The organism is Geofilum rubicundum JCM 15548 (assembly GCF_000974365.1).
GTDB classification, from domain to species: domain Bacteria; phylum Bacteroidota; class Bacteroidia; order Bacteroidales; family Marinilabiliaceae; genus Geofilum; species Geofilum rubicundum.
The window spans coordinates 1-40,652 of the sequence record NZ_BAZW01000038.1; the positions used below are offsets into that span (position 1 = coordinate 1).

Sequence of the window (40,652 nt, forward strand, 5' to 3'; positions counted from 1 at the left end):
AGTTCCGATTAATTTCAAGGATAAGTTTTTATTTTTGGAGGAGGTGGAGGAAGGTACCTTGGGGGAGTTCTGGTACAACTTTACCAGTGATTATGATTCAACGCGACATGCTGAGCGGAATCATAGATTCTTAACCATTAATATGAATGGAAAGTTTGTGGATTACATAGGGGAGGTGGGGAAGACGGATTCTATGTATTATTATTTGCACGACCATGTCAGGGCTATGGGTGATATTTCAAGTGGTGTGGTCATTCAGAAGCTGGCGGATGGTTCTGGCATTGATTATCATTTAATAAAGAACCGGCTGTTGGCCATGGTTTTAATAATGGCTATTGCAGAACCAATGGAAAAACCTCGGAAAAGGTGAGGGGATTCAGTTAAGGAAATCTGCCTCTCACAAGGGGCTTGTTTTTTAATAACTTTCGCTAAAATTTTTCTATTTTTGCTGACTGGTTTGGGTGTTGGCGGATGCGGGCATTTTTGAACCTGTGCAATGGTGTAGAATAACTCGAAAAAGAATTGAATAAATATTTATCATGGAGATAGCAAGCAAGTACGATCCCTCGCAGACGGAAGGAAAATGGTATTCTTACTGGATGGACAATGGCTTTTTTAAGTCGGTTCCGGATGAGCGTGAACCTTATACGATAGTGATTCCGCCGCCTAATGTGACGGGGGTGCTGCACATGGGGCACATGCTGAACAATACCATTCAGGATATTTTGGTGAGACGGGCGCGTATGCTGGGTAAGAATGCTTGCTGGGTGCCGGGTACGGATCATGCTTCTATTGCGACGGAGGCGAAGGTGGTGAATAAACTGCGCGAAGAGGGCATTAATAAGAGTGCCTTGACGCGGGATGGCTTTCTGGCGCATGCCTGGGAGTGGACGGATAAGCATGGGGGCATTATTCTGGAGCAGCTGAAGAAACTGGGGGCTTCGTGCGACTGGGACCGGACGAGCTTTACGATGGATGAGGTGCGGAGTCAGGGGGTGATTCGGTCTTTTGTGGATTTGTATAACAAGGGCTATATCTACCGAGGTGTTCGCATGGTGAACTGGGATCCGAAGGCGAAGACGGCGGTCTCTGATGAGGAGGTGGTTCACAAGGAGGTGAATTCTAAATTGTACTACATCCGCTACCAGATTGAGGGGGCGACGGAGGAGTATGTGACGATTGCGACGACGCGTCCGGAAACGATTTTGGGGGATACCGCTGTTTGTGTGAATCCCAACGATGAGCGCTTTTCGCATCTGGCGGGCAAGCGGGTGCTGGTGCCACTGATTAACCGGTCTATTCCGATTATTCAGGATGAGTATGTGGACATGGAGTTTGGTACGGGCTGCCTCAAAATTACGCCGGCGCACGATATCAATGACTATGAGATTGGTATGCGCCACAATTTGAACAGTATTGATATTTTGAACGATGATGGTACTTTGAGCGAAGCGGCTGAAATGTATATTGGTCAGGATCGCTTTGAGGTGCGCAAAGAGATTGAAACGGCGCTGCAGGAGGCGGGCCATCTGGTGAAGACGGAGGACTATAACAATAAGATTGGTTATTCGGAGCGGACCGATGCGGTGATTGAGCCGAAGCTGAGTACGCAATGGTTTCTGCGCATGGGTGAGCTGTCGAAGCCTGCGCTGGATGCGGTGATGAGTGATGAGGTGCAGTTTCATCCGGCTAAGTTCAAGAACCTGTACCGCCACTGGATGGAGAATGTGAAGGACTGGTGTATTTCGCGTCAGCTGTGGTGGGGCCACCGTATTCCGGTTTACTACCTGGCGGATGGCTCTTTTGTGGTGGCGGAGACGGAAGCGGATGCTTTGGCGGAGGCTCAGAAGGTGACGGGCAATGGGGCGCTGACTATGGCGGACCTGCATCAGGATGAGGATGTGCTGGATACCTGGGCGTCTTCCTGGTTATGGCCCATCACGGTTTTTGATGGCTTTGGGGAGGATAAAAAGGAGATCGATTATTACTACCCGACCAATGATTTGGTGACGGGCCACGATATTATTTTCTTCTGGGTGGCGCGCATGATTATGGCGGGCTATGAATTTAAGGGGCAGCTGCCTTTTAAGAATGTGTATTTCACGGGGATGGTGCGCGATAAACTGGGCCGTAAGATGTCCAAGTCGCTGGGCAACAGTCCGGACCCGCTCGATTTGATCGCCACCTTTGGTGCCGATGGCGTGCGGGTGGGGATGCTGCTGTGCTCTCCGGCAGGGGGCGATTTGCGCTTCGAGGAGAGTCTACCGGAGCAGGGCCGTAATTTTGCGAATAAGATTTGGAATGCTTTCCGACTGGTGAAAAACTGGGAGGTGGATGAAGCGTTGCCGCAGCCTGAGAGTGCGCAGCTGGCCATTGAGTGGTTTGAGGCGCGTCTGCAACAGGAGAGGGAGGTGATTGCTGACCATTTTGATAAATACCGGGTGTCGGATGCGCTCATGTCGGTCTACACCTTGTTCTGGGACGATTTCTCGAGTTGGTTCCTGGAAATGATTAAGCCGGCCTACCAGCAACCGATTGATGGGGCCACTTATCAAAGGGCCATTGGCTTTTTGGACGATTTGATGCGTCTGATTCATCCTTTTATGCCTTTTATCACGGAGGAGATTTGGCAGCAGCTGAGAGAGCGCAAGGCGGGTGAAAGTATCATGGTGAGCCTGATGCCGGAACGCAGGGATTTCGACGGGCAAATCCTGAAGCAGTTCGACTTGCTGAAGGAGGCCATTGTGCAGATGCGCACGGTCCGTAAGGAACGCAATGTGCCGATGCGGGATGTGTTAAGTCTGATGGTGCTGACGGGCGACGATGGGTATGTGCCGCGCTTTAATCCGGTGCTTCAGAAGTTGGTGAATCTGGATGCGGTGCAGGCGGTGACTGAGAAGGTGGAAGGGGCTGTTTCCTTTTTTGTGAAGTCTTCTGAGTTTTTTGTGCCCCTGGAAAGCAACATCAACGTGGAAGAGGAGTTGGAGAAGCTGGAGAGTGAACTCAAATATACCGAAGGCTTCCTGGCCGGCGTGATGAAGAAATTGAGCAATGAACGTTTTGTGGCGGGTGCCCCGGAAAAGGTGGTGGCCATGGAGCAGCAGAAACGGGCCGATGCCGAAGCCAGGATTGCGGCTTTAAAGGAGAGTCTGGCGCGGCTGAAGGCTTAGTTACACGGAGGGGCACGGAGGTTACACAGAGGGCACGGTGGTTTTTTTCGGCCAATGGTTTGGGGGGCTGTCCTGCCTTTGAGGTTGTGATTTTTGAATTTGTATTTTTTTGGATGGGTTGGGGGTAACATTTCGGGGTCTGAACTGTTAATGAAATCCTAACTCTCGGCAAGGTATTTTGTATATTGAAAGAAATACTTTACTTTTGACATTCCTAAATATCCATATTTATAGATAGGTAGTAAAAATATAAATATCAATTGATTATGACTAAGAAATATTTGTTATTGCTCTCGATAGTCCTTTGGGGAGCGTTGGGTTTGAACGCCCAGGTACTGGAGCCGGTGAAGTGGAGCTTTTCACTGAACCGTATCAGTGAAACGCAGGTGGAAGTAGTGGCCGATGCCACCATTGACGATAACTGGCATTTGTATTCCACGAAGATTCCGGACGGTGGTCCGGTGCCGACTTCCCTGAATATTGCCGCCTCTGAGCTGTTCACGCTGGTGGGTGAGGTGCAGCAGTCGCCTGAGCCCGAGCCGTTTTTTGATGAGGCTTTTCAAATGGAACTGGGCTATTTTTCGAATACGGCCCGCCTGACGCAGGTGGTAGAGTTGGCCGAAGGTCAGGCCCTCGCGCTGTCCGGCTATGTGGAGTTCATGGTGTGCGACGACCATCGCTGTCTGCCGCCCGAGCGCATCGATTTTGAATTGTCAGAGGACGGTGCGGAAGCAGCAGCTGTAGCGACGGACGCTGAAGAAGCTGAAGAAGGTGGAGACGCTGCCGTGTCTGTTGCTGAGGGTGAGACCCGTTCTGATTCCAAAGGCGGATCTTCTGATAAGTCCGGTTACTGGGGCATCTTTTGGCTGGCCTTTTTAGGCGGTTTGGCTGCCTTGCTGACGCCTTGTGTGTTTCCCATGATTCCGCTGACGGTGAGTTTCTTTTTGAGGAATGCGGACAACCGGGGGAAGGCTTTGCGGGATGGTCTCTTTTATGGATTGACCATTATTTTTGCCTATGTGTTTCTGGGCCTGGCCATATCGGTCCTTTTTGGTGCCGATGCGCTCAATGCCATGGCTACCAGTCCGGTATTTAATGTTATTTTCTTTGCCCTGCTCATTTTCTTTGCGGCCTCTTTCTTTGGGGCCTTTGAGTTGACCATGCCTTCCAAATGGTCCAATTCATTGGACAATAAAGCGGATAAAGCCGGTGGCTTATTGGGCGTGTTTTTAATGGGCTTGACCTTTGTTCTGGTTTCTTTTTCCTGTACGGGCCCTATAGTCGGCACCCTGCTGGTGGAAGCGGCCATAGGCGGGGGAAGTATGTTTTCACCGGCCATTGGTATGTTGGGCTTTAGTGTGGCCCTGGCCATTCCTTTTGCCTTGTTTGCAATTTTCCCTACGGCCATGAAGTCCCTGCCCAAATCCGGCGGCTGGATGAACGCGATTAAAGTGGTGCTGGGTTTTGTGGTGCTGGCTTTTTCTTTGAAATTTTTGTCGGTGGCCGACAGTGTGGGGCAGTGGGGACTGCTCGACCGGGAGGTGTTTATTGTTCTGTGGATCGCGATTTTCTTTTTGATGGGGCTTTACCTGATTGGAAAGATCAAGTTTGCGCACGACAGTGATTTGCCCTACCTGAGTGTGCCGCGTTTGATGCTGTCGATTGCCACTTTTGCCTTTGTCTTTTATCTGATTCCGGGTCTGTGGGGCGCTCCCCTTAAAGCGGTCAGTTCTTTCATACCGTCTATTACCACGCAGGATTTCGACGTGAGTCGTTCTTCCGGCGCCATGGTGGCGCCGTCTGGCAGCTCTTCATTAACAGGCGAGAGTCTGAAAGAAGGACCTTACGGCTTGATGAAATACACCGATTATGAGGAAGGCCTGGCGGTGGCCAAGGAAACCGGCAAGCCGGTTTTCCTTGATTTTACCGGACTGGGTTGTGCCAATTGTCGCAAAATGGAGAATCTGGTGTGGTCCGACCATACAGTGCGTGATATGCTGGCCAATGCGTTTATCATTGTCTCCCTGTATGTGGATAACCGGGAGGAGTTGCCCGAGGAGGAACAATATGTGTCTGAAGTGACCGGCCGGCGGGTGCGGACCATCGGCAATAAGTGGAGTGATTTCCAGATAAGCCGGTATGAGAACAACAGTCAGCCTTTTTACGTGCTTCTTAATCATAATGAAGAAGCTTTGATCGAACCCTATGGTTACAATACCGATGTGGATGCTTTCGTGGATTGGATGAAAAGTGGCCTCTCAGCATTTAAATAAAGCCTGTTTTAGGCGATTTTTCTGATCTCGAACAGCCGTTCATTAACCGATGAACGGCTGTTTGTTTTATGTTTACCAGTTTTGTTGCCCTATTAAACAGACTGTTGGTGGAGTATTTGAGGAGGTTAATAAAAATCTGAATTGAAATAGTGGAAACTGTTTTTTTTATATCTTAGCTTTACCTCATTAATACATTCAAGCCTGTATCATATGAAAAGAGCATTACTTTCATTGTTTTTAATATTGACCGGTTTTTTAGCGACTTTCGCTCAAATTGATTTTGGCAATCTGGAAGAGGAGCAAATTTACCGGCCGGATAGCACGTATAATACCTGGTCCATTTCCGTGGGATATGGGCCTGTCATCTATTATACCGATGTGATTGATTATACGCTTTTCCCCTCGAGTCAATTGAAGTTGGTCCTTCTGTTCAGATATCCAAGCAGTTGGGGCGTTCGTGGGCCCTGGAGGGAGAGTTTATTATGGCGGATATGTACGGACAAAAGTACAATCGCTATTTTGAAGGGGACTTTCGGGAAGCTTCTCTGAATGTCAAAGCTTATATCAACCAACTGATTTTTAACGGTCCCTTGCGGGATCGTTGGAACATCTATGCCAAAATAGGCCTGGGTGTCAACTATTTTCGTGCTACCATGCGTGAGCAGGGAACCGATCGTTTGCTGACCATGGATGATATTTTTGGCGGAGTATCCGGTTATCCGACCAGCTATAGCGACTGGGATCCGGATGACTTTTTGGTCATGGGCTATGAGCGCAATGGCTATGCTTCAGCGGATCCGGACCTGGAAGAGATTGCCAGGGAATCCGGACTGGTGGTCCCGATTGGTCTGGGCGTTCGTTACCGGGTGAATAAGAGCTTCGACATTGGCGTAGAAACGGCGCTCCATAATATGGTGGCCGATAATATGGATGTGGATATGACGGGGGCTGATAATGATTCCTATATGCATGCAGCCCTGTCGTTGACCTATAAATTCGGGAAAAAGGACAAGCGACATGCGTCATGGACGTATAAGGACTTTAATCTTTCCTACGAAAGGGACAGAATGCGGGATCCGTTGGCGCAAAAGCTGGATTCTTTAAGGGCTGAGTTGGATCAACTGGCGGCCCTTAACGATAGTGCGGTGGGGGATACGACTTATATCAGTCAGGACAAAACCATTCGAAACGAGCTGTTTTCTGCCTCTGTCTTTTTCGATTTTGATAAATCGGAAGTGACTGCCCGGAGTCATCGCACCCTGGCCGGTGTGGCACGTTACATGACGGAGCACCCGGAGGTGGTGATAAAAATTCAGGGCTATACCGATGACCGGGGCAGCTATGAATACAACGAAAAATTAAGTGAGCGCAGATGCTTGGCCGTTAAGGATGTGCTGGTGAAGGATTACGGAGTGGATGCTTCCAGGTTTGTGACAGAGCCTAAAGGTAAGGTGGAATTGCTGTCGGATACCCGGAAATTGGCACCCAGAGGTGTGCATTTGGTTAACCGTCGCGTGGATATTTTTCAGGTTACAAAATAAAAGCTGATATTGATGAGAGTTATTTTCACCATAATATTTCTGGTATCGTTCTGGGGTATGGCATCGGGGCAGTCCCGGCAGACGGATGACCGCATTATTGAAGAAGAGATGCGGTACTCATCAGAGAAGTGGTTCAATACCTGGGCGCTGAACGTTGCTATGGGTCTTTGTTCATGTACGCCGATATTACGAATCATTCTTTTTTTCCCAAACATCGCATCCGCTTTGGACCGACGGTGTTCGTAAGTAAGCAGTTGGCGCCTTCTTTGGCCATTGATTTGCAGTATATTACCGGCGAAGCTTATGGCGAAACCACAGATTACTATTTTAAAGGAAACCTGAATGATGTTTCGCTGACCGGCATCTTTTTTATCAATCAATTGGGTGCCAGTCCCGGGCCAGTCCGGGATCGCTGGAATTTTTATGTAAAGACCGGATTGGGGTTGAATTTTTTCAGGTCACGTCTGCATCAACAGGCCGATGATTCTTTTGTACAGGAGAGTGATTTAGGGATGCCGTCCGGACGGTATCTGGTCTATGGTTATGATCCCTACGATCCGGAGACCAAGACCAGTCACCAGATGGACATCATCATCCCTTTTGGAGCCGGCGTTTTGTACCGTGTTAATCGTCATTTTGATGTGGGAGTGGAGACATCCATGCGCTTCAGTGCCTCGGATAATCTGGACAATGTACTGACCGGTTCCAGCAATGACCGTTACATGTACTCAGGCATTAACCTGAGTTATAAAATCGGGAAAAAGGATAAAAGGCATATGCGTTGGACCTATCGGGGATACGGATTTAATTTGTTTGGCCGGCCGCGCAAAGATCCCTTGCAGGATGAGGTGAACCGTTTGGAAGAGGAGATTAAGAAATTTGCTGCCGACAGGGGACCTGTTAAAAAGGACTCGGTGATTATCAGTCAGTCGCTGACGACCATCTATGAGGCGGTATCGGTTCGAAGCATTCTTTTTGGCGAAAATGCCCGGATTCAGTTTGATACCGAAGACCAGGTGCTCATGGCTGAGGCGGTGATTGATATGAAACACAATCCCGGGAAATTTCTGGAGCTTTATGGGTATGTAGATCCGGGCGACAGCGGAGATCTGGAGGCCCTGAGTCGTCAGCAATGCGAAAAGGTGAAGGATTTCATGGTCAATGAAATGGGGGCTGATGCCGACTATATCCGGATTGTGCCCAGAGGTGCGGAAGATGCCTTTCGCTCAGAAGGTGGGGACACTACGCCCAAAGGGCGAATGGCCAACCGACGTGTGGATATGGTTTTTAAAAATTGATGTTCTGTTCTTTTCATAATACATCAGGATGTTTGCAGTGGCAGGCATCCTGATTTTTTTTAAACCCCTTCCCATTTGATTTGTTTCTTGTATATGCGAACATTAAAGGGAATATTGTTGTTTGACGGGTTTTGTGTCTTATGCAGTGGCTTTGTTCGGCGACTGATTAAGCGGTTTGACGACCGTTTGCAGGTGGTGCCCATGCAATCGCCGGAGGGTCAGAATTGGCTCAGGCAATATGGTCTTGATGCGGAGCCGAATGAAGTCATTTTGCTGTTGGAGGGCCGTGTTTTGAAAGGCGTCGGGGCCATTCTCTTTTTGATGGAGCAGTCGGGAGGCGCGTGGAAGTTTTTGGGAAGAGGAGCTTCCTGGTTTCCGGATGCCCTGCTCAACTGGATGTACCGCCGCATCGCCCATAACCGGTTTTTATTGTTTGGAAAACGCAACAGTTGCTATCGTCCCCGACCTTAATCCTCGAAATCCAGTTTTCCTTCCTGCTCTTCCTTGTATTTTTTCGACAGCGTGGCCAGAACCTGGGCAAAAGCCTTGAGGGCCTGCGCCGTGTCGCTGGTGACGGGCTGTTTTTTGAGTTTTAATACAAAGGAATGGTAAAGAGCGCTCAGCATCAATTCAATATCGTTCGAGGGCTTGGGGTCGGTCTTTGCTTCCAACTCTTTTATGAAGGGGAGGATGGACTGAAATTGCATCAGGTAGGGGACAAACTTGGGCGATTCCAGCAGTTTCAGGTGCAGGGTGTTCATTTCGTTGACGGTGTTTATCAACATTTGAAGATGGCCACCCGACTCTTTCTTTTCTACTTTCATCATGGCGGTGAGATTATCCCACCAGGCATCCAGCTCTTTAAACTGTTCACCGGATAAGAGATAACCGGGTAGTAATTTCTCCCGGATGAGGTCCATTCGACATTCATGGGCGCGAATTAAATCTTCGACTTGCCACATGTACAAAATGTATTCAGCAATGTTGTTCTTTTTCTTTTCTTGTGCAATCAGCATGACAATAGGTCGTTAGATTATTAGGTTGTTAGGTATTAGGTAAAAGCAAGTCCTTAATTATAAGTCAATTAAGAACCGATGCCACGAAATCATAACTGCTTGTAAGTTAGTCAGAATAAAAGAGTTTAACGATCTATTCAATAATAAAACGGTTCATTTCTTAGTCTTCATCGGGATCAAAGAAATTATCTATATCTCGCCGTTCTTTTTTGGTGGGGCGCCCCATTCCTCTGGGCCTGTTGAGTTGGTTGGCTATTTTTGTGAGACGCAGGATCTCCAGTTCTTCATCGGGGGTGATGTCTTTGATGAAGTCCGATGTCAGTTTGGCGCCCATGCGCTTTCCTGAAATGTCCAGTACCTTGTATTGTTTGGTGATGGGGGGCTCCTTAATGGAGATGACATCTCCGGGTTTGATCATCCGTGAGGACTTGACCGGGAGGCCGTCCATCAGCACTCTCCCTTTTTTGCAGGCTTCTGTGGCGATGCTGCGTGTTTTATACAGGCGTACCGCCCAAAGGTACTTGTCAATTCTGGTTGATGACTGGTCTTCCATTTTCTGCTTCTTTTAGGTGGTGTAACAGTGAATGGCTATTTGTTGTTGTAAAGGCTCATGGTTCGGGGCACGCCGATGGTGCCAAAACTCTTAACCATTTCGGCGGCCTGCTCAAAACGCTCCGGTAACTCCTGGTTTTCCTCCGGCGTCCATTTTCCCAGGACGTAATCCACCTGGTGACCCTTCCTGTAATTGTCACCAATGCCAAAGCGCAGTCGGGCATATTGGTTGTGCCCCAGCGCCGCATTGATGTTTTTTAAACCGTTGTGTCCGGCGTCACTGCCTTTGGCTTTTAATCTTAAGCTGCCAAAGGGAAGGGCCAGATCGTCCACGACGATTAACAGGTTATCGACCGGAATTTTTTCTTTTTGCATCCAGTAGTTAACGGCCCGTCCACTCAGGTTCACATAGGTGGATGGCTTTAAAAGAATAAATACTCTGCCCTTGAACTTGTATTGAGCCGTTAGTCCGTAACGTCCGTCTTCGAAGGTCACCCCTTCCTCCCGGGCGATATGATCCAAAATATCAAAACCGATATTGTGACGGGTGTGGGCATATTCTGATCCGATATTCCCCAGGCCCGTAATAAGAAATTTCATCTCTGGCTCAATGGTTTCTGTTTTGCTCTTTCCGGAGCAAAACCAGTTAATGATTTGTTTCAGCATGTTGTTTGTTGGTCAGAACACAAAAACCCCCATATAAATATACGGGGGTTTTTGATAATATCAGAAAATGGATTAACCTTTTTGCTGAGCTGCAGCACGGGCTGCACGTGTCAGTTTTACAGATGTTACCACTGAGTTCTTAGCATTCAAAAGCTCCAGGTTCGGATAGGACAGAGAACCTACCTGAATACCTTTGCCCAAGCCTAGTTTAGAGATGTTAATGGTCAAATGATCGGGTAAATCCTTCATGAGACCTTTTACACGCAATTTTCTTTGTTCCAGCGTCAGTTTACCACCCGCTTTAACACCTTCTGCCAGACCTTCCAATTTGACCGGAATTTCAATGGTGATGGCTTTGTCCTCAAAAATCTGAAGAAAATCGATGTGGATCAACTCATCCGTTACAGGATGAAACTGTAAATCTTTGATGATGGCATTGTAGGTTTTGCCGTCAACATTCAAATTGATCAGATATACATTTGGCGTGAAAAGCAATTTACGAAACTCGTTTTGCTCAGCATAAAAATGTACAATTTCTTCTCCACCATACAATACGGAGGGTACTTTACCGCTGTTACGCAGTTCTTTTGTAGCGGATTTTCCAAGGTTTTCCCTTTTGACCGCTTTGACTTCAATTGTTTGCATGTTTACAAAATTAGTTTGTGCTACTCAAAATTAAGTGTTGATGTAAAAGCTTAATTTCCCATCACACGTTAGCCCGATTTGGGGCTGCAAAGATATAAAATTATATCACAAATTGTTTACTGATCGATTGATAATTATATACTTTGTCGATGGTGTCGGCAAATAGCTGGGCCACACTCAATACTTTTATTTTCTGGGACTGTCTTTTCAAGGGAATGGAGTCCGATACAATGACTTCGCAAAGTTTTGAGTTTTCAATGCGTTCATAGGCCGGACCTGATAATACGGCATGCGTGGCAATGGCTCTCACACTAAGCGCGCCCTGCTCCATCATCATCTCAGCAGCCTTGGTAATGGTGCCGGCCGTATCTATCATATCGTCCAATACAACGACGTTTTTTCCTTCTACATCTCCAATGATGCGCATTTCATCCACCACATTGGCTTTGGAGCGGTATTTGTGACAAATAACCATGGGTGTTTCCAGGAATTTGGCATAGGTGTTGGCTCGCTTGGTGCCACCCACATCCGGAGAGGCGATAACGAGGTTGTCGAGACCCAGCTGACGAATGTGCGGGACAAAAATGCTCGAAGCGTACAGGTGATCTACCGGAATATTGAAAAATCCCTGAATCTGATCGGCGTGCAAATCCATGGTGATGATTCTGTCAACGCCTGCTGTGCTTAGCATGTCGGCCACCAATTTGGCACCAATGGATACTCTTGGCTGGTCTTTTCGGTCCTGGCGCGCAAAACCGAAGTAGGGCATAACTGCCACAATTTTATAGGCCGATGCTCTTTTGGCCGCATCAATCATCATGAGCAGTTCAAAGAAATTATCAGAAGGCGGAAAGGTGGACTGGATGAGAAATACGTGGGAGCCACGTACCGTTTCTTCATAAGCCGTGGCAAATTCACCATCGCTGAATCTGATGAGGTTGATATTGCCAAGTTCGCGGCCTGCGCTCAAGCTGATTTTTTCGGCCAAATACCTTGTTTGTGTTCCTGAAAAAACCTTAATAGGTGCTTTAGGTGGCATTAATTTTCTGTTTATCAGATTTTTATAAAAAAGAAGTTTGATGTTGCAAAGATAACAAAAATCATAAATCCTTAACCGTTTGTTGTCAATAGATTTATTTTTTTAATTACCGGAGGCGGGCTTAGGGCGACCATTCTTTGTTGATATTATCAATAAAACCGAGCACTTCGTCTCTGCCCAGGCCTTTCTCAGCTGAGGTGACCATCATTTGTGGCAATTCATCCCATTCTTGCTGCATAACCGCTTTATAATGGGTGATATTCCTGTCCAGAACCGTAGGCGTTAGTTTGTCGGCTTTCGTAAAAACCATGACAAAGGGAACCCCTTCATCTCCGAGGGTATTCAGGAACAAAAGATCAAGCGCCTGGGGCTCAATGCGAACATCGATTAGTACAAAGAGACACATGAGGTTTTCCCGGGTATTGAGATATTCAAAGGTCATTTTGCTAAAGGCCGCGCGCTTTGTTTTGGCTACCTTGGCATAGCCATAGCCTGGCAGGTCCACCATGTACCAGCTGTCATTGATGATGAAATGGTTGATGAGCTGTGTTTTTCCGGGGGTAGAGGAGATTTTGGCCAGTTTTTTGGACTGGCAAAGCATGTTGATGAGAGAAGACTTGCCGACATTGGATCTGCCTATAAATGCATATTCCGGTTTGTTGGGCGGCGGGCATTTTTTAGCATCCTGATTGCTTGTTAGAAAACGGGCCGTCTTTATCATTATTTTTTTTGACAAAAGTAATGAATGTTGCCGGCTAAAAAAACAATGCCTGCTTTTTTAGCCGGTTTGAATGGGGCATTTCGACCTTCATTTTTTTATCTTTGCAGACGGCCGTTCATTTTGTTGGCCTGGATGATTCAGAAAGGGGCCTCCCGAATTTTTAATGTGATTAAGTATTTTAAACCGGATAAAACCAGAAAAAATCATGAGTACAGCATTGTATCCTCTGAAATTTGAGCCCATTTTAATGGAAAGGTTATGGGGCGGTAACAAGCTCCAGACCGAATTGAATAAACCCCTTAATGGTCGCAGCGACATTGGCGAAAGTTGGGAACTTTCCGGTGTGGAAGGGAATGTATCGGTGGTGAGCAATGGCTTTCTGAAGGGAAATACGCTGACGGAGCTCATTGAAATTTATATGGGCGATTTGGTCGGCGAAAGGGTCTTTCAACTTTTTGGACATGAATTTCCTTTACTGATTAAATTTCTGGATGCCCGTGAGGCCCTTTCGATTCAGGTGCATCCGGATGATGAACTCGCCCGGAAGCGGCACCAGTCGTTTGGGAAAACGGAAATGTGGTACGTGATGCAGGCAGAGAAGGGGGCCCAACTGATCAGTGGTTTAAGGGAGGCGTAACAGCCGATAAATACCTTCAATCGGTTGAGAACAACACCCTGGAGTCGCTACTGGCCTACCATCCCGTGCAACCGGGTGATGTCTTCTTTATTCCGGCCGGTCGTGTGCACGCTATTGGGGCGGGTATTTTGCTGGCCGAAATTCAGCAAACCTCCGATGTCACTTATCGCATATTCGATTTCGGTCGAAAGGATGCCCTGGGCAAGGAGCGGGAATTGCATACCACAGAGGCACTGGATGCGATCGATTTTAAGGCTTACAGTGACTATAAAACCAATTATACCAGCACGTTGAATGCGCCCTGTGAAGTGGTTTCTTCGCCGTATTTCAAAACCGGTTTACTGGATCTGAATCAACCGGTGGTACGCGATTACTATAGTCTGGATTCTTTCATCATCCTGATATGCACCGAAGGGATGGCTAAAATTCAATATGGCCAGGAGGGGGTTGAGGAGATCCGCAAAGGGGACACGGTTTTGCTGCCGGCCGATTTGCGACAGGTGACCTTTGTGCCTCAGGGGACTGTGAAAATGCTGGAAGTCTACCTGCCCTAAGTAGTCACAGCGGTCTGTGCAGGAAAAATAACCCGCCGTATTCCGTCTTCGGCTTGGTGCGGATTGATATTATTTTGCATAAAAACCGTTCGATTTTTTATTATTGTGGTTGATTTACTATAAATTTGCAACAAACAAATTATTTACGGATGAAAGTTTTAAAATTTGGCGGAACCTCGGTAGGTTCGGCGGAAAGAATGAAAGAAGTCGCCCGTTTAATCACCAACGGTGAGCGCAAAATTGTGGTGCTTTCGGCCATGTCGGGAACCACCAACAGCCTGGTTGAAATTGCCAATTATCTATACAAAAAGAATCACGACGGGGCCAATGAGGTCATCAGTCAGTTGGAGCGGAAGTACTATGCTGAAATTGAGGGACTTTATGCCACAGAAGAATATAAGGAGCAAGGCCGGGAGTTGATCCGCCTTCATTTTGATGAGATCAAGTCCTTTACCAAGGATGTGTTCACCGTTTATGAAGAGAAAAGTATTCTGGCACAGGGCGAGTTGATGTCGACGGCCATGTTTAACTTTTACATGCAGGAACAGGGCCATCGGTCGGCTCTTTTACCGGCATTGGACTTCATGCGCATCAATAAAAACAATGAGCCGGACACTTCCTATATCCGGGACAATGTGAATCCTTTGCTGGAGGCGCAGCCGGATATGGATGTTTTTATTACCCAGGGTTATATTTGCCGGAATGCTTTTGGCGAGATTGACAACCTGCAAAGAGGCGGTAGCGATTATTCGGCCTCTCTGATAGGTGCGGCTGTGGGTGCCAGTGAGATTCAAATCTGGACCGACATAGACGGGATGCACAACAATGACCCGCGCTATGTGGAAAACACGAAATCCATAGCAGAACTCTCTTTTGATGAGGCAGCCGAGCTGGCTTATTTTGGGGCGAAAATATTACACCCCACCAGCGTACTGCCTGCTAAACTGGCCGACATACCGGTTCGTTTGCTGAATACCATGAATCCAAAGGCGCACGGAACCATCATTTCCGGTAAGGAGACCCGCGGAAATATTAAGGCGGTGGCTGCCAAAGACGGTATTACGGCTGTTCGAATCAAATCGGGCCGCATGCTTTTGGCCTATGGTTTTATGCGTCAGGTCTTTGAAATATTTGAGAGTTACAAGACCCCCATTGATATGATTACGACCTCAGAGGTGGGGGTATCCGTGACCATTGATAACGACCGGCACCTGGACGACATTGTGGACGATCTTAAGAAGTTTGGTACCGTAGAAATTGATCGCGATCAGGTGATTATATGTGTGGTAGGTGATTTGGTGCGGGAGAATAAAGGTTATGCCAATCGCATATTCAATGCCTTAAAGGACATTCCCGTGCGGATGATATCCTATGGCGGAAGCGACCACAATATTTCTTTGCTGGTGAGCGCCGATTACAAAAAAGTGGCCCTTAAATCCCTTAGCGACAAACTATTTTAATGGTTTCCTGTTATTCCTATTAATATTATCAATTCAAACATTAAACTGAACCGAATGAGTGATTCATTTCCATTACAGAAATTACAGAACATTACAACCCCTTTTTACTATTATGATATGGAGCTCCTGGAGCGCACCCTTAAAACGGTGAGTGAGGAGGCCCAAAAACACGGATTTGTTGTTCATTATGCCATTAAATCCAATGCCAACCCCAGAGTGCTGGAGATGATCCGGAGTTTTGGACTGGGCGTTGATTGTGTCAGTGGCTTTGAAGTGCAACGGGCTTTGGATGCGGGTTTTAAAGCATCGGGCATTGTTTTTGCTGGTGTGGGTAAAGCGGATTGGGAAATTGAACTGGGTCTGGACAATGATATTGCTTGTTTCAATGTTGAATCGGTTCCTGAATTGGAAATCATCAATGATCTGGCCGCTCAAAGGGGCAAAACGGCGAATGTCGCCATTCGTATCAATCCCAATGTGAATGCCAAAACTCACCACTATATCACCACCGGTTTAAAGGAGAACAAATTTGGTATCAATCAGTGGGATCTTGAGAAAGTGACGGATGCGCTGAATAAAATGAAAAACATTAAGCTCGAGGGCATTCATTTCCATATCGGGTCACAAATCACGGATCTGTCTTCCTTTCAGGATTTATGCGTACGGGTGAATGAAATTCATGAGTGGTTTGTTTCTCAGCACCTGGCGCCCCGGGTGATCAATGTGGGGGGAGGTTTAGGGATCGATTATGAAGATCCGGATCAAAATCCGATTCCGGATTTTGAAGGCTACTTCAAGGTGTTTAAGGAGGGTTTGAATTTAAGAGGCGACCAGGAGGTGCATTTTGAATTGGGACGTTCCATCACGGGTCAGGCCGGTAGCCTGATTACAAAAGTATTGTACATCAAGGAGGGCGTAAAGACCAAGTTTGCCATTGTGGATGGCGGTATGACGGAACTCATCCGACCCGCCCTTTATCAGGCCTATCATAAAATTGAAAATCTGAGCAGTGCCGCCCCCGAAGAGAAGTACGATGTGGTGGGGCCCATTTGTGAGTCGTCCGACAGCTTTGGAAAAGCGGTTTCGCTGCCACGTACCTCACGTGGTGATTTAGTGGCTGTTCGCTCGGCAGGGGCTTACGGGGAGGTGATGGCCTCTCAGTACAATCTGAGGAATATACCTGCCTCTGCTTACTCGGATCAATTATAGAAGCCCGTGAAAACGACATCCCGAATGTTGGGAAAACTTAAACAGTTTCGAAGAAGCTGTAACTGAATATTCAAAAAAGTCATTTAGTGCCACTAAATGACTTTTTTGATCTCCGTGGTACTCCGTTAGGGCTCCGTACTCCTCCATGTAACAAGTTATGTCAGCTAAAATTCATAATCCACACAGGCTCTTTCCAGTAGTATTTCACGAATGACGGCCGCCACTTTCTGGTGCTCGGGATGCACCACGTAGGCTTTTAGGTCTTCCCAGTTAGCGAATTCGCTGATGAGCGCTAAATCGTAGCTCTCTTCCGGATTGCTGTTGATGCCGGCTTCAATATATCCCAATTCAGAGATATGTGTTTGGAGCATTTCCAGAGATTTCTTTATTTCCGGCAGTTTCTGCTGGCGAATGTCTTTGGGGATATCCGCTTTGAATTTAAATAATACGACGTGTTTAATCATTGTGAAAATTATTTGTTAATTTGAAGGCGATTTTAATACCAGGGGGCCGGAGTTGTTTTCCGTCACCCAATCTGACGTAAAAATAACCATTTTTAGAAATATATGCTGATAATTGGAATCGCAGGTGGCACCGGATCAGGAAAAACGACGGTGGTTCGGAAAATTCTGGAGCAGTTGCCCTGTGATGAAGTCGCCGTGCTGCCTCAGGATTCGTATTATAAAGACAGCGGGCATCTGTCGTTGGAGGAACGGCAGAAAATTAATTTTGACCATCCGGAGGCCATTGAGTTTGAATTGTTGGTGGAACATATTCGGGCATTACGCAGTGGAAAGGCCATTGAACAGCCGGTCTATTCTTATCTGACCTGTACCCGACAGAAGGAGACCATTCCTGTGATTCCGCGGCATGTGGTTATTGTGGAAGGTATTTTGATACTGGGGCACCCGGGCCTGAGGTCCTTGATGGATTTGAAGGTGTTTGTGGATGCCGAACCGGACGACCGCCTGATACGGGTTATTCAACGGGACATTGCGGAGCGGGGACGCACGGTTGAAAAGGTGCTGGCACGTTATGAAGAAACGGTGAAACCCATGCACCTTCAGTTTATTGAACCCACCAAACGGTATGCGGATTTGATTGTGCCGCAAGGCGGCAACAACCATGCGGCCATCGATATTCTGACCCAATATATTTTACGCAATATTGGCAGCTAAGCGGTCAATCAACTAAAAACCATTATTATGCTGGAACAAATTGCAGTGGAAAATATCCTGTTTATCGACATTGAAACCGTTCCTGAAAAGGCCGGGTTTGATGAGCTGGATGAGGACTTTCAAAAGCTGTGGGACAAGAAGTCTGCCAAGTTCAGGCAGGACAATGAACAAGCCGGGGATGTTTATGAACGGGCCGGCATTTATGCGGAATTTGGAAAGATTGTCTGCATTTCGGTGGGCGGCGTTTTTCGCAAAGAGGGGGAGCGTTTTTTTAAAGCCAAGAGCTTTTATGGGGAAGATGAAAAGCGGCTGCTGGAAGAATTTGGCAAGGTGCTGTATGCCTTTACCAGTGATCCGAAGCATAACATCTGTGGCCACAATGCCCGGGAATTCGATTTTCCCTTTATTGCCCGACGCATGTTGATTCATGGGGTTCCCCTGCCCCCGGTGTTGGATGTGGCCGGTAAAAAACCGTGGGAGGTTAAATTTCTGGACACACTTGATTTGTGGAAGTTTGGCGATTTCAAGCATTACACTTCGCTGGCGCTGTTGACGAAGATAATGGGCATTCCCACACCCAAAGACGATATTGACGGCAGTCAGGTAGCCCATGTCTATTACGTCGAAAAAGACCTGAAAAGAATCGCCCTCTATTGTGAAAAGGATATTCTGGCTACGGCACAACTTTTTCTGCGATTAAAAGGCGAGCCGCTTATCCCTGCATCCCATTTTGTACGCGCCGAGGCTTAGTTTTTTCCTCTGATGAGGTGTATGGGACCTTGTAACTTTTTTTTCTCGTTGCGATTGTAGCCTTCGGCTTCAATCACATAAAAATAGACCCCCGGATCTGCCATTCCGTTAGCGATGGTTCCGTCCCATCCTTCCGCCGGGTCAGTGGACTCATACACTTTTCGTCCCCAACGGTTAAAAATGACCATGCTGAAGTTTTTGACCGATTTGTAATAGATTCTGAATTCGTCGTTGGCACCATCGCCATTGGGGGTAAATGTGTTGGGGGCCTCCAGCTCCATCTCTGTGATGGATACGGTTAATACAGAATCGGTGCTTTCACAAGCGAATTCTGTCATGGTGTTGGCCACACGCAGCGAAACCTTATGAACGCCCACCACTGTAAAGAGGTGAAAGGGGTCACGCTCCACGGCTGTGGCATTCCCAAAATCCCATTCCCAGGCAGTGATGTGCCCTTTGCTCTCGTCGGTAAATCGAATTTCCAGAGGGGCAGAACCTTCTATGGCAGTGTTGCTATCCATGGTCTCTGCTTCGTTGGGCACATCCGGCTTTACCAGATCGAAACTGTATAAGCCTGGACGGCAATGGCTGTGTAGGACAAACCGGCGCTGGCTTCATTACCAAACAGGTCGGTAATGATTACCGTGAAATCGGTATCTTCTACCGGGGCATCGATGTACGGGGCTTGCTGTGCTTCTGAAAAATCACCTTCGCCGGTGGAGGCGCTCCAATGATAGGTCAGTCCGTAATCCACCAGTGCATAACGGCCATCCGGCCCGTAATACAGGGTGGAATCTGTAATGGCCCGGAGTTCCAGGAAATCACAGTTCTCATTCACCACTTCGATGGCGGCTTCGGCCAGCGGGGAGTTGAAGACCCAGCAGCGGTGCTGCTCCAGAACGGAGCCATTCATACCCTCCCGGATCGTTAGCTGGTAACCGCCGGCAGTCGATACCGGGTAGGAGGCAATGTCGCCGGTGGCAACGGGAATGGTCCAGGTGTTGGTGGACGCGTTGTAGCGTGTCCACTCATAATAATAGGTGGTTGATTGGGACAGCGATTCAAGAATGACCTGGTCTCCGCCCTCAATGATCTGGTCCCTTACCACATAAATGGAATCCTCCCGGACCAGCAGGTTGGGGCTGGTTTCGACATCGGAGGCGGACCGGACGGTGATCTGGGCATTTGTCTTTGGGGGTAACAATGCCGCTAATAAAAAAAGAAGTAAGAATTTATGCGGAATGGCCATAAGTATCGAATTATTATATCCTGCGAATTTACATTTTTTACGCAATAAGGTTTTAGTTTTTACCGCTAATTAATCTAACGGAATTGTTGGGGAATAATTGTATTTTTGTTTTTTGTAGATTTTAGAGGGATTTTTCATCATATATAAAACCGATTATTGACTGTGCAAAATTACCTGGAACAATTGAATGGCGCCCAAAAAGATGCGGTGGTTTCGACCGAAGGTCCTTCTTTGGTTATTGCGGGAGCCGGATCCGGCAAAACACGCGTGCTCACTTACCGAATTGCTTACCTTTTGTCGAAAGGCGTTGCACCCTGGCATATTCTGGCACTGACCTTTACCAATAAAGCGGCCCGCGAAATGAAGGAGCGGATTGGGGCCATTGTCGGTAAGGACACGGCCAGCCGACTGTGGATGGGCACTTTTCATTCTATTTTTGCACGCATTCTTCGTGTGGAGGCGCAACATCTTCAGTTTCCTTCGAGTTTCACCATTTATGACACCACCGACTCCAAAAGTTTGATCAAGGGGATTTTGAAAGAGATGCAGATCAAAGAGAAGGAATATAAACCCGGAACGATATTGTCACGCATTTCTGCCGCCAAGAATGACCTGGTGCTGCCTGCTGCCTATGCGCGCGCGACCAGCACCGCATGATGGCCGACCGGGCTTCCAGGGTGTCCATGGTGCATGAGATTTACCTGCGCTACATGAAGGCTTGTGTTAAGGCGGGGGCCATGGATTTTGACGATCTCCTGCTCAATACCAATCTGCTCTTCAGGGATCATCCGGAGGTTTTGGCCAAATATCAGCAACAGTTTAAATATGTGCTGGTGGATGAGTACCAGGATACGAATTTTTCGCAATACCTGATTGTCCGCAAGCTGGCCGAGCAACATAAGAATGTTTGTGTGGTGGGCGATGATGCGCAGAGTATTTATAGTTTTCGAGGGGCAAAGATTGAGAATATTCTGAATTTCAGAAATGATTACCCCGATTATCAACTGTTTAAACTGGAGCAGAATTACCGGTCTACCCAAACCATTGTGAATGCCGCCAACAGCATTATTTCCAATAACAAGGGGCAGATCCGAAAAGTGGTTTTTTCGGAAAACGAGGAGGGCGATAAGATTCGCTTGCTACAAGCTTATTCCGATGTGGAAGAGGGCTTTCTGGTGGTCAATGATATTCTTTCAAGGAGCCGGAATGAGGGGATTTCGCTGGCCGACTTTGCCATACTTTACCGCACCAATGCGCAGTCGCGTATTTTTGAGGAGGCGCTGCGAAAAAGCCAGATTCCGTATAAGATTTATGGCGGCCTCTCCTTTTACCAACGTAAGGAAATCAAGGACTTGCTGGCCTATTTGCGCATGGCTGTGAACCCGCGGGACGGCGAAGCGCTCAAACGGGTGATCAATTACCCGGCCAGGGGCATTGGGAAAACGACCCTCGACAAGCTGGAGAGGGCGGCGGCTGAAAGTGGAATTACCTTGTGGGAAGTATTGACGCATCCTTCTTTGCCCTCTTTGGGCTTTAACGCGGGCACGCTGAAGAAGCTGGCCAGTTTTGCCAATATGATCAACGGTTTTGCCCGCTTGATTCCTGTGATGGATGCCTATGAAATTACCACCGAAATCGTTTCCCAGTGCGGTATTCTGAAGGAGCTCCATCAGGATAAAACCCATGAGGGACAGGCGCGTGTTGAGAACATTGATGAATTGTTGAACGGGGTCCGTGATTTTGCCGAAGAGCGCAAGGAAACGGGACAGGACAATACCATTGTCCATTTTTTGGAGGAAGTGTCCTTACTGACCGATCAGGACAGTGAGGAGACCGACGATCTGGACAAGGTCACTTTGATGACCATTCACTCGGCCAAAGGTTTGGAATTTGGCTGTGTTTATATTGTTGGTGTGGAGGAAGGCTTGTTTCCATCTCCCATGGCCGGCTCAAACGATCAGGGACTGGAAGAGGAGCGCCGGCTTTTTTATGTGGCGGTTACCCGTGCCGAAAAAAATGTGACCATCTCGTTTGCCCGAAGTCGCTTTAAATACGGGGAACATAGTTTTGTGACGGCCAGTCGCTTTTTAAAGGACATTGATGTGTCCTTTATTGAGGATGGGGGCGCCCCTTCTTTGGCCAAAGGCCGAAGTGCCCAAAAAAGCAAGGTGGGTCAAAAACGGGAATTTGATTTTAGCCGACCGGCCCAAAAGGAGAAACGGGGCTTTCAGTTTTCCGACAGAAAGGAAACATCCCCGCCCTCACCAACCCGCTTTGGTCAGGAAACCTTCAGCGATGTGACGGGGATTGGTGTTGGAAGCCGGGTAGAGCATGAGCGTTTTGGACTGGGGGAGGTGGTTGGCATGGAAGGAACGCCGCCCAACGTCAAGGCGATTGTGGTTTTTGAGAATGCCGGAACCAAACAATTATTGTTAAAGTTTGCCAAACTCAAAATATTGCGCTAGTTTTGTTAATTGATCTGACCTTCTTTATGTTGGCATTTGTATATAGAATACTGCCTCGAAATGCCGGAAGATATTATTAAGTGAAAACCAAATAACTTCATTATATTTTGTTAATGGATTACAATTCAACACGTAAACATCTTGTGATGCCTGAATATGGCAGACACATTCATAAAATGGTTGATCATGCCAAAGGTATTGAGGACCGTGAAGAACGTACCAAATGTGCCTATGCCATTGTGTCGGTTATGGGGAACCTTTTTCCGCACTTGCGTGATGTGAGTGATTTTAAGCATAAGCTGTGGGATCACCTGGCCATTATGTCCGATTTTGAATTGGATATTGAATTCCCCTATAAGGTGCCGGAAGCCGATAATTTTACCACCAAGCCCGAGGTCGTTCCTTACAATGATTATTCCATGCGGTACAAGCACTATGGCCGATTGATTGAACAGATGATTGCCAAGCTGTGGAGATGGAAGCCGGGGAGTTAAAGGACCATTTGATTGCTTTAATTGTCAATCATATGCGGAAATCTTTGCTGAACTGGAACAGAGACAATGCCACGGATGACCGGGTGCTTAAAGATATTCGTTTGCTTTCTAAAGGAGAGCTGGAAGCGACGGTTCAGCACTTGCGTGCCCTGGAGGGCAGAGAGCCGCACAATCGTCCGCGCAGAAAGAACTTTTCCCGGAAAGGCCGGGATTAATTTTCTGCTTGTCGGAGTGAAGGGGCATTTGACGGCCCTTGGAAAGTTCCGATAGTCTTCCATTCGTTTCAACTTTTTTTTAAGGGGCAAAAATCTCATCCATGAGCAGTTTTGAAATTACAGGGCCTTGTCGGATGTCCGGTGAGATTATTCCGCAGGGCGCTAAAAACGAAGCTTTACAAGTCATTTGTGCCACCTTGCTGACTTCAGAAAAGGTGGTGATTGACAATATTCCGGACATTTTGGATGTCAATCATTTGATCCGTCTTTTAGAGGAAATGGGGGTGGAAATCGATCGTTTTTCACCCAATAAGTATGCTTTTCGGGCAGGGAATATTGATCTGGAGTATCTCCAAACAAAGGAATTTCGGAAGCGGGCATCCTCTTTAAGAGGTTCCATTATGATTATGGGGCCATTATTGGCCCGATACGGAAAGGCTTATTTTCCTAAACCTGGCGGAGATAAGATTGGCCGCCGGCGTCTGGATACCCACTTCTTTGGGTTTGAGAAATTAGGGGCGCGCTTTGAGTTTAAGCCGGATGAAATTTTCTATACGGTACATGCTGAAGAATTAAAGGGGGCTCATATGTTGTTGGATGAGGCCTCGGTCACTGGTACCGCCAATGTGCTCATGGCTGCGGTTCTTACGCCCGGCACCACTACGATTTATAATGCCGCCTGTGAACCCTATATTCAGCAGTTGTGTAAGATGCTGACCCGAATGGGTGCCGATATAAGTGGCATTGGTTCCAATTTGCTCATCATTAATGGCGTGGAGGTATTGAAGGGATGTGAGCATCGTATTCTGCCCGACATGATTGAGGTGGGCAGTTTTATTGGCATGGCGGCCATGACCCAAAGTGAAATTACCATTAAAAATGCGGCACCCGCTGAGTTGGGGCTTATTCCTTTGGCTTTTAGTCGAATGGGAATAAATCTGGAGATCAGGGGCGAGGATATCTATATTCCGGCGCAGGCGCAATACGAAATTGAAACCTTTATCGATGGTTCCATCATGACGATTGCCGACGCCCCATGGCCGGGTCTGACACCCGATCTCCTCAGTGTCTTTTTGGTGGTGGCTACGCAGGCCAAAGGGAGTGTACTGATTCATCAAAAAATGTTTGAAAGTCGGCTCTTCTTTGTGGATAAGTTGATTGATATGGGGGCCAGCATTATTCTTTGTGATCCTCACCGGGCCACTGTGATTGGTCATAATCACGGAAATTCGCTCAGAGGGAGTGTGATGACCTCTCCGGATATTCGGGCCGGCGTAGCTTTGCTCATTGCGGCATTATCGGCTAAAGGCAAGAGTGTTATACATAATATTGAGCAAATTGACCGGGGATATCAAAATATTGATGAACGCCTTAATCAAATCGGAGCGTCCATTCGTCGTGTTTAATCCTACGTTGATGGTATTCTAGGTGCCATTAGTCATTTTTGTGCCTTTTTAACAAGAAGCTAAGGTGTTCTTTTTGAGCATCTTAGCTTCTTTTGTTTATAAGATAAATATATTAATTAACCTTTGCAAACATTTGGATTTGGTTTATATGTGTTTTGTAGCATACTTTTGTGGTGAGAATGACATCGGTCAACATTAATAGGCTGTTTATCTAAAAAAGTATAATTGAAAGGATTAATAGCCGAAATTTGTACCGTATTTATTAACCAAAATAAAACAGATGAGATTTAAAGCAGTGACATTTACAATTTTTGTGGGGCTGGCCTTTGTTTCGTTCATGAATGGTTCTACAGAGCCGGCCATAGGCGTTAATGTGGGCGACAGAGCACCAAAAATTGAATCACGCTTGCTGGATGGTTCTCTTTTTGATTCTGAGGCGCTAAAGGGGAAAATGGTCCTGGTAGATTTCTGGGCGTCTTATGATGCGCCTTCCAGAATTGATAATCCCAGAAAGAAACATATTCTGGAGCAATACCGCGACAGTGAATTTTTGAATAGTGATGGTTTTGTCGTCATCAGTGTTTCTCTTGACCGATTTAAAACCCCTTTATACAGGACCATTGAGCGCGATGGATTGCAGGACTTCTTTCACTTATGTGATTTGAACGGTTTGGAATCTGAATTGGCAGAAAGTTTCAAAGTCGGCGATGATTTTCCTAACTTTTTAATTGACGGGGAAGGTCGCATTGTAGAAAAGAGCAGCGATATTGAGAAGATTGCCAACACGCTTAAGCGTTTAGAGTCCGTTGACCGGGAACATTTTGCAGCTTACAGACGCTAGCATAATATTTAATTGAAACATAGGTAAAGGCAGTGTCAGTTTTCTGATGCTGTCTTTGTCATTATTGCAGGTATTGGCAAAGAAAGGCTTAGAGTCTGTCAAATTGTCCCGTAAATTTAGATTGGCAAAATAATTGAGTACTTTTGCAGAGTTTTTGACCATGCCTGCGCATGGATGAAGCCAGTAAATATCAGAACGTAAAAAAATAAGATACCAATATGACCAGGAAGAGTTCAAAAGAAAAGGGAAAGGAGCAACCCGAAAATAAGGAGCAAGAATTAGAGTCGATGCAAACGGAACAGGCGTCAAATCAGGAAGATGTTGTTTCTGAGGAGGATCCGATTGAAGAAGAGACAGTTGAAGAAGAGCAGGAGGATGAGGAGCGGGCATCGGATGATGCGGATGAGGCCTGTGAAGATCAGGTAAGTTTGTTGAAAAAGCAGTTGGTCGATTTAAATGACAAGCATTTAAGACTGGTGGCAGAATATGATAATTACCGCAAACGCACCTTAAAGGAAAAGATGGAACTGACCAAAATAGCGGGCGAGCGGATCTTTGTCAATATTTTGCCGGTGATTGATGATTTTGAACGGGCCATTCAACATCTGGGAAGCGCAAGCGATCTGGATTCCGTGAAAGGTGGCATCGATTTAATATATAATAAGTTTGTTAATTACCTGTCGCAACAGGGGGTCAAAGCAATTGATACCAGTAACCAGGATTTTGATGCAGATGTCCACGAAGCCATCACCAAAATCCCTGCCCCTTCTGAGGAAATGAAAGGTAAAGTCATCGATTGTTTAGAGAAAGGATACCTGCTGGATGATAAAGTCATTCGGTTCCCGAAAGTGGTTGTAGGAGAATAAAAAATAAATTACCTGACATGTCGAAAAGAGATTATTACGAAATATTAGAGGTGAGTAAAAATGCCTCGGCCGAAGAGATAAAGAAAGCCTACAGAAAAAAGGCCATTCAGTTTCATCCGGATAAGAACCCCGGAAACTCGGAGGCTGAGGAGAAGTTCAAGGAGGCGGCCGAAGCTTATGAAATTTTAAGCAATGACGAGAAACGTCGTCGCTATGATCAGTATGGACATGCAGGTGTTGGTGGCGCTTCCGGCGGCGGTGGCTATGGTGGCGGAATGAGTATGGACGATATTTTCTCTCATTTTGGCGATATTTTTGGTGGTGGATTCGGTGGCGGTTTTAGTGGCTTTGGCGGATTTGGTGGTGGTCGCTCGCAACAGCGGGTTAACAAAGGCTCCAATTTACGGGTAAAGGTAAAACTCACCCTGCAGGAGATTGCCAATGGCGTTGAAAAAAAGATTAAGGTTAAAAAATATGTCAGTTGTAGCCATTGCAGCGGCACAGGAGCCGCCAATGGTTCCTCCTATAGTGATTGCTCAACATGCCGGGGGACCGGACAAGTGACGCGCATCAGTAACACCATATTGGGGCAAATGCAGACGACCTCAACCTGTCCCTCTTGTAATGGGGAAGGAAAGATCATCACACAGAAGTGTGCCCAATGTAACGGGGAAGGCTTAATGCGGCAGGATGAGGTGGTGACCATTCAAATTCCTGCCGGCGTGGAAGAGGGGATGCAGTTGTCTGTTTCCGGAAAGGGCAACGCTGCCCGACGCGGCGGAATTAACGGTGATTTGTTGATTCTTATTCAGGAAGAGAAGCATCCGGAGTTGATCCGGGACGGAAGTGATCTTGTTTTTAACCTGTCCTTAAGTGTTCCGGACGCCATATTGGGATCAGCTGTCGAAATTCCTACCGTTGAGGGCAAGGTGAAGGTAAAAATTGATGCTGGCACGCAACCGGGAAAGACGCTTCGGTTAAAAGGCAAGGGCTTGCCGGATATTAACGGTTACCGTCGGGGTGACCTTCTGGTTCGTATCAATGTGTACATCCCCAAAGATTTGCCCAAAGAGGAGGCCCGCCTGGTTGAAAAATTAAAAGAGTCGGAGGCTTTTACCCCGGGAGAAGATGCCGGTCAGAATTTTTTTAGCCGCATGAAGAACATGTTCGAATAGAGGAGGTGTTCGAATGAATATTCAACAATTGGAGTATGTGATTGCGCTGGATGATTTTCGCCATTTTGTAAGCGCGGCTGAAAATTGCCATGTGACCCAGCCAACGTTGACCATGCAGCTTAAAAAGCTGGAGGAAGAGTTGGATGTTTTATTATTCGACCGGTCTAAAAAACCACTTAAGCCGACACCCGAAGGCGTGCTGTTTATTGCCAAAGCCCGACGAATTCTTAAAGACATCAACGATTTGCATGGGGCCTTGAATGGCGAGAAAAACAGTTTGAAGGGGCAGTTTCGTCTGGGTATTATTCCAACCATTGCGCCCCATTTGTTGCCATTGTTTCTGCCTTTGTTTGCTGAAAAATTTGCTGACACCCGGCTGGTGATTGAGGAGATGGAATCCGAGTTGATCATCAAAGCCTTGCATGAAAACCGCCTTGATTTGGCCATCATGGCCACACCTGCCGGGGAAAGAGATTTGCAGGAAACCGTCCTGTTTAATGAGTCCTTTGTTTTTTATGGACCGGCTGAGCATCCGCTGCTCGACAAGGGGCTGCTTTCTCCTGACGGGCTGGATGCCAATCATCTCCTTTTATTGTCCGAAGGGCATTGCTTTCGCAGTCAGGCGCTGAATATCTGTAAAACGAAGGTCAGCCATCCCGTTTTTAATTTTCAATACGAAAGTGGTTCCATTGAAACCATTAAAGGATTGGTGAAGAAGGGGATTGGCTATACTTTGATACCTGAATTGGCCATTTCGGAAGGGGACAAGGCGCATGTCAGGCGCTTTGAGCAGCCGGAACCCGTCCGTGAAGTCAGTATTGTTTGTCACAAAAGTTTTAATCGCCCGGTTTTGATCGATTCTATTAAAACGGCTGTTCGTAATAGTTTACCGGCACACATTACCAGGCCCCGCGAATTTGTGAAAATTAAGTGGCGGTAGTTATTTTACGCATCGTCTTCTAAGGATTTTGGTGGGGTATCCAGAAGGGTGGCTTTCTCGATGGTGGGCAATTTTTCAATTTTGTTTAATTTGGACAACATCATTTTGGTTCTGGTACCGACCAGAGAATCCAGCTCTTTATCTGCTTCCCCGATTTTTTTTCGTGCCTTGGCCAGGACTTCCCCGAATTTTGAAAATTCTGTTTTAACGGCGCCCAGGACTTGCCAGACTTCACTGCTGCGCTTTTGGATGGCGAGGGTTTTGAAGCCATTTGCAGACTGTTGAGCATGGCTGCCAGGGTGGTGGGGCCGGTGACGATGATTTTGTAATCCCGTTGTAAAAGCATCAATAGTCCCGGTTGGCGTACCACCTCTGCATAAAGACCCTCTACAGGTAAAAAAAGGATGCCAAAATCGGTGGTGTGCGGCGGATCAATATACTTATCGCGAATGTCACGGGCACTCTTTTTAATGGCTTGCACCAATTTTTTGGTTTCGGTTTCTACCAAGGCTTTTTCGCCTGTTTCAAAGGCTGCCTGCAGTCTGAGATAATCTTCCTGAGGAAATTTGGCATCAATGGGTAAATACACGGTTTCTCCACTGTCCTCCCTTCCGGGTAGCTTAATGGCAAATTCGACCAGATCGGCCGACCCTTTTTTGGTCGACAGGTTGGTGGCATATTGCTCCGGGGCCATGATTTGCTCGAGGATGTTGCCCAATTGGATTTCTCCGAGGGCGCCGCGGGTTTTGACATTGGACAGCACTTTCTTCAGGTCGCCCACGCCGTTGGCCAGGCTTTGCATCTCGCCCAATCCTTTTTGGACGGCCTCCAGGCGTTCACTGACCAGTTTGAACGATTGACCCAGTCTGTCCTCCAGGGTTTTATGCAGTTTTTCGTCGACCGTTTCACGCATCTTATCCAGTTTTGACTCGGTCGATTTTAGCATCTCGTCCTGACGAAGGGCCATTTCCTGGAATTTCTGCTTCTGCAAATCGTTGAAGGAGGTGATGTTGCGACTGAAGGCCTCCTGGAAATAGGCCATGCTTTTCGACAATTCATCGCGGTTGGCTCTGGCATCTTTGATGGAAGTCTCATGGATGGTGCTCAGTTTTTCTTCCAGTCGTTGCGTCATCCGGTCGAGTCCCAGCGATAATTCTGTTCGGTTATCCCGTAAGGCTGTGGATAGTTCCTCCCGATTGCTTTTAAGTTCCTGCTGGAGTATGTCCCGAATGGCTTGCGCCATTCTGTCGGGATGCGAATTTTGGGCTTGACTCAACAGAAAAAGCTGTAGCATTAATAGGACCATGATAAGTATAAGACTGAGTATTTCCATTTTGTTCCAGTATTTTGTAAGCTAAAACGGGTTTTGAGCAATCGCCTGATGGTAATGGTCTGTAAATTTAATGAAGTTAGATGATAAACAGTCCCAACCCAAAGATTAATCTTTTTTGCCAGCGTCCGGTGGCAGGTAGTTAAAGTTTGGTCTTATGGTGTTTGTCGGGTTTAATTGTTGTAACTTGAGATTATATTAAAGGAAGATATGCTTGACATTGTAAAAATTAAGTACAAAATTACCATCCTATTGTTTAGGTGTAGCTAAACATAAATATGAAGGTTGCTTCACCTGTTGGATGGCCTGATTTTTTTTGCTTCGTTTTTTATGTTTCAAAAGACCGCTTTTAAAATATTGAAATGATTAACTAAATAAATGAACAGATGAGAACAATGCGTTATTTTTTGATGATGATGGTTATGTCAGCTTTGGTTTTAACCGGCTGTAAATCGTTAACGGGTACCCAGAAGGGTGCTGCTATAGGAACAGCCGGCGGTGCTGCTGCCGGTGCGATTATTGGCCGGACCGCCGGTAATACGGCCGTGGGGGCTGTGGTGGGTGCCACCGTTGGAGGTGTGACCGGTGCCATTATTGGCAATAAAATGGACAAGCAGGCAGAAGAAATGAAAGCCCAGCTCCCCGATGCCAATGTGGAACGGGTTGGAGAAGGCATTATCGTTGAACTGAGCAATAATATTTTGTTCGGATTCGACAGTTATGAACTTTCTTCTACCGCACGTACCAATTTGAATAAAATGATAACGGTGTTTGATACCTATCCGGATACTGATATTGAAGTTCAGGGGCATACAGACAGCAGCGGTTCCGATACTTACAACCAGGACTTGTCTGAACGCCGGGCCAATGCGGTGACCAGTTATCTGGTGAACCGGGGTGTTTCTTCCTCACGGTTAACAACCGTGGGCTATGGAGAGACCTCTCCCAAGTATTCCAACGACACGGAGGAAGGTCGTGCTCAGAACCGCCGGGTGGAATTTATCATTACGGCCAACGAAAAAATGAAACGCGAAGCCGAACGGGAAGCTTCCAATTAATAAAATCCTTACCAATCAAAAATTGAAATTATGAAACGAATTCTTTTATTGGCCGTCATGGCTATAGCTGTAACCGCAGTTAGTGCGCAAGGTCTTGGATTGCGCGGTGGTGTGAACTTTTCAAATTTGGCCGGAGACGGTGTTCCGGATGATACAAAGATGAAAACCGGTTTTCATTTGGGCTTGGATTATGAAATTCCGGTGGCGCCTGATTTTTATTTTGCGCCGGGACTGCTTTTCTCTACAAAGGGAGCAAAGAGTGAATGGTCAGAGTCCGGTGAAGTGGGCGGAATCGCCTATGAGTTTTCTAGTGAATCCACGATTGTTTTAAATTATTTGGAGGTGCCTCTAAATTTGGTTTATAAACCTCTTTTGGGCGAGGGTAATTTAATTGTTGCCTTTGGACCTTATTTGGGTTATGGCATTGGGGGTAAAGTTAAGTGGGATGATGGCGATGAATCCGGAGAAGAGGATGTTACTTTTGGTTCTGGTGATGATGATATGTTTAAAGCTTTGGATATGGGTGCCAATATATCTTTTGGCTATATGTTCGCAAGTGGTTTTTCGTTTCAGTTGAATACCCAATTGGGCTTAATCAATATCGATTCTGAGGGTGACTCTGATTATCCTGTTAAAAACACCGCTTTCGGACTTGGTTTGGGGTACAGGTTCTAATACCTGAAATGTTTTTATTGAAACGGAACATGAAAGACTTGTGCTTACATGTTCCGTTTTCTGTTAAGATTTGTTATCTTGCCGGGGTTGTTTGGGCTCGTCTGACCTGTGTTTTTGTTTGACCATATAAATATTTTTAAAATGAAGAATTATTTCCAATCGACCATGCTTTTGCTTATGTTGGCCGGCTTTGTGGGCTGCCAACCCACAGCTGATTCGGACAGTGAGGCACCTCTTACCGATGCCAATGCGCCGCTTCACTTGATGCAACCTGAATACAATGTGCCTTATGTGGTCCCGGAGAAGGCGGAGATCGTGGAAGTTCTGGATCGCGTGCATGGGTATCTGGAAGCTACTACCCCCACTGCCTTAGTAGATAAGGATTCCGGAGAGGAAGTGACGGACTACGATGCCATTGACGGGGAAACGGTGTTCAAGGCCGGCGACTTTCGCCTTACCAGTTATGAGTGGGGGGTGACCTATGCAGGGATGTTGAATGCGGCTGCGGTTACCGGTAATGACAAGTTCGCCAATTATACCTATGACCGCCTGGCCTTTTTAGCAGATATCCGGCCCTACTTTTTGAATTTGGATGAGGAGAGTGGCAGTAGATACGCCATGCATTCGGTGCTTCATCCGGGTGCCCTGGATGATTCCGGTGCTTTGTGTGCCGCAATGATTAAAGCTAAATTGGCGGGGCAATCGGCCGACCTTGATCCTATGATTGATAACTTTATGAACTATATCAGTCATGAGGAATTTCGTCTGGAAGATGGTACTTTGGCACGTAACCGGCCCATGCGTAATTCCTTGTGGCTGGATGATTTGTTCATGAGTGTCCCGGCTATGGCCTGGATGGGTAAGTACTCCGGCGAAACAGCCTATTGGGATGATGCCGTCAAGCAGGTGTTGCAATTTGCCGATCGTATGTTCAATGAGGAGAAGCAGTTGTTTATGCATGGTTGGATTCTGGACATGGAAGAACACCCGCAATTTCACTGGGCACGTGCCAATGGTTGGGCCGTGATGACGCTGGTCGAGCTTTTGGAGGTTTTGCCGGCGGATTATGCGGGACGTGCAGAGGTTTTGGCACTCCTGCAAAAGCATATACGGGGACTCGCCAATTACCAGTCGCCCGAGGCTTCTGGCACCAGTTGATCGACCGGAACGATTCTTATCTGGAGACTTCTGCTACGGCTATTTATGTATATGCCATTGCCCGTGCCATTAACCGGGGGTACGTGGATGCCAAAGTGTATGGCCCAATGACTTTGCTGGCCTGGAATGCTGTGGCGTCTAAGGTGAACGACAAGGGACAGGTAGAAGGTACCTGTGTGGGAACCGGAATGGGCTTTGATCCGGCCTTTTATTACTACCGTCCCATCAGTGTTTTTGCCGCCCATGGCTATGGACCTGTTTTGTTGGCTGGTTCTGAAATGATTGAACTATTGGAGAATACTTTTCCTAAATTGAACGATAGTGCGCTGATCTTTTTTCCTGAAGAAGTGACCTCTGACGGACCCATTTTTTATGTAGAGTAGCGGTCTGAAGATAAGTGCTTTGGATGACTCCGTTAAGTCTTTAAAGGCCCTGCTGCCTGGTTGTCTGCTGATGACCAGGCAGCCAGGGCTTTTTTTATTTTGGGGGGATGGATGAATAGGCCCCACTTCCGGAGTGGCCTAATCGGAAGTTGATGGGAGCAGTCTTTTTAGGACGGCTTCTTTGTAGTTGCGACCAATGGTGAATTGGCGGTCGTTGATTTCGAGGTGGGCACTTGTAAAAGCCGTTATTTTATGCACGTTTATTAGAAAAGAACGGTGTATCCTTAAAAAGTCCCGGTCGGGCAGACGGTCTTCCAGGTGACTTAAACTCTCATAGCAGATGAGTTTTTGCCGGGTGGTGGTGACGATTATATAGTTATCGAGACTCTCTGCGAAGACAATGTCCGCGACCGCCATTTTGTGAATTTTTTTGTCTGCTTTTAACAGAATGTGTGGGTTCCCGGCTTTATCCGGGTTTTGGGGTAAGGGAGGAGCTGCTGACTGTTTGAGGAATTTGTTAATGGACTTGAGAAATCTTTCAAAAGAGATGGGTTTCAGCAAATAATCGAGGACGTTTAAATCAAAGGCATCCACTGCAAAGTCCCTGTAGGCCGTTGTTAATATGACTGCCGGGGGATTCGAAAGGGACCTTAGAAAATCAAGACCGGATATCCCGGGCATGTTTATATCTAAAAAAAGCAGATCGATATGGCCCTGACTCAGGAGTTCAGTGGCTTCTACTGCTCTGGTGTATCCTTTCAGGCAGGTGAAATTCTTAAACGCCCCGAGGTGTTCCTGGATGACACTGATGGCGATTGGTTCGTCATCAATGATGAGGCAGTTGTAGGTAGTATGGTCACTCATCTTCCCTCCTTATTAACAAATGAATTTTGAAACTGGTCTTGTCAGATTGGATGTCTAACAGGTGCATGTCCGGATAGCTTAACTGGAGCCGCTCCTGTACATTTTTCAAGCCAATGCCCTTGGATTCTTTATTAAGATGACTGGATGCTGGCACTGGTGAGACGGGGTTTTCAACCTTGAAGTCGATGCTTTTACGGGACAGCGAAAGTTCGATCTTAATTCCGTCAGATTCTGTATTGGCCGGGCCGTGTTTAAAGGCATTTTCGATAAAGGGAAACAGAATGAGCGGCGGAATTTTTTCATTCTTTATATCACGGGGGAAGGCGGCAGATATTTTAAAGCCATCGTCATGCCGGACGCGTTCCAACTCAAGGTAGTTTTTTATAAAATGGATTTCATCGCTCAATAATACCATTTCATGGTTACATTTATACAGCATGTATTCCAGCAGGTCAGACATCCGGAGAATGATCTCCCGGGCCTTGTCGCTGTCTTTTTTTACGAGGCCGTACAAGTTGTTGAGCATGTTGAAGATGAAGTGCGGATGTATTTGTCCCTGCAGCAGTTTTGATTGGGCCATTTTCAAATGGGCGGCCAGGGTTTGCTTTTGCAGGGCTAACTTTTTGGATTCAAGCGCCTGGTTGAATGACGATTTAATGAAGTAAATAACGGCCGCAAGAATGACAATCAGGTAGTTGCCGGTGATCAGTATCAGAACATCCGAGTTTTTGGGAATGACGGTTTCATCGGGGAGGTATTGGATGCTGTAAAGTAGTATGATGAGGATTAAAAACAGGTTGAGCCAAAAGGTGACGATGAAAAGGAAGAACAGCAGATAAGTAAATGTAAGGATTCTGCCTTTGAATAATAGTTGTGGAATGAGGTATTTGTTGACGGCGGTGGCTGTGAAATAGCTGGCGATGGTAAGAATGATGACCAATACCACCCTGATTTGGAAGTCGTAGTGACTGTTGCTAAATACCAGGAACATGAGGGCGGTGGCCATGAGCCAGTAGGCCATATGCCACAGTTTCGTCGCCTTTTGGTTTAATATGTTGGTTATTGGAAAGTTTTGCATGGCGGTTCAAAGATAGCCTAAAGTGTCTTAATTTGGGCTTGGCGTGGACGGTTTTATGCCAGTAACAGATTCGCCACCCTCAACAACCATCATCGCGTTGGGCCTGGAAAAATGGTCGACCAGCAGGGGTATTGGTTCACTGGCATAAGAAGTTTGGTGAAGAAACGGGCAATATTTACCATTGTACCATTATTAACTTAAAAACAACTGATATGATTATTAGACATTTGTATGAAGGTGGTATTTGGTTCATGCTGCCCATTTATTTAATGTGGGTGGTGGTGGCTGTATTAACAGTTCGCTTTTTGTTAAAGCGCCACCATGGCGCTGAAAAGGTCGTCTTGAAGAGAATGAATACTTCCATTCTTTTTTTCGGAAGTCTCGCTTTTTTGGCTGGGATTATGGGGCAGATTTTGGGGCTTTTTGAGGCGCTTATTGTGATACAGGATTTGGGGGGCGTTTCGGCCTCAATGCTTGCCGCCGGTTTAAGAGTCTCGATGATTGGTACTGTTTATGGCTTTGCCCTTTTTATGCTATCGGTTATTATCTGGTACCTTTTTCGGCATTTCTTTTTGAAATAGGGACTTGTCGGTGGCCCACCGGATGTCTTTCATTCGGTGGGGTGTTCCATCCTTTAAGCGCCCTCTAAAAATTCCTTGATGGCGCCCAGGAAATATTCGGTCCAGCCTTCGGTTATTTCTTCATAAGCTTCCGCTGGAATATTGGTGTGGAACAGATCGACCTGAACGTTGCCGCCGGATGGAAAGAGTTTGATGGTGGCAATGGAGCTTCTTCCTGCTCGCCGAAGTACCATTCCTGAACAATTTTGGAGGGGGGTACGAGTTCGAGCACCCGACCTGCGATATCTCCTTCCAGCATGGAGAATTCTGCGCCGGGTTCTGAGGGCATGGTGGCGGGGTAACCCGACCAGAGTTCAATGGTAAAGGGGTTGGTGAAGGCGGCGTAGACATCTTCTTGTTCGGCCTTTATTTTAATACGGGTTTTAAAATCTTTTAGCGGCATGGCTTATTGTTTTGAGGTGTAGCGGAACAACAAAGTTAATCAATTTTCAAGAATGGCAGCGGGGACTTTTGAAATGAAAAAAGGCCGTTCTTGTCGCCAGACAAGAACGGCCCCCGCTAAGAATCAAGCAATCATCTACTTTTTGTAATCAACGGTAATCGTTTCAATCGTTCCATCCGCCCGGTAGTTGAGATCGGCGAATCGGGTACTGCGTAAATGGGTCTGACCAGAAATTTCAACATCGTGAAAGAACAGGTACCATTTTCCTTTGAACTCGACAATGGAGTGGTGGGTGGTCCATCCAAGCACCGGATTTAACAGGACCCCTTTGTAGGTGAAGGGTCCGTATGGGTTGTCGCCCATGGCATAACACAGTTTGTGGGTGTCGCCGGTGGAGTAGGAAAAGTAGTATTTTCCCTGGTGTTTGTGCATCCAGGAGGCTTCAAAAAAACGGCGGTTGTTGTCGCCGTTGAGCAGCGGTTGGCCATTCTCATCCAGAATAACAAGATCTTTGGGAGCCTCATCAAATTCGAGCATGTCGTCCCTCATCTTCACCACTTTGGCACAGAGTGCCGGTTCGTTATCTGCCGGCAGGGCACCGCATTCAATGGCTTTGTTGTTGCGGTAGCGTTGCAACTGTCCCCCCCAGATACCACCAAAGTACATGTAGTGGGTGCCGTCATCTTCTTTAAAGAGGCAGGGGTCGATGGAATAGCTGCCATCGATGGGAAAGGGCTGTGGTTTATACGGGCCCTCCGGACGGTCGCTGATGGCTACCCCGATGCGAAAAATGTCTGTTTTGTCTTTCAAGGGAAAATACAGATAGTATTGGCCATCTTTATAGGCCGCGTCGCTGTCCCACAGCTGACGACCGGCCCAGTTGATGTCATCTACGTCGAGGGCCTTACCGTGGTCTACGGCTTTACTGTCCACATCATCCATGGAAAAAACATGGTAATCTTTCATGGCAAAGTGGGAACCCAAATCGTCTTCGGGAACGCCCGCCTCGTAATCATGTGACGGGTAGATATATAGTTTTCCGTTAAAAACATGGACAGCCGGATCGGCAATGTAAAGGTCTTTTGTCAAGTGGTCTCTTACCATAGTCATTCGTTTTTCAATGGGTGCTTATTTATTCTGAGTCATTTGTAAGATGTCGGCCACAGCCGGTTTGGCATGGTAGTCCCGATCGAAGAGCAAAGGATAGTCCATCCGGCCTCTGATGGGCCAGTTGTTTCTCCAGGATTGACTGTCGTTGACGCCCCAAAAGGTCACTCGGGTGATGTGCTCACTGTTTCTGAGAAACATCTCAAAAAAGTCACGGTATTTGTCCATTAAGGCCGCATTGGCTTCTTCTGAAATGCCGTTTGGATAAGGGTTGTATTTTTCTTCAAGTTCATAGTTCAGGGAGATTTCAGCCGTCACCTGCTCCGAAGGCCAGGGGAGAACGGTAATGTCCAGTTCGGTAATCATGGTTTTAACTCCCAGACTGGCCAGTTTAAGAATGGCTTGTTCCATTTCATCTACGGTTGGGGAGGGCAGGGTCAAATGGCCCTGTAAACCGACGGCATCAATTTTCACGCCCTTGTCGATTAAATCTTTGACCATGTAGTAAATACCGTCCCGTTTGGCCGGTGTGGATACGGAATAATCGTTGTAGTACAATTCTGCTTCAGGATCGGCTTCCCGGGCGAATTCAAAGGCCATTTGCACAAATTCGGGACCTATGATTTCCACCCATTTGCTCTGGCGCCATGAGCCATCATCCAGGATGGTTTCGTTCACTACGTCCCATCCTTTGACACGACCCTTGTAGCGTGAAACTACGGTTTGAATATGGTGGCGCATTCTTTCGATCAACACATCCCGGGATACATCCTGGCCTTCCTCGTCGACAAATATCCAGTCGCCCGCCTGGGAGTGCCAGACAAGGGTGTGGCCGACAATGTGCATGTTGTTGGCTTCGCCAAATTCAACAAAGGCATCCGCTTCTTCCCAGAAAAAATGATCCTCCCGTGGGTGAATGTTTGCCATTTTCATGCAGTTTTCGGCCACGATGGAATTGAAATGTTTTTTGGTTAATTCAATGGCCTTGGGGTCATGGCCCGCTACCTGGTTCGTGTTAAGGGCCACGCCAACGACAAATTGGTCTTTAAAGGCATCTTTGAATGTCAGCTCTTTTTCCGGCGGTGTTGAGCAGCTGGTCAAAAGGAAGCTGTCGCCACAAAGAGAGCGGGTTTTAGCGCTGTTCTCATATTCTTTTTTTTATTGGTTGTCATTATTAAGCTTTATCACTATTTTTTTTTGGCATTTCGGCGTGATCCCAATTCTCTTTCAATCATCACTTCTTTTTCTTTGTTGATTTCATAGAAGAAAAGGGCGGCAACGGCCATGAAGAAGGTGATGGCCGGGTAAACGCTCATGGTCATCAGAATGCCCTGAATGGCTTGATCTGACTGTATATGAAGCAGGGGGTCATAGCCGTAAAAAGATAATAGGCCGGCTACCAGGGCACCGCCAATGGCCAGACCTGCTTTAAGACCAAAAATCATGGCGGAAAAGACAATGGCAGTGGCCCGGCGGTTGTTTTTCCATTCTGAAAAATCGGCGACATCCGCAATCATGGCCCAAAGTAAGGGAATGGTTAATCCGTAAAAGAAACCGTGTATGATTTGGGTGATGAAGACCAGGGCTATTTTGTCGGGTGCTATAAAGAAAAACATGAATTGAGCGACGGCCGAAATGGCCAGCGCGACACCAAAGAGGTCCCTTTTGCCGTATTTATCGGCAATGGGTTTGGATAAGGCGATGGCAATAATCATCAAAATGATACCTGCGGCATTAAACAAACTGAATCCCGATGAAGGCGCGTCTTCAGGCCAGTGAAAACCGACCAGACCCATACTGGTCAGCAAGCCGTTCAGTCCGTCGATGAATCCGTTAAAGCCAATGGATGTCAGAAAAGCAGCCAGTTCGGCTTCGTCCAGGTAATTTTCAAAATAGTAGATGTAGATACCGCCTTTGAGCGACAGGGTGATGAAAATGAAGATGGTAATTAGGAGCATGACCACCCATGGTCGGTTTTTAACCAGATCTGTTAAGTCCTGCTTCACACTGGATACCTGATCGGCAGAAGGAATAATTCTTTCTCTGGTGGTTAAAAAAGTGATGATGAAGAAAAGGACGCCCACGGCAGCAAAAATACCCATGACATTTTCAAAGCCAACGGCCTTGTCGCCGTCTCCCAAAATCAAAACCAATGGAAGCAGCAATACCTGAACAATAAATTGGGCGATGGTAACCGCTGTAAAACGATAGGAGGAAAGGCTGTTGCGCTGCGACATGTCACCCGTTATGACCCCACTGAGTGCTGAATAAGGCAGGTTGTTGGCGGAATAAACCAGAACCAGAATGACATAGGTGATCATGGCATAGGCAATTTTTCCACCGGGACCAAAATCGGGGGTGCTAAAGGCCAGTAAGGCTATGATGCCGAAAGGTACAGAGGTCCATAATATCCACGGGCGGAATTTTCCCCAGCGTGTTTTGGTCCGGTCGGCAATAATGCCCATGACGGGGTTGAAAAGTGCGCCAATCATACCGCCTGAAAAAATAATGATGGAGGCGGCATCTGCCGGAATTTTATACACGTCGGTATAGAAATAGGCCAAAAAGGTCATTAAAGTCTGAAAAATGAGATTGGCAGCTAGATCTCCTAAACTGTAGCCCACTTTCTCAAGTGTCGAAATTTTTTCTGGTGTGGTATTCATTTTTAAAAGGGTGTTTGAAATAAATAAAAATCCGGCGATGAGATGTACCAGTAATGGTCCCTTTTCTTTTCGCTCGTTTCACCAAAATTAGCACAGGCGAAACTATTCTTAACGGTTTTTTGATTTATTTACTCTATTAAAACAGAAAAATCCACCTGGCTATGTGCCAGAATGGATTTTTGCTCCCCTTTTTGATACAAAAAAAGGGAAAAGCAGCTGGACCGTTTTGGCCCCTGCGTTTCCCTTTTGGTAGGAGGTAAGCACCGGTGATGCTTATGGATTTCTTTTCAAACCGGCATTTGAAAGCTATTTATGTCTCTTTTTTAATTCACGGGCCAGATCTTCCAATCTAAAACCTTTATGAGTGAGTAGAACAATCAGGTGGTAGAGCAGGTCCGCCCCTTCATACAGGAAGTTTTCATCATCATTGGCCATGGCACCAATGATGGTTTCAACAGCCTCTTCGCCCACTTTCTGGGTGATTTTGCGTGTTCCTTTGGTAAACAGGCTGGTGGTGTAGGAGCCTTCCGGCATTTCGGCTTTGCGCTGGTCGATAAAATCCTGCAGATATTTTAGAAATTGAATGTCATCCTGTTGGTTGCTTTCATTCCAGCAGGTGTCTGATCCGGTGTGACAGGTGGGACCTTGCGGATCGCATTTGATCAGCAGGGTGTCATCGTCGCAATCAGAGGCCATGGATATGACATTCAGGAAGTTCCCGGATTCTTCGCCCTTGGTCCACAAACGTTTCTTGGATCGGCTGAAGAAGGTCACGCGCTTTTCCTGCTTTGTTTTTTCGAGCGCTTCTGCGTTCATGTATCCCAGCATCAGGACTTTGCCTGTTGTGTTATCCTGTATAATGGCCGGGATGAGTCCGTCTGGTGATTTAGAGAAATCGATATTCATGGTTGACTGTTTTTATCAGTTATGTGGTTCTTGGTGTTGACATATAT

Annotated in this window: 39 protein-coding genes and 3 pseudogenes; 25 read left to right on the plus strand and 17 right to left on the minus strand. The window is 46.8% G+C overall.

Features of this window, described 5'->3' with window-relative positions; all coding sequences use genetic code 11:
• From JCM15548_RS21985 to JCM15548_RS14410, 7 genes are all read left to right on the plus strand, one after another.
• Positions 1-370 (plus strand): hypothetical protein (locus tag JCM15548_RS21985; RefSeq protein WP_162198254.1); only part of this gene is annotated, 370 nt, incomplete at its 5' end.
• Between the two features lie 169 nt (positions 371-539).
• Positions 540-3,170 (plus strand): valine--tRNA ligase, encoded by a 2,631-nt coding sequence (locus tag JCM15548_RS14390; RefSeq protein WP_062126811.1) that lies wholly within the window; start codon positions 540-542, stop codon positions 3,168-3,170.
• Between the two features lie 266 nt (positions 3,171-3,436).
• A complete protein-coding gene (locus JCM15548_RS14395) occupies positions 3,437-5,443 on the plus strand; it encodes a protein-disulfide reductase DsbD family protein (RefSeq protein WP_062126814.1) in 2,007 nt (668 codons plus the stop codon).
• Positions 5,444-5,653: 210 nt separating this feature from the next.
• A complete protein-coding gene (locus tag JCM15548_RS21990; RefSeq protein ID WP_162198255.1) occupies positions 5,654-5,992 on the plus strand; it encodes a hypothetical protein in 339 nt (112 codons plus the stop codon).
• The gene (locus JCM15548_RS14400; RefSeq protein ID WP_162198256.1) at positions 5,935-6,984 is read left to right on the plus strand and encodes an OmpA family protein; all 1,050 of its coding nucleotides are present in this window, start codon (positions 5,935-5,937) and stop codon (positions 6,982-6,984) included. The genes JCM15548_RS21990 and JCM15548_RS14400 overlap by 58 nt, the downstream gene beginning before the upstream one ends.
• Positions 6,985-7,112: 128 nt before the next feature.
• The gene (locus JCM15548_RS14405) at positions 7,113-8,282 is read left to right on the plus strand and encodes a DUF6089 family protein (protein WP_157482791.1); all 1,170 of its coding nucleotides are present in this window, start codon (positions 7,113-7,115) and stop codon (positions 8,280-8,282) included.
• A 93-nt stretch (positions 8,283-8,375) separates the two neighbouring features.
• Positions 8,376-8,753, plus strand: a complete 378-nt coding sequence (locus tag JCM15548_RS14410) for a thiol-disulfide oxidoreductase DCC family protein (RefSeq protein ID WP_062126820.1) — start codon at positions 8,376-8,378, stop codon at positions 8,751-8,753.
• Here the strand turns inward: JCM15548_RS14410 and JCM15548_RS14415 are convergent.
• From JCM15548_RS14415 to yihA, 6 genes are all read right to left on the minus strand, one after another.
• Positions 8,750-9,298: a DUF4924 family protein gene (locus tag JCM15548_RS14415; RefSeq protein ID WP_062126822.1), complete on the minus strand. Its 549-nt coding sequence runs from the start codon at positions 9,296-9,298 to the stop codon at positions 8,750-8,752. The genes JCM15548_RS14410 and JCM15548_RS14415 overlap by 4 nt on opposite strands.
• Positions 9,299-9,458: 160 nt before the next feature.
• Entirely contained in the window at positions 9,459-9,851 is a 393-nt protein-coding gene (locus JCM15548_RS14420; protein WP_062126824.1) for an RNA-binding S4 domain-containing protein, read from the minus strand.
• Between the two features lie 35 nt (positions 9,852-9,886).
• Positions 9,887-10,516, minus strand: a complete 630-nt coding sequence (gene pth, locus JCM15548_RS14425; protein WP_227625885.1) for an aminoacyl-tRNA hydrolase — start codon at positions 10,514-10,516, stop codon at positions 9,887-9,889.
• Positions 10,517-10,588: 72 nt separating this feature from the next.
• A complete protein-coding gene (locus JCM15548_RS14430; RefSeq protein ID WP_062126832.1) occupies positions 10,589-11,161 on the minus strand; it encodes a 50S ribosomal protein L25/general stress protein Ctc in 573 nt (190 codons plus the stop codon).
• A 100-nt stretch (positions 11,162-11,261) separates the two neighbouring features.
• The gene (locus JCM15548_RS14435; RefSeq protein ID WP_062126835.1) at positions 11,262-12,200 is read right to left on the minus strand and encodes a ribose-phosphate pyrophosphokinase; all 939 of its coding nucleotides are present in this window, start codon (positions 12,198-12,200) and stop codon (positions 11,262-11,264) included.
• Positions 12,201-12,321: 121 nt separating this feature from the next.
• Positions 12,322-12,921: a ribosome biogenesis GTP-binding protein YihA/YsxC gene (gene yihA, locus JCM15548_RS14440; protein WP_262487082.1), complete on the minus strand. Its 600-nt coding sequence runs from the start codon at positions 12,919-12,921 to the stop codon at positions 12,322-12,324.
• A gap of 205 nt (positions 12,922-13,126) precedes the next feature.
• Here yihA and JCM15548_RS24310 point away from each other — a divergent pair, with 205 nt between their 5' ends.
• From JCM15548_RS24310 to lysA, 4 genes are all read left to right on the plus strand, one after another.
• A complete protein-coding gene (locus JCM15548_RS24310) occupies positions 13,127-13,558 on the plus strand; it encodes a type I phosphomannose isomerase catalytic subunit (RefSeq protein WP_227625886.1) in 432 nt (143 codons plus the stop codon).
• Entirely contained in the window at positions 13,498-14,112 is a 615-nt protein-coding gene (locus JCM15548_RS24315; protein ID WP_227625887.1) for a class I mannose-6-phosphate isomerase, read from the plus strand. The genes JCM15548_RS24310 and JCM15548_RS24315 overlap by 61 nt, the downstream gene beginning before the upstream one ends.
• A 149-nt stretch (positions 14,113-14,261) precedes the next feature.
• Positions 14,262-15,572 carry an aspartate kinase gene (locus JCM15548_RS14455; RefSeq protein WP_062126841.1) on the plus strand — a complete coding sequence of 437 codons (1,311 nt, stop codon included), beginning with the start codon at positions 14,262-14,264 and terminating at the stop codon, positions 15,570-15,572.
• A 54-nt stretch (positions 15,573-15,626) separates the two neighbouring features.
• Complete coding sequence (gene lysA / locus JCM15548_RS14460) at positions 15,627-16,781, plus strand: diaminopimelate decarboxylase (RefSeq protein WP_062126845.1); 1,155 nt, start codon at positions 15,627-15,629, stop codon at positions 16,779-16,781.
• A gap of 164 nt (positions 16,782-16,945) precedes the next feature.
• On the opposite strand, the gene JCM15548_RS14465 is transcribed toward lysA, so the two are convergent.
• Positions 16,946-17,245 (minus strand): Dabb family protein, encoded by a 300-nt coding sequence (locus JCM15548_RS14465; RefSeq protein WP_062126848.1) that lies wholly within the window; start codon positions 17,243-17,245, stop codon positions 16,946-16,948.
• Between the two features lie 102 nt (positions 17,246-17,347).
• On the opposite strand from JCM15548_RS14465, the gene udk reads away from it, so the two are divergent.
• Positions 17,348-17,959 carry a uridine kinase gene (gene udk, locus JCM15548_RS14470; RefSeq protein WP_062126851.1) on the plus strand — a complete coding sequence of 204 codons (612 nt, stop codon included), beginning with the start codon at positions 17,348-17,350 and terminating at the stop codon, positions 17,957-17,959.
• Between the two features lie 27 nt (positions 17,960-17,986).
• On the plus strand, positions 17,987-18,709 hold the full coding sequence (locus JCM15548_RS14475; RefSeq protein ID WP_062126854.1) for a 3'-5' exonuclease: 723 nt from the start codon (positions 17,987-17,989) through the stop codon (positions 18,707-18,709).
• On the opposite strand, the gene JCM15548_RS14480 is transcribed toward JCM15548_RS14475, so the two are convergent.
• Complete coding sequence (locus tag JCM15548_RS14480) at positions 18,706-19,230, minus strand: T9SS type B sorting domain-containing protein (RefSeq protein ID WP_157482793.1); 525 nt, start codon at positions 19,228-19,230, stop codon at positions 18,706-18,708. The genes JCM15548_RS14475 and JCM15548_RS14480 overlap by 4 nt on opposite strands.
• A 29-nt stretch (positions 19,231-19,259) precedes the next feature.
• Complete coding sequence (locus JCM15548_RS14485; RefSeq protein ID WP_062126860.1) at positions 19,260-19,958, minus strand: hypothetical protein; 699 nt, start codon at positions 19,956-19,958, stop codon at positions 19,260-19,262.
• A gap of 162 nt (positions 19,959-20,120) precedes the next feature.
• Here JCM15548_RS14485 and JCM15548_RS24320 point away from each other — a divergent pair, with 162 nt between their 5' ends.
• The 8 genes and pseudogenes from JCM15548_RS24320 (at position 20,121) to JCM15548_RS14520 (ending at position 28,360) form a co-directional block, all read left to right on the plus strand.
• Positions 20,121-20,615, plus strand: coding sequence for a UvrD-helicase domain-containing protein (locus JCM15548_RS24320; protein ID WP_227625888.1), 495 nt, complete (start codon positions 20,121-20,123; stop codon positions 20,613-20,615).
• Complete coding sequence (locus tag JCM15548_RS14490) at positions 20,612-22,423, plus strand: ATP-dependent helicase (protein WP_227625889.1); 1,812 nt, start codon at positions 20,612-20,614, stop codon at positions 22,421-22,423. Before JCM15548_RS24320 ends, JCM15548_RS14490 begins: the two co-directional genes overlap by 4 nt.
• 146 nt (positions 22,424-22,569) lie before the next feature.
• Positions 22,570-23,132 (plus strand): annotated as a pseudogene (locus tag JCM15548_RS14495) (DUF4290 domain-containing protein).
• Positions 23,133-23,233: 101 nt separating this feature from the next.
• Entirely contained in the window at positions 23,234-24,538 is a 1,305-nt protein-coding gene (gene murA / locus JCM15548_RS14500; protein WP_062126862.1) for a UDP-N-acetylglucosamine 1-carboxyvinyltransferase, read from the plus strand.
• A 280-nt stretch (positions 24,539-24,818) separates the two neighbouring features.
• A complete protein-coding gene (locus JCM15548_RS14505; protein ID WP_062126866.1) occupies positions 24,819-25,379 on the plus strand; it encodes a TlpA family protein disulfide reductase in 561 nt (186 codons plus the stop codon).
• 218 nt (positions 25,380-25,597) lie between these two features.
• A complete protein-coding gene (locus tag JCM15548_RS14510) occupies positions 25,598-26,245 on the plus strand; it encodes a nucleotide exchange factor GrpE (RefSeq protein WP_062126869.1) in 648 nt (215 codons plus the stop codon).
• A 17-nt stretch (positions 26,246-26,262) separates the two neighbouring features.
• On the plus strand, positions 26,263-27,420 hold the full coding sequence (gene dnaJ, locus JCM15548_RS14515) for a molecular chaperone DnaJ (protein ID WP_062126871.1): 1,158 nt from the start codon (positions 26,263-26,265) through the stop codon (positions 27,418-27,420).
• 13 nt (positions 27,421-27,433) lie between these two features.
• Complete coding sequence (locus JCM15548_RS14520) at positions 27,434-28,360, plus strand: hydrogen peroxide-inducible genes activator (RefSeq protein ID WP_062126874.1); 927 nt, start codon at positions 27,434-27,436, stop codon at positions 28,358-28,360.
• A gap of 5 nt (positions 28,361-28,365) precedes the next feature.
• Here the strand turns inward: JCM15548_RS14520 and JCM15548_RS26390 are convergent.
• Positions 28,366-29,693: pseudogene (locus JCM15548_RS26390) on the minus strand (DNA recombination protein RmuC).
• A gap of 383 nt (positions 29,694-30,076) precedes the next feature.
• Here JCM15548_RS26390 and JCM15548_RS26395 point away from each other — a divergent pair.
• From JCM15548_RS26395 to JCM15548_RS14540, 3 genes and pseudogenes are all read left to right on the plus strand, one after another.
• Positions 30,077-30,748 carry a YiaD family glycine zipper/OmpA-like lipoprotein gene (locus tag JCM15548_RS26395; protein ID WP_062126876.1) on the plus strand — a complete coding sequence of 224 codons (672 nt, stop codon included), beginning with the start codon at positions 30,077-30,079 and terminating at the stop codon, positions 30,746-30,748.
• Positions 30,749-30,778: 30 nt separating this feature from the next.
• On the plus strand, positions 30,779-31,423 hold the full coding sequence (locus tag JCM15548_RS14535; RefSeq protein WP_062126878.1) for a porin family protein: 645 nt from the start codon (positions 30,779-30,781) through the stop codon (positions 31,421-31,423).
• A gap of 489 nt (positions 31,424-31,912) precedes the next feature.
• A pseudogene (locus tag JCM15548_RS14540) lies at positions 31,913-32,964 on the plus strand (glycoside hydrolase family 88/105 protein).
• Positions 32,965-33,102: 138 nt separating this feature from the next.
• On the opposite strand, the gene JCM15548_RS14545 reads toward JCM15548_RS14540, so the two are convergent.
• A complete protein-coding gene (locus tag JCM15548_RS14545) occupies positions 33,103-33,828 on the minus strand; it encodes a LytR/AlgR family response regulator transcription factor (protein ID WP_062126880.1) in 726 nt (241 codons plus the stop codon).
• Positions 33,821-34,849, minus strand: a complete 1,029-nt coding sequence (locus JCM15548_RS14550) for a sensor histidine kinase (protein ID WP_062126883.1) — start codon at positions 34,847-34,849, stop codon at positions 33,821-33,823. Before JCM15548_RS14550 ends, JCM15548_RS14545 begins: the two co-directional genes overlap by 8 nt.
• Positions 34,850-35,118: 269 nt before the next feature.
• Between JCM15548_RS14550 and JCM15548_RS14555 the strand changes: the two genes are divergently transcribed.
• Positions 35,119-35,487: a MotA/TolQ/ExbB proton channel family protein gene (locus JCM15548_RS14555; protein WP_157482795.1), complete on the plus strand. Its 369-nt coding sequence runs from the start codon at positions 35,119-35,121 to the stop codon at positions 35,485-35,487.
• Between the two features lie 112 nt (positions 35,488-35,599).
• Here the strand turns inward: JCM15548_RS14555 and JCM15548_RS14560 are convergent, their stop codons facing one another.
• The 5 genes from JCM15548_RS14560 to hisIE all read right to left on the minus strand — a co-directional run bounded on the left by JCM15548_RS14560 (position 35,600) and on the right by hisIE (position 40,605).
• Complete coding sequence (locus tag JCM15548_RS14560; RefSeq protein WP_262487083.1) at positions 35,600-35,929, minus strand: SRPBCC domain-containing protein; 330 nt, start codon at positions 35,927-35,929, stop codon at positions 35,600-35,602.
• Between the two features lie 135 nt (positions 35,930-36,064).
• Positions 36,065-37,033, minus strand: a complete 969-nt coding sequence (locus JCM15548_RS14565) for a glycoside hydrolase family 43 protein (RefSeq protein ID WP_083985163.1) — start codon at positions 37,031-37,033, stop codon at positions 36,065-36,067.
• Positions 37,034-37,057: 24 nt separating this feature from the next.
• Positions 37,058-38,137 carry an endo-1,4-beta-xylanase gene (locus JCM15548_RS14570; RefSeq protein WP_062126892.1) on the minus strand — a complete coding sequence of 360 codons (1,080 nt, stop codon included), beginning with the start codon at positions 38,135-38,137 and terminating at the stop codon, positions 37,058-37,060.
• Between the two features lie 86 nt (positions 38,138-38,223).
• Complete coding sequence (locus tag JCM15548_RS14575; RefSeq protein ID WP_062126895.1) at positions 38,224-39,699, minus strand: MFS transporter; 1,476 nt, start codon at positions 39,697-39,699, stop codon at positions 38,224-38,226.
• 306 nt (positions 39,700-40,005) lie between these two features.
• Entirely contained in the window at positions 40,006-40,605 is a 600-nt protein-coding gene (hisIE, locus tag JCM15548_RS14580) for a bifunctional phosphoribosyl-AMP cyclohydrolase/phosphoribosyl-ATP diphosphatase HisIE (RefSeq protein ID WP_062126897.1), read from the minus strand.
• Positions 40,606-40,652: the final 47 nt, after the last annotated feature.

Coding starts and splice junctions, on each gene's coding strand:
- JCM15548_RS14535 (WP_062126878.1), top strand. CDS start 30,779: ATGAAACGAATTCTTTTATTGGCCGTCATGGCTATAGCTGTAACCGCA.
- udk (WP_062126851.1), top strand. CDS start 17,348: ATGCTGATAATTGGAATCGCAGGTGGCACCGGATCAGGAAAAACGACG.
- JCM15548_RS14485 (WP_062126860.1), bottom strand. CDS start 19,958: ATGGCCATTCCGCATAAATTCTTACTTCTTTTTTTATTAGCGGCATTG.
- dnaJ (WP_062126871.1), top strand. CDS start 26,263: ATGTCGAAAAGAGATTATTACGAAATATTAGAGGTGAGTAAAAATGCC.
- yihA (WP_262487082.1), bottom strand. CDS start 12,921: ATGATAAAGACGGCCCGTTTTCTAACAAGCAATCAGGATGCTAAAAAA.
- JCM15548_RS14565 (WP_083985163.1), bottom strand. CDS start 37,033: ATGGTAAGAGACCACTTGACAAAAGACCTTTACATTGCCGATCCGGCT.
- JCM15548_RS14545 (WP_062126880.1), bottom strand. CDS start 33,828: ATGAGTGACCATACTACCTACAACTGCCTCATCATTGATGACGAACCA.
- lysA (WP_062126845.1), top strand. CDS start 15,627: ATGAGTGATTCATTTCCATTACAGAAATTACAGAACATTACAACCCCT.
- JCM15548_RS14480 (WP_157482793.1), bottom strand. CDS start 19,230: ATGGATAGCAACACTGCCATAGAAGGTTCTGCCCCTCTGGAAATTCGA.
- JCM15548_RS14415 (WP_062126822.1), bottom strand. CDS start 9,298: ATGCTGATTGCACAAGAAAAGAAAAAGAACAACATTGCTGAATACATT.
- pth (WP_227625885.1), bottom strand. CDS start 10,516: ATGCTGAAACAAATCATTAACTGGTTTTGCTCCGGAAAGAGCAAAACA.
- JCM15548_RS14455 (WP_062126841.1), top strand. CDS start 14,262: ATGAAAGTTTTAAAATTTGGCGGAACCTCGGTAGGTTCGGCGGAAAGA.
- JCM15548_RS24310 (WP_227625886.1), top strand. CDS start 13,127: ATGAGTACAGCATTGTATCCTCTGAAATTTGAGCCCATTTTAATGGAA.
- JCM15548_RS14400 (WP_162198256.1), top strand. CDS start 5,935: ATGTACGGACAAAAGTACAATCGCTATTTTGAAGGGGACTTTCGGGAA.
- murA (WP_062126862.1), top strand. CDS start 23,234: ATGAGCAGTTTTGAAATTACAGGGCCTTGTCGGATGTCCGGTGAGATT.
- JCM15548_RS14465 (WP_062126848.1), bottom strand. CDS start 17,245: ATGATTAAACACGTCGTATTATTTAAATTCAAAGCGGATATCCCCAAA.
- JCM15548_RS14435 (WP_062126835.1), bottom strand. CDS start 12,200: ATGCCACCTAAAGCACCTATTAAGGTTTTTTCAGGAACACAAACAAGG.
- JCM15548_RS14420 (WP_062126824.1), bottom strand. CDS start 9,851: ATGGAAGACCAGTCATCAACCAGAATTGACAAGTACCTTTGGGCGGTA.
- JCM15548_RS14505 (WP_062126866.1), top strand. CDS start 24,819: ATGAGATTTAAAGCAGTGACATTTACAATTTTTGTGGGGCTGGCCTTT.
- JCM15548_RS14555 (WP_157482795.1), top strand. CDS start 35,119: ATGATTATTAGACATTTGTATGAAGGTGGTATTTGGTTCATGCTGCCC.
- JCM15548_RS14510 (WP_062126869.1), top strand. CDS start 25,598: ATGACCAGGAAGAGTTCAAAAGAAAAGGGAAAGGAGCAACCCGAAAAT.
- JCM15548_RS14390 (WP_062126811.1), top strand. CDS start 540: ATGGAGATAGCAAGCAAGTACGATCCCTCGCAGACGGAAGGAAAATGG.
- JCM15548_RS14560 (WP_262487083.1), bottom strand. CDS start 35,929: ATGCCGCTAAAAGATTTTAAAACCCGTATTAAAATAAAGGCCGAACAA.
- JCM15548_RS14520 (WP_062126874.1), top strand. CDS start 27,434: ATGAATATTCAACAATTGGAGTATGTGATTGCGCTGGATGATTTTCGC.
- JCM15548_RS26395 (WP_062126876.1), top strand. CDS start 30,077: ATGAGAACAATGCGTTATTTTTTGATGATGATGGTTATGTCAGCTTTG.
- hisIE (WP_062126897.1), bottom strand. CDS start 40,605: ATGAATATCGATTTCTCTAAATCACCAGACGGACTCATCCCGGCCATT.
- JCM15548_RS14575 (WP_062126895.1), bottom strand. CDS start 39,699: ATGAATACCACACCAGAAAAAATTTCGACACTTGAGAAAGTGGGCTAC.
- JCM15548_RS14410 (WP_062126820.1), top strand. CDS start 8,376: ATGCGAACATTAAAGGGAATATTGTTGTTTGACGGGTTTTGTGTCTTA.
- JCM15548_RS14395 (WP_062126814.1), top strand. CDS start 3,437: ATGACTAAGAAATATTTGTTATTGCTCTCGATAGTCCTTTGGGGAGCG.
- JCM15548_RS21990 (WP_162198255.1), top strand. CDS start 5,654: ATGAAAAGAGCATTACTTTCATTGTTTTTAATATTGACCGGTTTTTTA.
- JCM15548_RS14430 (WP_062126832.1), bottom strand. CDS start 11,161: ATGCAAACAATTGAAGTCAAAGCGGTCAAAAGGGAAAACCTTGGAAAA.
- JCM15548_RS14490 (WP_227625889.1), top strand. CDS start 20,612: ATGATGGCCGACCGGGCTTCCAGGGTGTCCATGGTGCATGAGATTTAC.
- JCM15548_RS14550 (WP_062126883.1), bottom strand. CDS start 34,849: ATGGCCTACTGGCTCATGGCCACCGCCCTCATGTTCCTGGTATTTAGC.
- JCM15548_RS14475 (WP_062126854.1), top strand. CDS start 17,987: ATGCTGGAACAAATTGCAGTGGAAAATATCCTGTTTATCGACATTGAA.